This window comes from Haloarcula hispanica ATCC 33960 (assembly GCF_000223905.1).
Taxonomy (GTDB): Archaea; Halobacteriota; Halobacteria; order Halobacteriales; family Haloarculaceae; genus Haloarcula; species Haloarcula hispanica.
In genome coordinates this window covers 341,777-399,447 of sequence record NC_015943.1, presented here as the reverse complement: position 1 = coordinate 399,447, position 57,671 = coordinate 341,777, and the positions used below count along the sequence as shown (strand labels likewise).

The following is a 57,671-nucleotide window of genomic DNA, read 5'->3' as shown; positions in this document are numbered from 1 at the left end:
CGGCGAGAGGTTATTGGAAGCCATGACAGCGATCGGCACGCTGACGATAATACCCATTGTCGTGGCGACAATCGTCATCACGATACTCTCGACGATCCCCTGTATGAGGAGTTCCCGCTGCGACGGAGTGTACGCTGGTGGGAGCATACTCGTGACGAGTTCGACACCAGCTCCGATCCCTCGCACGAACCGGCTGGGAGAAATCCGAAGGTTCCAGAAGCTATACGCGAAGAACAACAAGATAAGCCCGTAGATGAGATACTTGACTTTCTTGTTGTAGAAGACTGTGGGCCGCTCCCAAGATCCTTCAACGGCCGATCCAGATTCAGCAGCCATATTGATTAGTCACCTCGTTCAGCAATGACGTCGTCAGATCCGGTGCTGCTACCAGCACTCGGCTCTTCGCGGTCCGCAATGGATTCACCACCGCGGTAGATTTCGTCTCTGGCTGCCTGATCCAGATCGTCAGGTGGGCCGTTAAAGACGATCTCACCGTCACTGAGTCCGATGATCCGGTCCGCGTAGTCGACCGCCAGATCGACTTCGTGGATGTTGATGATGATCGGGATATCGTCTTCGTGAGCGATGTCCGTCAAGAGGCTCATAACCTCCCGGGAGGTATCGGGGTCCAGCGCACTCGTCGGTTCGTCAGCGAGCAGAATTTTCGGCCGCTGAATGACGGCACGGGCGATACCGACGCGCTGTCGCTGGCCACCGGAGAGTTCATCTGCACGGTTGTTCTCGACGCCCTCTAGGTTCACCCGACTGAGGATTTCCCGTGCGCGCTTGATATCCTCTGGTGGGAAGTTCCGACGGAACGCGTTCCACGTACTGAGATAGCCAAGGCGGCCGGAGAGTATGTTCTCCATCACCGTGAGGCGCTCGACGAGATTAAACTCCTGAAATATCATGCCCATATCGCGACGGACATCGCGAAGGGCTGATTTGTCCAGGCCGGTCACCTCTGTATCATCGAGCGAGACACGCCCGCCAGTTGGCTCGGTCAGCCTGTTGATACTACGAACGAGCGTGCTTTTTCCGGCCCCGCTTGGCCCGATGATCGCAACGATCTCGTTACCACTGACTTCGAATGAGACACCTTTGAGTGCTTTATCACCGGAGTCGTACGTTTTTTCCAGATTATCTACAGTGAGCATTATTCGGTTCTCTTCTTAGCCTTCGATGTTCTCGGTGTTGTACTTGATGTCGTTGTTCTCCTGAATCTGGAGGATGATATCGTAGACAGTGGCGTAATCAATCTCCGTCCATTTTCCGCGACCACCGAAGACCTCCGCGATCTTGGTGTCCGAGTAGTCGTAATCGAGGAATGCCGCCCTGATACCTTCCTGAATTTCTGGTTTCAGGTTGTAGCGGTAACAGAAGCTCGTTGTGGGGAACGGGTTGCTGGCCCACACGACTTTGAGATTCGTCGGGTCAATGTTGTCCGCCTCCGCAACACGCGTGACACAGGTGCTACAAACGGGGGCAGCGTCGTAGTCATCGTTTGCCACTCCGAGGATACTCTGTTCGTGCCCGCCGGAGTAGCTCACTTCGTAGTCGTCTCCCGGAGTAACGCCCTGGTTCGAGAACAGCGCACGCGGAGCGAGGTTCCCGGAGTTAGACGACGGTTCGGCGTGTGCGACACGCTTGCCTTTGATATCCTCAAGCGACGAGATGTCGTCGTTATCCGCCTGTGTGGCGAGCCACAGCCGATAACCGAAGTCACCCTCCTTCGAAATCTGGAGCGAGAACGGGACAGCGCCGGCCAGATTCACAGCGAACGGCGTTGGCCCAGTGGAGAACCCGGCGACGTGGAGACGCTCGGATCGCATCGCCTCAATCTGGGACGCGTACGAGTTGAGGGGGAAGTACTTAACCGATTTCCCCGTCTCTTCGGCGATGTTGTCCATCAGCGGTTGCATCGTATCCCGGTAGACTGCCGGGTCCTCCGTCGGTGTCATCGCAAACGCGATGCGGTCCGGGTCAATCAGGTCGTCTTGATTATCGGGAGTACTCTGGACGGGGTTACCGTAGCGGGGCTTCTCGCGCTCCTTCATGTTCTTCAGGTCCTGCAGGGACCCCGTCTCGAACCCTGCCTCGATGAGCGTCTGCATCAGCTGCGGGAACTCCGGGTTAGCCGGATCGAACTCGGGATAGTTGGTACTCTGTCCGGAACTACCGTCGCCACTACTGGAACCGTCACTGCTATCAGTGCTGTCACCACCAGACGCTTCGGTGTTCTGGCTACTCTCCTGAGAACAGCCTGCAACGCCCGCTGCAAGCGCAGTAGCGCCAATTTTCAACACAGATCGTCGGTCAACTGGGTTCTGTTTCATTGTCGACGCAGACATGTGCGAAACCTGGGTTAAAAAGTATTTATGTTTATATCTGACAAAACAACAAACCCTTTGTACCGAGTTTTAGATGCTCTTCATATAGAATCTAGAATAAGTATTAGAAGTAGATATATAAAAGATACTAGACACTAAGCAGTAATCGAGGGCGATCTTCGAGTTCCGCAGGAGCCACGGCAATATTCAAGCGAGCCTCAAGGCCAACACCTATTACCCATCAGTATATTTGTCTCCATATAGAATATAGTAGTATATAGACTATATAAAAATGACGGAACCACCGTTTGTAAGATAAGATGACTGTAATGAGTGCAATCGCGAATACGGCTGTTTTCGGAGGTATAGAGGGGATAACTGTCGATACTGAGATACTCCACCTATTTATTGCAGGTGCACTGGGTATGCTGCTCGGGCTCGAACGAGAGTGGGCCAACAAGTCTGCGGGAATCCGAACGTTTACGCTGACGAGTCTGGTCGGCGCTGCCGCAATGTCACTCGACGAGAGGATACTACTTGCCTTGGGAGGGGCATTGGTACTCGTGCAAGGGGGGTTGCTCGGGATCCGGGGAATAGTCGCACAGTGGACCAGCGACGATAGTGAGTTGGAGTTCGGCCTGTCTCTGACAACCTCGACCTCGTTACTTGTCGCGTACGCGGTCGGGATACTGGTCGGAGCCAATCACGTTCTGATCGGCGTCATTATTGGCATAACGTCGTCGTTCCTGCTAGTCCTTCGGCGGGAGCTACACGAGTTTGCGAACCAGCTATCGCGAGAAGAAGTACGCAGCGCAGGTGAGTTTGCGATCATCTCGTTTGTCGTGTATCCGCTCCTGCCCGGCGGGACGTATGGGCCATGGGATGCGATCGATCCGAAACTGGTCTGGATGCTCGTGATCGCAGTCAGTGGGATCGGGTTTGTCAACTATATCGTGATGCAGCGATACGGCAGCAAGGGGATCGCTGTAACTGGCTTCTTCGGCGGGCTGGTGAACTCCACTGCCGTGATCGGCGAAATCGCGGGCAGGGCAAAGAACAATGCGGGGATCACAGAGCTCGCAGTCGGAACGATACTGATCGCTGATGCGGCGATGGCGGTCCGTAATTTAGCGATCATCGTTGCATTCGTCCCCGAGTCGGCTGTCAGTGTTGGACTCCCGCTCGGCCTGATCGCGATTAGTGGCGTCGGACTCGCATATTACGATAGCGACTGGGAGGGAGATTTGGAACTGGATTTCGACTCGCCGTTTAGCAGTGCAAATGCGCTGAAATTCGGCTTGCTCTTCCTCGCTGTCTTGATTCTGACCGCCGGAGCACAGCGCATCTTCGGAACAGCCGGGTTCCTGATTACGAGCTTCCTCAGCGGCATCGTATCGAGCGGCACGACGACAACGACCGCAGTGACGCTGACGTCGACCGGTCAGATATCGCCGGCAGTAGCGGCGCAAGGCGTGCTGGCCGGGACGCTCTCCAGTATACTCGTGAAAATCGGGTTTGCAACAAGTATCAACCGCTCACTGCTAGCGCCGGTGGTGCGAAAGTCACTCTACCTGTCGCTCATCGGGATCGGTGGCGTGGTTATCAGTATCCAATTGATATGAACAGTCAGAGCTATCAGCGTGTTTCGAGGGTCGCCGCGGCCCCTGCGGCAGAGGAAGCGCCTGTGATCACGTCGGCAGCGGCTTCTGCCGAAGCGTCACCGTTCGAGATGGAGGAACTCTAGATGACGTACACCAGTGCCATCATCGACCTCGACGGGACGATATATCGCGGGGATTCGTTAGTCGAAAACGCTGCAGAAGGGGTACGGACAGTACGTAAGGCGGGGCTTTCGACGCTGTTCGTCACGAACAAGCCGATCGACCGGCGGGAGAAGTATTGCGAGAAACTGAACGCGCTGGGCATCGATTGCAGCAGTGAGGACATAATCACGTCCGCCACTGCATCAGCGGACTATCTATCCGCGCAGCACCCGGAGCGCGAAATCTACGTCATCGGCGAAGACGCTCTGGTCGCAGAGTTGCGTGCCGCCGGATTGAAAACGACGTCCGACCCCGAACGAGCGGGCACTGTGATCGCATCACTTGATTTTGGTTTCGATTACCAGGCGATACAAGATGCGCTAATCGCACTTACCGAGAACGACGCGCTTTTCGTTGCGACCAACCCGGATCGAACGTGTCCGGTAGATGGTGGTGAGATACCCGATGCAGCAGGGATGATCGGGGCAATAGAAGGAGTTACCGGGCAGGAATTGGATCAGTTGATCGGCAAGCCGTCCAACGTAATCCTTCAGATGGCGCTGGAACGGCTCGGTGGCGAGCCGGAGCGCTGTCTCATGATCGGTGATCGCCTCGGGACAGACATCAGAATGGGGAACCAGGCCGGGATGGAGACGGTACTGCCGCTAACTGGCGTTACCAGTACGGCGGACTTAGAGGAGAGTGACGTGAGCGCGGACCACGTCGTGACCGACCTTTCAGAACTGGCAGCTATCGTAGAAAACGGACAGTAGGTCCGGAAACAGGGGAGTAACTGTTTCCAGGGGTCTCGATACCCAGAGCTCAGTCGAGCACTCCGGGGTAGTCAGCGATGATTCCGTCGACACCGGCCTCGACCAGTTTCTCCGCCTGATGCCAGGTCGTTATCGTGTACGGGATTACCTTCCGACCTTCCTCGTGTGCGGTCTCGACCAGATCGATCTCGGCGAAATCCGGGTCTTCGAGGTAGTAGTCCTCGTTGAAGAAGGGCGTGTTCATGATCATATTGTACGGCGGCTGGATGTACTCCGCGTCCAGGTCACGGACGATAGAAAGACCGTCCTCGATTGAATCCCAGAACAGGTACGCGATCGGAATACTGGCGTCCGCGTTTCGGACGGACTCCAGCGCAGCCTTCTGGAACGACTGGATGATAACGTCGTTTTCGTGATGCGAGAGGACTTCGAGTGCCTGTTCCGTGAACGGATCCCAGGTCTCGACATCGGATTCCGACGCGTCGTCGTCGGGAGAGACACCAGCGGCCTTCCACTCGATGTCGAGTGGGATACTGTCCGGAGTCGCTTCGACGAACTCGTCTAGTCGAGGGATTGTCTGTCCGCTGTCACGGATTTCAGCGTTCAGAACCGTCTGCACGTCGTTCTCCCAGACGTACCCTGATTCGTCTGTCAGGTCGTCTAGCTTATCGTCGTGGAAAACGACGATTTCGAAGTCCTCACCCTTCCAGGGCTTCCCGCCTGCAGGCACGAGATCACATTCCATCATATCGGTATTGTACTCGTGACTGCTGGGACCGCCGTACGCCGCCTGCTGAACTGCGGCGATGGTGTTTTGCGGATACAGACCGCGGTAGCCACGGTGTGCAGCGAGGATCGGTGGAGAAGCGATGGGCGGTTCGGTACTGCTGTGATCGTTTTCCCTGCCAGCCGCAGTGCCTACAATGGAGCCCAGTGCGGCAGCAGACGTACTCTTTAGCACGGTTCGACGGCATATGTCTGGTATTCGAACCATTCCGTGGCCTATTACCTACACAATCTATATATAACTATTGATTGCACATATCAGTATATACTATTGCGTTTTCTTGAGTTTATTTGGGTTATACAGCAGTAGAAACGGCTGTAGAGTGGATGTATATATCAATATATAGCATAAATGCCGGTTGAATCCCCAGCATTGTTGTATTGAGACTACATGTAGCAAGCGAATCGGACGGAACTGGGCTTGCACAGCGCTCTCGCTAGCAGCGGCTCTGAGACAGCGCTCTGCCACTATTCCTGTGGTCGCGCCGGTCGTCGCGTTCGAGAAGACCACAGCACCGGATCGAACCGAAAATGTCGGTGCCCGTCCCTTCTATCGGAGGATCGAGAATCGGTCGGAAAACCTAAAGAGTGCTATCGATGGGGCTAGTTTCTTCGGGTGGTTGCGCCGCCGCTGCGTGATAGATGGCCTCGCCCGTCTGTGGGTCGAACAGGTGGAGCCGCTCGGTCTCAACTGTCAACGCAACTCGGTCGCCCGGCTCGACGGCCGTTCGGGGTTCGGCGTGTAGTTTGAACTCCTGATCGCCGGTCCGACACTCCAGCAGGAGGCTATCGCCGAGCGGTTCGGTGACGGTTACTTCAGCGGCGAACGAGCTTCGGTCGGTCGAATCAGCTACCGAAAGGCTCTCCGGCCGAACGCCTAGCAACGCCTGTCCTCCGGCGGCTGTTTCCAAGCCGTCGCCGTCGGGTAACGGGATGCGAAACGTCGGTCCGACGGCCTCGTATTCAGTCCCATCACGGGAGATATCCACGGCGAGCATGTTCATCGCAGGGTCGCCGATGAACTCCGCGACGAACCGAGTCTCGGGGAAGTCGTACAGGTGCTGTGGGCTGTCGACTTGCTGGATGCGGCCGTCGTTCATCACTACCACCCGGTCACCGAGCGTCAGCGCCTCTGTCTGGTCGTGGGTCACGTAGATTGTCGTGGTCTCGAATTCGCCGTGGAGTTTCGCCAGTTCAGCCCGCATCTTGATCCGGAGTTTGGCATCGAGGTTCGACAGCGGCTCGTCCATGAGGAACACCTCCGGGTCACGGACTAGTGCGCGGCCAAGTGCGACTCGCTGTCGTTCGCCACCCGATAGCTCGCCTGGCTTTCGGTCGAGCAGGTCGTCGATGTCGAGCACCGCTGTGGCTTCTCTCACTTGGCGGTCGATTTCCTCGTCACTGAAGTCGCCGGCCGACTTCATGCCGAACGTGATGTTCCGGCGCGCGGTCATGTGCGGGTACAGCGCGTAGTTCTGGAACACCATCGCGACGTCCCGGTCTTTCGGTTCGACGCCGGTGACGTCCTGGTTGCCCATCTGGATCGTGCCGTCAGTGGCCCGCTCTAGCCCGGCGATCAGCCGAAGCGTGGTGCTTTTGCCACACCCACTGGGCCCGACGACAGTCACGAACGCCCCGTCCGGTATCTGGAGGTCGATGTTTTTGACGGCGACGACACCATCGAATTCCTTCCGTACGTTCTGTAAGGTTACGTCAGTCATTGGTATCCTCTCACTTTTGTTGGATCGTAAACGTCTCCAGCAGCTGTCGTCGGAACAGCACTAGCAGTGCCAGCGGCGGCAACAGGGTCAGTATCGACCCGGTCATCACCATCGACCAGGCCACTTCGCCGGTGCTGGCCTGTCCGCGAAGCAGGCTCAGCCCGACCTGTGCGACCTGCAGGCTCTCGGCGTTGATGATCACCAGCGGCCAGAGATACTGGTTCCATGTGTAGACGAACATGATCACCGAGACGCCCACGAGGACGGCACGGGACATCGGGACCAGGACCGACCACAGAAACCGCAGCGGCCCGACACCGTCGACCTTTGCCGTCTCGACGAGCGAGGCCGGAATCGACAGGAAATGCTGGCGCAGTATAAAGACGGTCGTCGCGCTGGCCAAGTATGGGACCGTGATAGCGAAGATCGTGTTACCCATGCCAAGCTCCGTCGTCAAGCGATACAGTGGCACAAACCTGACCGGGACCGGGAGCAAGAGCGTAAAGAGAATAAACAGGAACACGGCGTTCTTGTACGGGAACCTGTAGTAGACGATCACCAGCGCGGCCAGCAGCGACACGATCAGCTTTCCGACGACGACGGCGACAGACATCACAAATGAGTTCAGCATGTACCGCCAGAATTCGAGGCCAATGAGGGCACGACGGTAGTTCGACAGCGCGTGGCCGCCAGGTGCCAGATCGGCGATCGAGGTGACGATCCCGGCCCGCTTCGTTGAGACAAGCGCCGCGATCAACACTGGCAGTACGATCAGGAACACGACGGTCGCTGTGAGTACGTGCAGCGTGAGCTGCTCCGTCTCAAATCGCCGGATGCGGTCGCTGGTGGTTCGTCCCGCAGCTCGGGAGCGCTCAGCGGCAGCAGTCAACGCGGTGAGGAGTGACCCGAGCATGTTAGCCTCCGTAGTAGGCGTACCTGTCGCTCAGCCGGAACTGGCCGTACATCAACAGCCCGACAGCGACGAACAGTACAACGGACTTCGCCGAGGCGAATCCGAACTCGTAGAACTGGAAGGCGGTCCGATAGAGGTCGTAGATGAGAATGTTCGTCGCACCGGCGGGACCGCCCTTGGTCATGAGATCGACCATGGCGAACGTGCCGAAGAAGCCGTAAATCGTGTTCATGATGACCAGGAACACGAGTGTCGGCGAGATGATCGGGACGTACACGCGAAGCAGTCGCTGCGTTCGGGAGACGCCGTCGAGTTCAGCGGTCTCAGTCAGCGACTCGGGGACGTTGCCGAGCGCGGCTGTCATGAAGATAACGTTGTATCCGATCTGCTTCCACACCGCTGCGACCAACACGACGACGAACGCCTGTGGACCGTTGCTGAACCAGTTGACATCGATGCCGAGAGCCTCGATGTAGCTCGTGAAGATACCGATGTTCGGGTGTGCGATGAACAGGAACACCAACCCGGCGACTGCCGGCGGCAGCGCGTACGGCCAGATAACCGCCACCAGATACAGCCCCTTCCCGACTTCGATCTCGTGGATGAGAAAGGAGACACACAGGGCAACGGCCATCACGCCGACGACGACGCACGTAGCGAACAGGACCGATAGCAGGACGCTCCGGAGGTACTCTGTGGAGCCGGCTAACCGCCTGTAGTTCTCCAGTCCGACGAACACGTCACCCCGGGCGAGTGAGGCCTGGTAAAAGCTCAGCCCTATCGCACGGACCGTCGGGTAATAGAGGAACAACAGCGACACGACCATCGTCGGTAACAGCAACACACCGGCCTGCAGGCGGTCTGTGAATACTTCGTGGGTGGACATTAGCTGTAGTATCGGTCTAGTTCGTCTTCGACGGCCGATTTCAGCTCGGAGAGCCCCTCGTCGACGCCGACCTCGCCGCTGAACAGCTCGACCGACATATCCTGAATTGTTGTCTGGACCTGCCGAGCCGGGCCGATGAGCATCCGTTTTGTCGCCGGCGTGTTCTCGGCCTGTGTCAACTGGTCAAACGCGGTTCGGTACATCGGGTTCTCCGCAAACCAGCCGTCGTTTTCGAGTTGCTCGACAGCGGTCTGTCGGATCGGGTAGTAACCAGTCCCCTTGTGCCAGGTGATCTGTGACTCCGGTCGACCCATGAATTCGAGGAAGCTGCCGATGTCGTCCTGGCGGTCCTGTGGCAGTCCGGAGGGGACGAACCACGAAGCCCCGCCGATAACTGGCCCGGTCCGGTCGCCGTCAATCGTCGGATAGAACGCGTTGTCGACCTCGAACCCGTTCTCCTCCGCGCCGGAGCGGATACCAGTGACCGATGCCGTCGAGGTCATCAACATGGCGGCTTGTCCGGTGAGGAACGTGGACGTTGCTTCCCCCCAAGCCTCTATCCCGGGGTTGCTGAACAGGCCGTTGTCTGCCATCTCGTGCCACCATTCGTACAGTGACCGGGCCGTGGCGTTGTCCGTTTGCATCGTCGTCGGCTGACCGGCGTGGCCGTTCTCGGCGTCGAGTAGCGTCTGGCCGTCGACGGAATAAAAGTGCTCGACGAACCAGACATGGTTCGGCCATGTGAGGCCGGCGTCGGTGACGCCTTCGTCGACGAGCGTCTGCGAGTAACTTCGGACTTCCTCAAGCGTGGTCGGCGGACTGTCCGGGTCGAGTCCGGCTTCCTCGAACGCCGACCGGTTGTAATAGAGGATGGCGTTGGAGTTGTTGAACGGCATCGACGTAAGCGTCCCATCGATGGTGAAAAACGAGGTCACGTTCGACAGGAAGTCATCGACCGGGTAGTCGTCGGAGAGCAAGTTCTCGACGGGCTCGACCGCGTCCGTGTCGAGGACCTGCTGTGCGAACAGACTGTCGATCTGGAAGACATCGGGGACCTCGCCGGAGTCAAGTGCGCTCAGTGTGTTCGTCAGTACCCCCTCGTAGGAGTCCTGAAAGACCAGGTTCGCGTCGATGTCCGTCTCGGACTGGAACTGGTCGACCAGCCCCTGCAGCGTCTCACCGTTGGTACCACCCATGGCATGCCAGATGGTGAGGCTGTCTTCGTCGACCGGCCGGACACTGGCACCGCTGCTACTGCTACATCCGGCTAGCCCCACGGTCCCCACCGTGAGTGCAGCCCCCGATGTTTTCAGAACCGACCGCCGCGATACATGGTCGTACCCGCCACCACTTTGAACCATACCCTTTGCCAGCAAGGCATGAAAAATGAATGATTATAATTGCTCTCTATAGCAGACAGTACGCGTATATGGGCGTCATAACCGAACGATAGACGTAGCAAGTGAGCGGCTGGCTCCCGAGTCTCCGTGCGTTTGGAGGCTCCCCAGTCACGCCGGAGTGAACACGTTCGAAGCGTGCTTCGAAATGGCAAATGTATTATCTTTTTACTCACAGGCGACTGATTCGGCGTATGCTGAACCAGCCGTTAATTGTCTTATCCGCTTACCGGGTGGTGTGACACTGTTCGACGGAACTACACTCAACGAGTTGTCGTTAGACAACCGAGTTGGCCTCGCGCCGATGACACGGGTGAGCGCCACCGACGACGGCCGTGCGACGGCGGAGATGGCACAGTACTATCAGCGGTTCGCCGACGGTGGGTTCTCTTTTCTTATTACAGAGGGGACCTATCCAGACAACGCATACAGCCAGGGGTATCTGAACCAGCCAGGTCTGGCGACCGACGCACAGGCAGCGGCCTGGCAACAGGTTACCGAGGCGGTCCACGACGCTGGTGTCCCGATTTTCGCCCAGTTGATGCACGCCGGCGCACAGAGCCAGGGGAATCCACATATCGACGGGGAACAGACCATCGCCCCATCGGCGGTGCAACCGGACGGACAAAAGGCCGAAGCCTACGGCGGGAGCGGTGACTTCCCTACGCCGAAAGCAGCCACGGTCGACGAGCTAGCCGACATCCGTGACGGGTTCGTTACCTCGGCGCAGAACGCCATCGAAGCGGGGTTCGACGGTGTCGAGATCCACGGTGCGAACGGGTATCTGCTTCACGAGTTCCTCTCGGGAGAGTTCAATCAGCGTGATGACGAGTACGGTGGTGTGCCTGCGAACCGGGTGCGCTATCCGCAAGAGGTTGTCGCTGCGGTCGTCGAGGCGACACCCGCCGATTTCGTCGTTGGCATTCGTGTCTCGCAGTCGACCGCCCTTGACGAGGACCACCTGTGGCCCGAAGGCGAGGACGCCGCAGCGGTGTTCTTCGAGGAACTGTCGACGGCCGGTGCCGACTACATCCACGTCACCGAACCCGATGCGACCACGCCGGCGTTTGGCGACGACGGACCGACGCTGGCCGAGGCCGCGGCTACCTACGCAGCAGATGAGACAGTCATCATCGACAACGGCGGGCTCGGAGCGCCTGACGCGGCACGCGAGAAGGTCGATGCCGGTGCCGACCTGGTAACGTTGGCGACGAGCGCACTCGCCAATCCGGACTGGCCTGAGAAGGTCTCAAAGGGTGAAGAACTGACTGCATTCGACCCTGCTGAGTTCCTCGCTCCATCCGCAGAACTCTCGGAGCATGAACTGCAGACAAGCGGTGCCTCGGCCGACGACTGAAGCAGTTTGGACACCAGATACCGCGACGCGAAAGACGGTCCGAACGCCGATTCGAGGGGTGAGTTAGATCGGGGACGAGCGACCCCGACGGCACCTGCGATGCTATGTGCGTAGTTCGACGGGGCCAATATTTCAACTATCTAGAAAATGGGAATGACTAACTAGGCTCGCAGACATGTGGGAGGTACAGATGCCAGAGCCAGTCATCGCGTCGGTCGGTGCCTCGCCGCTCGGCCGCACAGACCTCCCGGGCCGTGACCTGTTCTCGGTCGCGCTTGCGGAGGCCTTCGACGACCTGCCCGACCCTGCCGACATCGTCGAGGCGGTGTACGTCGGCAACCAGTCGGAGACCTACGAACACCAGATTATGCAGGGGACGCTGCTGGCCGAGTGGGCCGGCCTCCGACACGTCCCCGCCGAGCGAGTCGAAGGGTGTGCCGCCGCGGGCGCGCTCGCGCTACGACACGCGGTCAAGGACGTCCGTAACGGCGAACACGAGGCCGTGCTCGCGTGCGGCGTCGAGAAGATGACGTCCGCGGGCACCAGCGGTGCGACGGACGCGCTCTCGGCGGCGTTCGACCGCGCCATCGAGCAGCGTTCCGGCATCACCGCCCCCAGCCAGTACGCACTGCTCGGCCAGCGGTACCTCCACGAGACCGACGCCACGGAACGCGACCTCGCCGAGATCGCAGTGAAGAACCACGCCAACGCCGCTCGCAACCCCCGGGCACAGTTCCCGAAAGAGATCGACGTCGCGACCGTCTTAGAGTCCGATCCCGTCGCCCCGCCGTTGAAGCTCTACGACTGCGCGCCGGTCGGGGACGGTGCCGCCGCCGTTCTCGTGACGACCGCCGAAATGGCGGCCGACCTCAACCAGCCGCAGGTGCGCGTCGCGGGCAGCGGGGCCTCCGCGAACAACATCGCGGTCGCGGAGCGGGACATGACCGACATCGCGGGCGCTCGCATTGCCGCCGAGACGGCCTACGAGGAAGCGGGTATCGACGCCAAATCCGTCGACATCGCGGAGGTTCACGACGCATTCACCGTCTGCGAGGCGCTGCTCGCGGAGGCCGCCGGCTTCGCTCCCGCGGGAACGGGCTATCAGAGCTACCAGCCGCCAGCGGAGCGGGCTGACGGCTGGACCGACGTGCAGTTGAGCCCGAGCGGCGGCCTGAAGGCCCGCGGTCACCCCATCGGTGCGACCGGGCTCTTGCAGGCGCTCGAAGCCTACGAACAGCTCACGGGGGCCGCGGGCGACCGGGCAGTCGAGGATGCCGAGACAGCCCTGTTGCTCAACGAGGGGGGCGTCGCGGACGCGGTTACCGTTGGCCATGTGCTTACGACGGCGGAGGCACCATGACTGACGGCGATCTCGATGCCAGCGGAGACAGCATGACTGACGGCGGCCTTGATGCAACCGACCCGCGGACGCTGCCGGGCTTCTTCGACGCGCTCGCCGATGGCGAACTCCTGGGCGGGGTCTGTGCGGACTGTGGACAGGTCCTGTTGCCGCCGCGACCGGCCTGCTACGCCTGTGGCAGTCGCGACGTCGACGTCGAACCGCAGTCACCCGAGGGCCAGATCTTCTCGTACACGGCAGTCCACACGCCGCCGCCGGCGTTCGAAGCGGACGCGCCCTACACGGTCGCCGTGGTGGAACTCGCGGACGGTGGCCGCTTGCTTGGCCGCGTTGCCGCCGACTACGCCGACGTCACCATCGGTGACCCGGTCGAACTCACGGTGCGGGAGCCGACGGCCACAGAGCGTGAGGTCGCGCTCGACTACGAGAGCGACTGGCCGGTCCACGTCTTCGAACCGCGGTGAGGGGCAGGCCGGCTCCACAGCGATTATCGGTGAGTGATCGGGAGCCCAGTCTGGTGCGAGCGAAACTGGAGAGGGGCCGTGAGGTGAAGAGACGCGGGTAATACGCTGAAAATGGATATTGGGCGCTGCCGGGTGTGTCTATTCGTGCCGGCGGTTCTCAGTCGCAACTGTGGCGAAATTACAGGAAAAGCTCAACAGCGAGCGCAATCGCCGCCAGAAATAGCCAGAACCCGAGAACAAGTGTGGCAAACCACTTTCGACCATTCCCCGACAAACTCGGCGTTTCTGAGGGATAATACGGAGCTAATGGATTATTTGGCTGTGGTTTTTTGTCGGGCATAATGGACAATGAAGCTTCAAGTAATATTACAGTTCTGGATTCAGTCAATCCGTACGCTTACCGAGCGGTTGTTTTACTCTCGCTCATGAATAAAGTCTACTCCGGGTATCATCTGTCGGCGTAAGTTTGGGCCGTATGGTTCACCGCTGTGTCGAGTCGATAGACGCCTCAGTCGACTCTCCGCCTCAACTGGAAGTTGTGGATGGCCTGCCCCAGCAACTGTAATAAGAGTGGGTCCACACCCCCACCCCACTGGTTCCGCTGTTAGGGAATAAATAGACGGCACCACCCCCATGGGAGGGGGTGCTTTGCTATTTTGTGATAACGTCATACGGCTTTGGTTTCTTGCCGAAGCACTTGAAGTTATTCACTAGCTCTAGAGATATTCAGGCCGCGATCTGGATAGGTCACCACCAACTTTCGGTCCTAACAGCGGAACCAGTGGGGTGGGTGTGTCGCTCCACAGCTATGATCCCGCGAAATCCCGCTGTCTAACCACTCGCAGTTACTCGATCCCGTTCCTCGACCAGGGAACTTCTCGGCTACCGCCCTAACAGCGGAAGCGGTGGGGTGGGGGAGTAGGAGGGTCGCTATCCCATTTCTCATCTAACAGCGGAAGTAGTGGGGTGGGGGAGTAGGAGGATTGCTATCCCATTTCCCATCTAACAGCGGAAGCGGTGGGGTGGGGGAGTGGTCAGTCAGGTGTTCCCCTCTCATCTAACAGCGGAAGTGGCGGGGTCAATCATTTATATACCCAACCGAACAGCGGAAGCAGCGGAACCAAAGGTTAAGACACTCCGTGTTGCAACTACACACAAATGAGCGATATTACGTTTTCGCCCACCTCCACAATATTCGAACAACGCGAGGCACTACTCGAAGAGTGGACTCCTGAGGAGCTCGTCGGACGTGACGAGGAGCTCCAGAAGTATCACGCTGCTCTCCAGCCCGTCATCAACAACGAAACCCCGTCGAACATCTTCCTGTACGGGAAAAGTGGTGTCGGGAAGACTGCTGCCACTCGATACCTTCTCTCCGCCCTGGAACGCGATGCAGCAGATGTCGACGGACTGGACCTCAGTACGGTCGAAGTCAACTGCGATGGACTCAATTCGAGCTATCAGGCCGCGGTCGCAATCGTCAACACACTTCGTGATCCAGCGAATCAAATCTCCAACACCGGATATCCACAGGCTTCAGTGTATCAATTCCTCTTCGACGCACTCGATGATCTGGGCGGAACGGTACTCATCGTTCTCGACGAAGTCGATCACATCGAAGACGATTCGCTGCTGTACAAACTTCCTCGCGCCAGATCGAACGGTGACATCTCCGAAGCGAAACTGGGCGTCATCGGTATCTCGAACGATCTCGATTTCCGCAACCAGCTGTCCTCGAAAGTCCGGTCGAGTCTCTGTGAAAAGGAAGTGTCTTTCTCGGCGTACAACGCCAACGAGCTTCAGCTCGTTCTGAAACAGCGTGAGGCTGTCGCGTTTCGGGACGATGTCCTCGATGACGGCGTCATCGAAATGTGTGCTGCGTACGGCGCGAAAGACTCCGGGGACGCACGCCAGGCTCTGGACCTCCTCCTTGAGGCCGGAGACCTCGCTCGGGAGTACGACGATGAACTCGTAACGGAACATCACGTACGCGAAGCCCGGCAGCGGCTACAGACCGATCAGGTCGTTGAAGGTATCCGTAACTACTCCGATCACGGCCAACTCGTTCTCTATGCGCTCACCGGGCTCGCCGAAGACGATGACACGCCAGCCCGGACACGAGACATCCTGGGTGCGTATCAGGAGTTAGCCCGTGATGAGGGTCTGGACCCGGTTTCAGAGCGCTCGGTCCGTGACTATCTCGGTGAGCTCACACAACTCGGAATTGTGTCCTCAGCGGAGTACAACCGGGGGAAAGGCGGTGGAAAGTACAAGGAATTCGAGCTAGAGCAATCCATCAGCTCGATCAAAACAGGGCTGTCAGAACTCCTGAAAAAAAGCCCGTAACCCCACCGCTTCCGCTGTTAGCCACCCCACTGGTTCCGCTGTTAGACGGAGAGCAGACATAGACAATCTCTCCGACGGAATTCCGGACCGCGAGCGACAAGCCATTGCGATCCAATGAATGCGGGGCCTGTTCGATACCGATGACGTGCTCTGACTGTCGTCAACGATGAGCGGAGCGTCCCGAAGTCAAGGCTGAACGGCATCGTCCCGACGTGTTTTATCGAACCGCTGCTTACGATGCGTATGCGCGAACTCGTTTTCGCTCTCGACTACGAGCCGGGCTGCAACAGGGTTGCAGACGCTCTCGCCGAACACCCCAACGCCCGTGTCCGCTCGCTCTCGCTGCACGCCACTGCTGACCGTCTCTGGCGCGTCGACCACGCTACCGGAACTCCCGAGGCGCTCGACGCCATCGAAGACGCCTTTCTCACCAGCGACTACTACGCCGACTGTCTCGCCACCGAGGACTGCGGAGCCACCCAGACCACTCGCGTCCTCGACCGCGCCGACGACACGCTTGTCCTCTACTCCGACTGGGAACGCACCCCCGCCTGTGCTTCGGTTCCCCACATCGCCCGCGATCACCTCGGAGAGGGCGTACTGTTCGAGACGCGCCACGAGGGGCATCACTATACGTGGCGACTCATTCACTCCGGCGAGGGTAACGTGGCCGCGTTCTTCGACGACCTCGCGGCGGCCGTCGGGGAAAGTGCCCAGATGGAGATACTCCGCACTGCGGACACGACGGCGTCGATGCGAGAATCCGACGGGACACAGGGTGCCCTATCGCCGGAGCAAGAGGCCGCACTCCGGGCCGCTGTCGAGCACGGTTACTACGAGTCACCCCGAGAGGTCGACGTCGGCGAGTTAGCCGAGCACCTCGACGTCCCCCGGTCGACGCTCACCTACCGACTGCGTCGGGCTGAGGAACAGCTGGCGAAGCAGTACGTCGCGGGCAGCCGAGTGGGCGAGGAGTCCTCGGTATCACGTTGACCCATCGGGTTGGAATATTCCAACAAAGCCTTATCGAACTCACGCGCCTATCATGAAGTGATGACAGAGAATCCGGATTCGACGGGGCAGGCAAGTGGGGGCGGTCAGCAACAGGAGTTGACTGTCCGCCTCACAGTCCCCGAAATGGATTGCCCCTCCTGTGCCCAGAAAGTCGACAAAAGTCTCCAGCGTGTCGACGGCGTTGTCGACACCACGCTCCAGCCGACCACCGGTACAGCCAGTGTCACGTACGATTCCGAACGCACGGGCGAGGCAGACGTGGTCAAGGCGATCGAGGCTGCTGGCTACGAGGTCGTCGGCGGCCCGGCCTCCGACGGCGATGAGCAAGCGGAGATGGGTGGCGGCGCCGATATCGCGCCGCCCTCGGAGGTCTGGACGAGTCCCCGCGCCATGAAGACGTGGATCGGCGCGGCGCTGGTCACGTTCGGTCTCCTCTTCGAGTTTCTCCTGACAGCACAGAATATCGCGGTGGCAAGTGTTCTCGGCTATCCACTGGCCGTTGCCGACGTGCTGTTCCTGGGGGCCGTCGCCGCCAGCGGCGCCCCTGTCGTCCGCAGCGGCTACTACTCGGCGAAGAATCTGAGCCTCGACATCGACCTGCTGATGGGGACGGCTATCATCGCCGCGACCGGTATCGGCTACTTCGTCGAGGCCGCGACGCTGGCTGTCCTGTTCAGCATCGCCGAGCTGCTCGAAGACTACGCGATGGACAGGGCACGGGACTCCCTGCGCGAGCTGATGGAGCTATCACCGGACGAGGCTACCGTCATGCGTGACGGCGAGGAAGTGACGGTGCCCGCCGACGAGGTGGAAGTCGGTGAGACCGTGGTCGTCCGCCCTGGCGACAAAATCCCGCTCGACGGGACGGTCGTCGAGGGCGAGAGCGCGGTCGACCAGTCACCGATTACCGGCGAAAGTGTCCCCGTCGACAAGGCCGCTGGCGACGAAGTGTACGCCGGTGCCATCAACGAGGGTGGCTATCTCGAAGTGGAAGTCACGTCGACGGCGGGCGATTCGACGCTCTCGCGCATCATCGAGATGGTGCAGGGCGCACAGGCGAAAAAGACCGACACCGAGCAGTTCGTCGACCGGTTCTCGGGCTACTACACGCCGGTTGTCGTCGTGCTGGCGATTCTGACCGCCGCCATTCCGCCACTGGTCATCGCTGACCCAGTGTCAGTGAACGTGGCCGGGTACGGCGTCACGTTCGCCGGTGACTGGCAGACGTGGTTCATCCGCGGGCTCACGCTGCTGGTGATTGCGTGCCCCTGTGCCTTCGTCATCTCGACGCCCGTCTCGGTGGTCTCGGGCATCACCAGCGCCGCGAAGAACGGCGTCCTCATCAAGGGCGGTAACTACCTCGAAGCGATGGGCGGGGTCGACGCCGTCGCCGTCGACAAGACGGGCACGCTCACGAAGGGCGAACTCGCCGTCACCGACGTCGTCCCTGCCGGCGACACGGATGCGGCGACGCTCCTCAGTCACGCCGCCGGACTGGAGCGGCGCAGCGAGCATCCGATCGCCACGGCGATCCTCGCCCGTGCAAACGAGGAGGGTGTGGACGACCGCCCCGACCTGACGGGCTTCGAGAGCCTCACCGGGAAGGGTATCCGCGGGGAGATCGACGGCGAGACGTACTACGCGGGCAAGCCCGCGCTCTTCGAGGAACTGGGCTTCGATCTCTCGCGGGCCCGCCGCGACCCAGACGGTGTCCCCGGGAGCGGAGCGACCGGAGCCTCGTCAGCGCATCGGTCTGACGGTGGCATCGTGCCGGAAGAAACGGCTGCGTCCGACGACGGGGCGTTCGCCGAGGATGCACTCGCCGCACTGGAGCGGGAGGGCAAGACGGTCGTTATCGTCGGAACGGAGTCGAAGCTGCTGGGTGCCATCGCCATCGCCGACGAGGTACGCCCCGCCTCGAAGCAGGCTGTCCAGCGCTTACAGGAGCTGGGTGTCGAGCACGTCGTGATGCTGACCGGCGACAACGAGGGTACCGCCCGTGCTATCGCCGACGCGGTCGGCGTCGACGAGTACCGCGCCGAACTCCTGCCGGACGAGAAGGTCGATGCAGTCGAGGGGTTGCAGGCGGAGTACGGCGAGGTGGCGATGGTCGGCGACGGGATCAACGACGCGCCCGCGCTCGCCACCGCGGAAGTCGGTATCGCGATGGGCGCTGCTGGCACCGACACCGCGCTGGAAACGGCGGACATCGCACTAATGGGCGACGATATCGGGAAGCTCCCCTACCTGTACGAGCTGTCACACACCGCCAACGGCGTGATCCGGCAGAACATCTGGGTGAGCCTCGGCGCGAAGTTCCTGCTCGCACTGGGTGTCCCACTAGGGCTGGTTAGTGTCGCGCTCGCGGTCGTGGTCGGCGACATGGGGATGAGCCTCGGCGTCACCGGAAACGCGATGCGGCTGTCGCGAATCGAGCCGGACCGGTAATCTGACCGTCTGCCAGCCCATCACTGCGTTACAGGCTATTCTGCGGGCTTCTCGGAGCTTCCCGATATCTCGTACGTTCGCAGGTAGTTTCTTCACGGCTTCCGGACGCGATTTTTCGGGACTGACGTGGCTTCGGTGGCCCAACGGATTAGAGGACGACGACAGCGATGCCGGCGACGGCGACGATTCCAAGAGCGACCGTCACTCGCCGGCCCAGTTCGACCGTCCCCAGTAGCCACGCGAGTCCGGCTTTCGTGAGCGTATTCGCGATAGCGCCGATGACGATGCCGGTAGTCGCTACTTCGGGCGAGATCTCACCGTCCGCTTCGAGCGCGCTCAGCGTAAGCGTGATGGCGTCGACGTCAGCGAGCCCCGAGAGGAACGCAGTCGCATAGATACCCGAGTCGCCGAACCAGGTATTCGCGGACTGGGACACGAGGAGCACGATTGCGAAAACAGCGCCGAAAAACAGTGCCGGTCGGAGACGAAACGGGTTCTTGAGATCGGTCTCGACCGCGGACTCTGTCGTCGATTGCCAGTAGACGATGCCGGCGATACCCACGCCGACACCAGTCATTACTCCGAGCGGAACGACGACGCGAGGGAGTAAGGCCGGGTTGACGACGGCGACCTCGACGAGTGCGCGCGGGAACATGACGATCGACGCGACGACAATCGAGAACGAGCCGATCTTGTAGAGCTCTGGAGTTTCACTGATCCGCTCGGCCATCGAGACCGTCGTCGCGGTCGAAGAGACGAACCCGCCGAGGATTCCCGTGAGGGCGATCCCCCGCTTGGCTCCGAGAAACCGGCTCAAGATGTAGGCAGCGAAGCTCAGGCCGGTGACAAAGCCGACCATCAGCCAGATGAACCGCGGATTGAGGCCGTATAGGACATCGAGTTCACGATCAGGCAGGATCGGCAGCACGACCACCACGACGAGGATGAATTTGAGCGAGGCACGGCGTTCCCGCTCGTCGATCTGGTCGACGAAACTGTGGATCATGGGTTTCGCCGACATGAGGACAGTGACACTCCCGCCGAGAATGATCGCGAACAGCATCCCGCGTTCGGAGGACACTGCCAACGCACCCAGAAGGACAGTGAGCAAGGCAGCGGTCACCGTCGTGAGTCCGATATCCCCTTCAGTCAGCACTTTCCCGGCATACGCGACGGTCAGGGGGACTGCAATAGCGAGGACAGTGACGGGCAAGAGGGCCGGAAAGAACGCCTGGGCGGTTGCACCGACGAGGGCAAACAGCGGAAACGTCCGGCTGCCAGCGAACGTGCCCCCAGATTTCGCCTGTTCCCGTTCCAGTCCGATGAGAGCACCAATACCGAATGCAACGAGGAGACGAAGGAGGAGCGAATCGATGATCGCGACCATTCTCTAGGGGTTCATGCCTCCAAGTTGTCAAACTTCGGGTGTGAGAGCCGGTATCGGTCGTCTGCTGTGGCGACTTCGGAGCCGTGCTCGGTTTTTCCCTGATGACCGGAGAACTGCGCGAGCCATTCCGGATGAGCCGACTACACCTGTGCCGTCACCTGCATTCCGACTCTCGGTCGGATTGCTGTTTGTTCTTCTGGAGACCCGGTGAGGCAGGAGCTACGACTCGATGTCGACGAGGTAGACGAGGAGAAAGCCGGCGGCGACGGCAAGTACTGGGATCTCGTACGGACGCTGGTGAAAGGTCAGAATCGCTGCTGCCACGATGAGCGCTCCGGCGATCACCGCGTAACCGAGATTCCGCTCCCCTATTCCATGTCCATCAGCCGGTTCCGTACGGACGACCAGTTCACCACGTTCGAGCCGATACAACGTTCGGTCGACTCGTGACGGGACCCGTGCCAGCGCGGGAAGCGACCGGCGCACGTCCGCCCACGTTTCCTCGATGATTGCGTCCAATTCACTCTCGATGAGGTTCTGTTCGACGAGAAACGAGCGAACAGCGGCGAGGAAGTCGAACTCCGGATCGAGCTGTCGACAGACGCCCTCACCGACGGTCCCGACACGGATGAGTAGCATCACGTCCGGCGGAATCCGAAACGGGAACGCACGGAGGTTCGTCGTCAGCTCCGTGATGATCTGCCGCCAGGTGATCTCCGACTGGCCTTCGAGGTTCTCGATGACAAGTTCGAGCACCCGGCCGACCTCGGCGCGGTTGACGTGTGGTTCGAGGACATCGAGCGCGATGAGCGCGTCCACCAGGTCGTCCACGTCACGACGGACGAGTGCCCGATAGAGGGCGATGATATCGTCCTGAACCGTCGGTGGCAGGCGTTCGCTCATGCCGAAATCGAAGAGTAACAGATGGCCGTCGTCTGTGACGCCGAGGTTGCCCGGATGGGGGTCAGCGTGGAACACGCCGTCGACGAGACCCATCTCCAGGTACACATTGATGATCCGTGTCGCCATCTCGTGTGGCGTCACGTCGACATCGTCGAAAGCGTCGTCGTCGGTTATTTTCCGACCGGTCAGATACTCCATAGCTAACACGCGCTCAGAGCACAGGTCTTCGTAGATGGCAGGGATGACGACTCGCTCATCGTCGTCGAAGTTCTCCCTGATATCGGCCATGATCGTCGCTTCACGCTTGAAATCCAACTCGTTCAGGATGATGTCCTCAAAATCGTCAGCCGCGTTTTGGATCGAATACTGCTGGCGTTCGGTAGCGAAGGGGCGAATCAGCGGAAGCAGCCCCCGGACCACCCGGAGGTCACGCGTTATCACGGGTTTCAATTCGGGACGTCGAACTTTCAGTGCGATTCGCTCACCCCGATAGTCTGCCGTATAGACGTACGCGAGCGACCCGCCGGCGACCGGTTCGAGCGTCGACTGATCGAGTTCGTCGCCCAGTTCTTCCGCGACGACGTGTTTTGGATCGCCCCCTGCACCCTCTGGCACTTCGTCCTGAAGGGTTCCGAAAACGTCGGCATACACCGGTGGAACGATATCTGGGCGCGTCGAGAGTACCTGCCCGACTTTGATGAAGGCCGGTCCGAGTTCGAGCATCGTATCCCGGATCTGCTCGGCCCGTTGTCGATGCTTCTCGTCTGGAACCTGTCTTCGTGAGCCAAAAAGGACGAACCGCCGACGGTCACGGAGAAATGACAGCGCGAAGGGTAAAAACCGGACGATAACGACCAGGTACCGGCGAAACAATCCGTTCATCTATCGAAGCGAAAACGGCTGAGTCGCGTCAATTGGCAGTGCATACTCTGGCTTCGATCAAGCGGCATATATAACTGAAGGAAACATTATACTGGCTCGTGTAAATATACACTTTCTGACAACCTCTCAATACTAGTGATCCGCGCATTTCAGCTCACAGAGCCCGATTCGAGCGACAAACTGTGCCTGGGATGCACGGGTCAGTGAAACGGTGGACTGACGACGGTACATATATGCAATAGGGACAAGAGGTTGCTAAGAACATCAGCAAAACAACTGAGGGCAGGTAATGTCGAACCACTACATCACGTCAGCAGACCATCTCCCCGAAGAAGCACAGACAGAGACCACACTACAGATCACGGATGCCCAAACGAAACGCATTTTCGAGGCACGCGTTCGGATTGCCAAAGACCCCGATGCGCTCACTGACCCGGAACCGCTAACAATCGTCGCCGGGCCACACGAGAGCGTCAGCGAGACCAGATACGTCGAACTGCTCGACGAGACTGAGGCGACTGGTATCGATCAGGAGCTGGTGACGCATCTGGCGGCCGAACAGGAGACGGCGTCGAACATCCTCAATACACGATCCGACGATCTGAAGGTCCTCTTACAGTATCTCGTCGAGACAGGCGAGTACGAGTCAACGGCCGATGCGCTTCGCGAGATCGCGTTCGACCAGCTCGCCACAGAACGACCGGCCCTGCTTGACGCCTACGCTGAGGTCCGCCGTGAACTCGACGACGACCCACTGAGGCGCGTGCTGGAACAACAGGAGTGATCTATGTCGGTTAGTTCGCTCCGCGAGTACCTCGATTTGCTCGACACGACCGGTTGGCTCCGGTCCTTTGACCAACCGGTGTCGTGGGACCTCGAAGCGAGCGCGGCGACGATGCTCGCCAATATCCGCGACGGCCCGATTCCGGTGTTCGAGTCCATCGCAGGGCTAGAGACGGAGTCGAAACTGGTTGGCGATCCGTACCGCGGCCCCCAGACGCGTCCCTGGGATCACTTCGCCCGCGCGCTGGGACTCTCAGGCGGCCTTTCGGGCCGTACGTACTACGACCGAGTGATTGATCGCCTCAACGCGCCACAAGCGCCCCGAACTGTCGCGAGCCAGGAGGCCCCCTGCAAAGAAACAGTGCGGACGGGGAACGAGGTCGACCTCCTGTCGTTTCCGTGGCCATATATCCATGAGGGCGACGGGGGACGGTACTCGAATCTCCACACCATCGTCGCACCGGACCCCGACACGGAGTGGGGGACCTGGTCGAGCCATCGCATGATGATCCACGACTCCTCCCAGGCCAGTCTGCTGTTACTGGCCGGCGAGCAGGTACCCAACCGCTACTACTACGACTACGAACCCCGGGGCGAACCGATGCCCGTCGCGGTCGTCATCGGTGCCGAACCCACCGTCGAGTGTACTGCGGATATGTGGATTCCGACAGGCCGGAGCGAAGCGGCATTCGCGGGCGGCCTGAAAAGCGAGCCTGTGGACCTCGTCCAGTGCGAAACCAATGACCTGTACGTCCCGGCGACGGCCGAGTTAGTTCTCGAAGGCCACGTTCGACCCGACGACCGCCTCGACGAGGGGCCGTTCGGCGACTACTTCGGCTACATGAACGGCCCGCGACGCTCCATGCCGGTGTTCGAGGTCGATGCGATCACCCACCGCCACGAACCGCGAATACCGTTTTGTGTCGAGGGGAGCGGTGTCGGATACGGGCAAAACTCGACCAGTACGCTCCGGCTCGTCGCGGCCGGCCCCGACGCGACTGTCGGTCTTCGGGCCGCCGGATTCGACGTTGCGATGGCGGTCCCGTGGCGATTCACCTCTCGCACCGTCTGGGTCATCGCGACGGATCGACCGTATCCGGGCTATCTCCACGAACTGGCGAACTTCATTTTCACGACGTGGGGGATGCTCCACATCGATTTCTTCGTGTTTGTCGACGCTGCTGTCGACCCGCTCGACCCACGGGCAGTCTTGACAGCTATCGCGCTTGAGGCCGATCCGGACGCCGACTTCCATCAGTTCGGCGTCGAGCGAATGCCGAAAGTTCCGCTCAACATCTACCAGACGCCCGACGAGAAGGGCAACGCGGACGTGGGGACGTCGAAGGCGAAGACGGCCAAAGCCTACATTGACGCAACGACCGACGGTGACGCGGCGGAGATGGCAGCGACCACAGAAACCCGGAAGCGAGCCCAGGAGCGGCTGGTCGAAGCGGGCCTAAACGCTGCGCGGTTCGACCGGCTTGACGAGCGGGAGGGGCAGTCACAGTGATACCGTTCACGCAGTACGTCCGCGGACTGGCCGGCGACGACGACCTCGTCCGACTCGACGGCCCGTTCGAAGTCCCGGTGGACGTGCTTGCGGCGGAGGCGCTCCGGGCGAGTGGGCCGGCGCTTCGATTCCAGCGAGCCGCCGGCAGTGATCTAGTTAGCGGTGTGTTCAGCGGCCCGGACCAGACACACCAGCGCGAGGCCAGGCCGTGGTCGCGGCTGTCGCTCGGCCTCGGACTCGACCCGGAAGCCATGCTCGTTGATCTACTGGAGACGATCAGCACTCTCGGCCCGGCCGGCGGGAACCTGAACCCGACATACACGGGTCAGGCGGCCTCGGGAACAGATATCGACGCACAGGACTTGCGGTTCCCGCAGGGCGAAACCGATACGTGGCCCGCAGTGACGCTTGGCGTCGCATCGGTCTCGACCGCTGACGGCACACACTGGGCACCGGTTCACGGCTCGGTCGTGGGCGGCGACACGCTCAGAGTGCGTGTCCCAGACACGCTGTCGTCGCTTGTCGGCGAAGGGACGACGATGACGATAGCGCTCGGCGTGCCGCCGGCGGCGATCACGACGGCGTACCTGCTCGCTGTCACCGAGCAAACTGCCACGCCGATCCAGTCCTGTGGGGTGACCGGAACCGTCCCGCTCGTCCCGACCAATGGCGGCCTCGTCCCGAGCGCGACGGAGGTCGTCATGGAGACGACGGTCGTGGACTGCAAGCCGGACTTCCGGTCCGACCGTCGAGAGGGCTGGGAATACGTCATCGAGAGCGGCCCGCTCTCGCTGTCGGTCGAGCGCGTCCGCACTACTGAAAACCCGGTCATCCCCGTCTCCCCCGTCGGTCGCCCACTCGCGGATGACACCCGTCTCACGGGGCTCGTGACCGCCGCAGCGCTCTATCACCGACTCAACAACTACTGGGGCATCTCGCCAGTCGAATGGATTATGCTGCCGGCAGAGGCTGAACTCGGTATCTGTTTCGTCGCTAGTGACGTGCTCTACGGCGGCTTCGAGTGGCAACTCGCGAACATCCTCTTTTCGTTCTCGTCGCTTTTCGACACAGTCGTTATCGTCGATGAAGACGTTCCGCCACAGGACTTCGGCCGCGTTCTGGCCGATATCTGGCTGAAATCCCACCCCGCCCGCGACTGGACGTTCAGCGAACCGGATGCACCGGCAGCGACACGCCCTCACTATCGACGAGACAACGAAACCGGCTCGCGCCTGTACGTGAACGCGGCGTGGGACCCGCGCTGGAAGGAAACCTACATCGCGCCGCGAGTCACGTTCGAGAACTCCTTCCCGAACGACGTCCGCGACGTGGCTCGTGTCCTGTGGGACGAACCCGACACCGCTCCCGGAGAGACGACTGAAAACGAATCGCCCCACTGAATATGTCTCTCGCGTGTATATATCTTCGAATATGTTGTAATCAGTTCTGTTTACGCCATACTGAAATCGAATAATACCTAGGTAGGAATGAAAAATAAAATAGATTCAATACGTTTTTCGCAAAAAGTAACCGGTACAGTTATACCAGAATCCGGTATTCCGAGCGGTGTATGGTCACCAGCCACAACCTCCCGGACTACGACACAGCGCGAAACGAGTTCTCCTGGGACGATATATACGCGGCAGCGGACTGGGACGCACCAAACGAGCTGAACATCGGGCACGAAGTCGCCGACCGTCACGCGACCGACCGGGGCCAGGTCGCACTCTACCAGGTCGGGACCGACGGAGAGCTGTCGAAAATGACGTTCTGGGAGCTTGCTGACCGTTCGAGCCAGTTCGCCAACGTTCTCGACGACCTCGGGGTCGCCCAGGGTGACCGGGTCTTTTCATACATGCCCCGGATTCCGGAGCACTACGTGGCGCTGGTCGGCACGCTCAAACACGGTGCCGTCTGGGGAAGTGTCAACGAGCGGTTCGGCCCCGACGGCATCTCGTACCGTCTGGACGACTGCGACGCGAAGGTCGTCGTCACCACGACCGACAATCGCGACACGGTCGAAGACGCGCTGGACGAGGCCCCGTCGGTCGAACACGTACTCACCGTTGACCGCGGGGGCGGCGCACCCGCTGACGACGTGGTGTTCAATACCGCGCTTGATGGCGCGAGCACGGCGTACGAGGTCGCTGAGACCAGCGGGGAAGACGACGCGCTGCTGTACTACACTTCGGGAACGACCGGGCTGGCCAAGGGTGTCCTCCACAAACAGCGCTGGATCGCCGGCGTCGCGGCAACACAGAAGTACGCCGTGGACCTTCAAGACGGCGACCTGTACTGGTCGACCGGTGACCTCGGCTGGCTGACGGGTGCAATCAACACCCTCGGTGCCTGGTTCTGGGGTGCGTCGCTGTTCACGTACGAAGGCGAGTTCGACACCGACGAGTGGGCCGCCCTGCTCGACGAATACCCGATTAGCGTCCTGTTCTCGGTTCCGACGGCGTACCGGATGCTCCGGGAGAACGAGGAGGTCCTTGCGGATGTCGACCTCGATTTGCGGCATGCGCTTTCCATCGGCGAACCGCTCAGCGCCGGCGTCGTCGAGTGGGGAGAAGACGAACTCGGCGTCACGATTCTGGATACGTACGGCCAGACTGAGACCGGGAACATGATCATCAACAACTATCCAACGATGGACCTCCGGCCCGGGTCGATGGGGAAACCACTCCCCGGAATCGAGGCCGACATCGTCGACCCACAGAGCGGCGAGGTTCTGGAACCCGGTGAGACGGGCGAAATCGCACAGCGCGGCGACTACCCGTGTTTCTTCGCCGAGTTCTGGAACAAGCCCGAGAAGACCCAGCGGGCATTTATCGACGGTCCAGACGGGAAATGGTATCTCTCGGGTGATCTGGCACACAAAGACGAGGACGGCTACTTCTGGTTCGAGGGGCGTGCGGACGACGTGATCCTCTCTGCTGGCTACCGCATCGGGCCGTTCGAGGTCGAGAGTTCGCTGGGTGAACACGACGCGGTCGCCGAGGCGGCAGTCGTCCCCAAACCACACGAGGCGCGAGGGAACATCGTCAAGGCCTATGTCGTGCCGAGCGAGGACGCTGAGCCATCCGCCTCGCTCAAAGAAGACATCCAGAGCTACGTGAAAGAAGAGCTCTCAGCACACGAGTACCCGCGCGAAATCGAGTTCCGGGAGGGCCTACCCAAAACAGTGACCGGGAAAATTCGCCGAACCGAACTCCACGACGACGCCGAAGCAGAAGCCGAAGTCGAATCCTGACACAGGGTATCAAGCAGTACGAGTGCCAACGCAGACACAACCACAATGAATTTCGAAGAAACAGAGGAACGCTCGATGATTCGGTCGACCGCGGCGGACGTGGCGGCCGAGTACGGACCGGAGTACTGGCGCGAGAAAGAGGAAGCAGGCGAGTTCGGAGAGGAATTCTGGGACGAACTGGCCGCGGCCGGCTTCCACGGCCTGCTGGTCCCGCCGGAGTACGAAGGGGCTGGTATGGGCATCCAGGAGATGGGGCTGGTCATGGAGACGCTCTGTGCCGAGGGCTGTGGCATGGCAGGCACCTGGTATCTGGTGCTCACCGCCGGCATGGCCGCTGCCGGTATCAGCGAGAGCGGAACAGAAGCGCAGAAGCAGACCTATCTGCCGGACATCGCCAACGGCAAGCGAAACTTCTCTATCGGCATCACGGAGCCCGAGGCCGGGACAAACACGCTGAACGTCGCCACCCGCGCGGAGAAAGACGGCGACGAGTACGTTCTGAACGGGAACAAGGCCTGGATTACCTTCGCCGACCGGGCTGACAACATGATTCTCGTCACGCGCACGACCCCACGCGACGAGGTCGAGCGCGGGACCGACGGTATAAGCCTGTTTATCGTCGATATGGACGACCCCGGCATCGACGTGTCCCCGATTCCCAAACACGGCATCAACTACTCGAAGTCCTGTGAAGTCTTCATCGAGGACGTTCGGGTCCCCGAGGAGAACCTCCTGGGGGAGGAAGACGACGGCTGGTGGACTCTGGTCGATATGCTGAACCCGGAACGCATCGGCTTTGCGGCCGCCGGGACCGGTATCGGCAAACTGGCCGCCGACACTGCTATCGAGTACGCTAGCGACCGGGAGGTGTTTGGCGCGCCTGTCGGGAGCCATCAGGCGGTGTCGTTCCCGATCACCAAGGCGTACGCCCGCATGGAAACGGCGGCGCTCATGCGTGAGAAGGCCTCTTGGCTCTACGACCAGGGCGAGGAGTGCGGGTACGAGACGAACGTCGCGAAGGCGACGGCCGTCAGTGCTGGCATCGAAGCGGTCAAGCAATCCATGCAGGCGTTCGGCGGCTGGGGCTACGCGAAGGAGTACGACGTCGAACGCTGGTGGCGCGAAATCAACCTGACACGGCTGGCCCCGGTTTCCCAGCAGATGGCGTACAACCACATCGGGCAGCACCTCGGCTTCCCCAGATCCTACTAATGTTCGAGAAAGTCCTTGTCGCAAACCGCGGCGAAATCGCGGTCCGTGTGATGGCTGCGTGTGAAGAGCTGGGTATCGAAACGGTCGCCGTCTACAGCGATGCCGACCGCAACGCCGGCCACGTTGAGTACGCCGACGACGCATACAACGTCGGCCCGGCACCCGCAAGCGAGTCGTACCTCGACCAGACCGCGATACTCGATGTTGCCGAGCGGGCCGGGGCCGACGCGATCCATCCCGGGTACGGCTTCCTCGCGGAAAACGCCGCGTTCGCTACCCGCGTCGAAGCCGCCGACGGAATCACCTGGGTCGGGCCGCCAAGCGACGCGATGGAGACGCTGGGTGAAAAGACGAAAGCCCGGACGGTGATGCAGGACGCCGGCGTCCCGGTCGTCCCCGGCACGACGGACCTCGTCAGCGAGCCGGACGAAGTGCGCGAACTGGGTGCCGAGTACGGCTACCCCATCGCGATAAAAGCCGAAGGTGGCGGCGGCGGTCGTGGCATGAAGATCGTCCGGAGCGAGGCCGAGGTCGCGGAGGCGCTCAAGAGCGCGAAGCGCGAGGGGGAAGCCTACTTCGGCAACGATTCCGTGTACGTCGAAAAGTACCTCGAAGCACCGAAACACGTCGAAGTGCAGGTGCTTGCAGACGAACACGGCAACGTCCGTCATCTGGGCGAGCGCGACTGCTCGCTCCAGCGTCGCCACCAGAAGGTCATCGAGGAAGCCCCGAGTCCCGCTCTCGATGCCGAACTGCGGACGCAGATCGGCGAGGCCGCCAGACGCGGTGTCAGCGAAGCCGGGTACACGAACGCCGGCACGGTGGAGTTCCTCGTCGAGGACGGGGAGTTCTACTTCATGGAGGTGAACACCCGCATTCAGGTCGAACACACCGTCACCGAGGCTGTGACGGGCATCGACATCGTTCGCTGGCAGCTCCGGGTCGCCGCGGGCGAGCAACTGGACTTTACACAGGAAGACGTGTCGATAGACGGACACGCCGTCGAGTACCGAATCAACGCGGAGAACCCGGCCGAGGACTTCGCGCCGACGCCGGGACCGCTGACGACGTACGCGCCGCCAAGCAGTATCGGTGTGCGGCTCGACCACGCAGTCTCGCAGGGCGACGAGATCGGGGGCGACTACGACTCGATGATCGCGAAGCTCATCGTCGCTGGCGAGGACCGGGACCACTGTCTGGACCGGTCGAGGCGTGCCCTCGACCATTTCACCGTGGAGGGTGTCCACACGACCATCCCGTTCCATCGATTGATGCTGGACGACGACACGTTCCGCGCCGGGACGCACACGACGAAATACCTCGATCAGGAACTCGCCGATGATGCCCTCGACGCGGCTGTTGCACGATGGGGGACTGACGAGGTCGGTGGCGACGCCTCGGCGGCGTCAACGGATCAAATCGCTGTCGAAGTCGATGGGAAGCGCTTCGATGTCGTCGTTACGGACGGACTGCCCCGCATCTCCCGTGATGGCAACGCCAGTGGCGGCTCCGGCAGTGGCACTTCGGGCGGCAACTCATCCGGTGGCGGCCCGGTGGCCACGTCGGGTGCGATTACGGCTGAGATGCAGGGCACTATCCTCTCGACCGAAGTCGCGCCCGGTGACGATATCGCAGCGGGCGATGTCGTCTGCGTGCTGGAGGCGATGAAAATGGAAAACGACGTGGTGGCATCCACGGGCGGCACTGTCGCGTCCGTCCCGGTCGCGGAGGGCGACTCCGTAGACATGGGTGACACCTTGGTTGTACTGGAGGAGTAAGTATGCAAGTCAGAATTTCAGACGACGCGACCGAATCGGAAGCACAGGCCATTGCCGAGGCGCTGGCGACACACTTTGAGGACGACATTACCCTCGTCATTGACAGCGGCGAAACGGTCGCCAGTGCCACGTACGACAGCACTCGACGGGACGAATCCACGGAACCGGTCGACGACGACCTCGGTCCGACCGAACGCGAAGAGGCCCTGCGCGAGGAGATTGCAGAGATCCTTGAAGGCGGGCCGGAAAAGTACAAGGAGCAGTTACCTGAGGAGGGCAAGCTGTTCGTCCGGGACCGTATCGACCTGTGGTTCGGTGACGATTTCCTGTTCGAGGACGGGAAATTTGCGGAGTTCGACGCCGACGACCAGCTCCCGGCTGACGGGCTCATCACGGGGGCCGCGGAGTTCGAGGGCCGTGACCTGCATTTCATGGCCAACGATTACACGGTCAAACGTGGCAGCATGGCGGCAAAGGGTGTCGAGAAGTTCCTCCGGATGCAACAGCGGGCACTGAAAACCGGGCGTCCGGTGCTGTACCTGATGGACTCCTCGGGCGGCCGTATCGACCAGCAGACGGGCTTTTTCGCCAACCGCGAAGGTATCGGGAAGTTCTACTACAACCACTCGATGCTATCGGGGCGGGTCCCGCAGATCTGTGTGCTGTACGGTCCCTGTATCGCCGGTGCAGCCTACACGCCGGTGTTCGCGGACTTCACCGTCATGGTTCGGGACATGAGCGCAATGGCCATCGCCAGCCCCCGGATGGTCGAAATGGTCACCGGCGAAAAGATCAGCCTCGACGACCTCGGAGGCCCTGCTGTCCACGCACAGCACTCCGGGAGTGCGGACCTCATCGCTGACGACGAGGAACACGCCCGCGAACTCGTCGCGAAACTCATCGGCTATCTGCCAGACAACGCCGACGAAGACCCACCACAGACCAGTGGGACGGCCCCGAAGCGCTCGCCGGAGGGTATCGACGCCGTTGTCCCGGACAAGCCGAACAAGGGTTACGATATGTTTGACGTGATTGAGCGGGTCGTCGACGCCGGGTCGACGCTCGAACTCCGGCCCGAATACGGCAAGGAGATAATCACGTCGTTCGCCCGGATAGACGGGCGGCCAGTCGGAGTTATCGCCAATCAGCCAGCCCAGCGTGCCGGGGCCATCTTCCCGGACGCGGCGGAGAAAGCCGCCCAGTTCATCTGGACCTGTGACGCCTACAACATCCCGCTGCTGTATCTCTGCGATACGCCGGGGTTCATGGCCGGGTCTGGCGTCGAGAAAGAGGGCATCCTCGAACAGGGCAAGAAGATGATCTACGCCACGTCTTCGGCGACAGTGCCCAAGCAGTCCGTTGTGGTCAGGAAGGCCTACGGCGCGGGCATTTACGCGATGTCCGGTCCCGCCTACGACCCCGAGTCGACAATCGGCCTTCCGAGTGGGGAAATCGCGATCATGGGACCTGAAGCGGCTATTAACGCCGTCTACGCCCGCAAGCTCTCCGAGATCGACGACGAGGACGAGCGACAGCAAAAGGAGCAGGAACTCCGCGAGGCCTACCGCGAGGATATCGACATTCATCGAATGGCTAGCGAGGTCGTCGTCGACGACATCGTCCCGCCGAGCGACCTCAGAACGGAACTGACGAACCGCTTTGCGTTCTACGAGACCGTCGAGAAAGACCTCCCGGACAAGAAACACGGGACCATCCTCTGAGCTATGACAGGACGCTACTACGAAGAGTTCGAGGTCGGCGAGACCATCGAACACGAGAAGCGCCGTACCGTCAGCGAGCGCGACAATCAACAGTTCTGCGATATGACGATGAACCAGCAGCCGCTCCATCTCGACGCCGAGTTCGCGGCCGAGACGGAGTTCGGCGAGCGACTGGTCAACGGGCTCTACACGATGAGTGTCGCTGTCGGACTGACCATTCCAGAGACGACCGATGGCACCATCGTCGCGAACCTGTCCTACGACAGCGTCGAGCATCCGAACCCGGTGTTTCACGGCGACACGATCCGCGTGCAGTCGACCGTGACCGACAAACGCGAGACCAGCGACGGTGACCGCGGCATCGTCACGATGCACGTCGAGGTGTTCAAGCTCGCAGATTCGGACGACGTCCTCGTCTGTGAGTTCGACCGCACCGTGCTGTCGCTGAAACGGGACCACGCCGAGTGACGCTGTGACCGCTCGACGGACGAACCGCAGATTCAAGTCACCTATTCGGGCACACCGACGACCCAGCGCCATCGTTGCTCGAACGTGCCGTCGAGAGCGCCGAGGAGTTCACGGGCTTGCCGCACTCGTTTCTCCGTTTCGAGTTTCGGATAGAGCCGTGCGGCCATCGCGGGAATCGCGTGGAATAGCCGAATATTTTCGGCACTTGTCGAAAATTTCCAGGTTCCTGTAGTCGCCGAGAACTCAGCCGCGAGGGCGTCCCGAATAGCCGGTGTATCAGTCGGGGAGCGCGACTCGCGCTCGAACTGCTCGAACGCGTCTGTGCCGTCAGAATCGAACCAGCCAAGCGGTGCGACGGCCCCGACCACTCCACCAGACCGGAGGACTCTGGCAGCTTCCCGTACTGCAGTCGCTGGGTCGGGGACCAGAAAGAGCGAGGCGGTAAACGCGACGCCGTCGACTGACTGGTCACTGAGCGGCAGGTGGTCGAAATCGGCCTGCAGTCGGGCCGTGGACTCGATCTCGCTCAGCATCTCGCGGCTGATATCAAGGGCAATCGTGTCCGCTGTTGTCTCGGTGAATACGCGTGTGCTCACGCCTGTTCCTGCGCCCGCATCGAGAACTGTCCCGAGGCCGCCGTCAGTACGAGCATCCATTTCGGCGGCGAGCAGGCGTGCGAGCGACGTGAAGCGATTGGTCCGCCGCTCGTAGGTCGTGTAGGCGTCGACGCTGGCATCGAAGTTCTGCCGGACGACGTCTTTCATACACGACAGCACAGTTAGGTCCCGGATAGGTGTTGTCGTTGGCTACCGCTGCCCGGCCTCGCGAGCGCGTTCGAGGACACGCTCCGCCTGTGCGATAAGCGGTGCGTCGATCATCTCCCCGTCGACTTCGAACACCCCAGCATCTGTTTCTTCGTCGGCCGCGATGATGCGTTCGGCCCATGCTATCTCCTCGTCACTTGGGGTAAACGCGTCGTTGATGACCGCGACCTGATCTGGGTGGATTGCCATCTTCCCGTCGTACCCGAGTTGGGCAGCGAACTCAGTTGCGTCACGGAGGCCATCCAGATCGCCGTATTCCGGGTAGATCGTATCGATTGCATCGATTCCTGCGGCGCTGGCCGCAACGACGACCCGCTGGCGTGCATAGAGCACCTCCCGTCCATCGCTGGTGCGACTCGCACCGAGGTCGGCTGCAAGGTCCTCGGCCCCAAAGAGCAGGGCATCGGTCGGGTCGGCGGCTGCAATCTCCGCCGCGTTGAGGACGCCGGCGGCCGATTCCACTAGCCCAAGCACCGGGAGATCCGCGCTGTATTCATCGAGGAGCCGTTCCAGTGCCGAGATGTCCTCGGCGGAACTGGCCTTCGGGAGCATCACACTGTCAGGGCTGGCATCCGTCAGTATCGCTGCGAGGTCCGCTGTGGCGCTGACCCCTACGGGATTGATGCGAACGCAGATGTGGTTGTCCGAACTGACAGCCGAGAGTACTGATTGAACGGATTGACGTGCCTGCTCTTTATCCGCCGGTGCAACCGCATCCTCGAGGTCGAAGACGACGACATCGGCGTCGCCACCGGCCGCTTTCCGCATCAACTCCGTATTGTCACCCGGTGCGAACAGAACACTGCGACGAACCATAGCTGTGCCTTCACTCCCCGGTAGTAAGATTGTAGGGGGTTGACGCCCGGCCATACCGGGGGTGAGCCTTCGTCTGGCGATTTGTTCGTCTGCCGCCGTTATCATCGGCTCTTCTCGATGCTGGTATCCTCAGCACGGTTCTCCACTCGCTCCGGCGAGTATTCTGCACAGCACAATCAGGCATGGATTTTTATGATACTGGGTAAAAGCTCCTTCTGTGACAACCGACCTCCCCGGCGTAGCCGACAGGCAACTGTTCGATACGCACGCGCATCAGCCGACCAGTGAGTTCCTCCACGACGCTGGCGGCGAAATGATGCAAGACGCCGCCGACCGCTTTGGCACTGACCTGGAGACGTGGGACTACGAGGAGATGCTCGCGGAGTACCACGAAGCGGGCGTCGGTGGCGCTGTCCTGCTTGGCTGGGACGCGGAAACGAACACCGGGAACCCACCCGTCCCGAACGACTACGTCGCCGAGGTCCGGGACGAGTATTCCGACTTCTTCGTCGGGTTCGGGAGCGTCGACCCTCTGAAAGACGATTGTGTGCAGGAGGCAATCCGGTGCGTCGAGGATCTGGACCTCTCCGGGTTCAAGTTCCAGCAGATCGCACAGGGCTTTGACCCCTCGGACGAACGCCACGACCACCTGTGGAGTACCATCGAAGACCTCGGCGTCCCCGTCGTCTTTCACGGCGGCAACTCGACGCTCGGGGCCTGTAGCGCCGGCGGCCGTGGCCTGAAGGTCAAGTACGGCAACCCGATGCTTATCGACGACGTGGCCGCCGCCTATCCGGACCTCGACATTCTCATCGCCCATCCCGCGTTCCCGTGGGAGAAAGAGCAGTTGGCGATCTGCCAGCAGAAGGGCAACGTGTACATGGATCTCTCCGGCTGGATACCGAAGTACATCGACGACCAGGTCCTTCACTACGCCGGGACCGTTCTCAAAGACAAGGTGATGTTCGGCACCGATTACCCGATGATCGACCCCGAAACGTGGCTCGAATCGTTCGCCCGCGACACCGATTTTGACACGGACGTCCAGCGGAAGATTCTGTTCGAAAACGCACAGGAGTTTTTCCACCGCTAATCGAAGTCCGGGGTTCGACCGTCCAGAAACGCTTCGACACCACGCGAATGAGCCGGCGTATCGTACGCCAGTGACTGGATGCGTGCCTCTCGGCGCAGCCCGGTCTGTAACGGCTGGCCGATGTTGTCGTGGATCGCTTCCTTCGCCAGCCCGAGGTTCGCCGTCGGCTGTGCCTGAAGCGTTTCGAGCAGGTCGGCCGTCCGCGCGTCGAGGTCACGCTGCTCGACAGCCTCGTTGATCAGGTCTATCTCGGCGGCGGTCTCGGCGTCGATCAGTTTCCCGGTGAACGCGAGTTCCTTGGTCTTCCTGAGCCCGATGAGCCGGGGGAGTATCGCGGTTGCGCCCATATCCGGCACGAGGCCGACGCTGATGAACGACGCACCGAACCGGGCGGACTGGGCGGCATACGCGAAATCAGCGACAGCCACGAGCGACAGCCCGGCACCGACCGCATCCCCGTTGACCTTCGCGACGACAGGCACCGGCGCTTCGAGGATGTTGCTGGCCACCCGACCCAGCGTCGTCCGGACCCGCTCGTAGGCTTCCGTCGCGGACTCCTCACGCTCGCTCATCGCCTCGATATCCCCGCCGGCACTGAAGGCGTCGCCGTCGCCGGTGAGGAGCACGGCATCGTGTGTCGCTGGGTCGAGGTCAGCGAGCGCAGCAGCGAGCTCAGTCGCGACCGCCCCGGTCATCGCGTTTTTGACATCGGGACGGTCGAATACGATTCGTCGAACAGCGCCGTCTTCAACGCGCATGGTCGTACTCACACGCGCGGGTACTTTACTCCCGGTCGTCGTCCGGTCGGCCTTCGCCGACGCCGCCGAACAGCTGTGTGAGCAGCGAGTGCTGTGCGCGGTGGAGTCGTTCGAGGAACGCGGACTTACTGATACCGAGTTCGGCGGCGACTTCACTAGCGGTGGTCTGTCGTGGGACGACGAAGTAGCCCATCTCGACCGCGTACCGGAGACTTTCCGCCTGTGCCGGGGTCAGGTCCCACTGCTGGGCGATAGACGCGTCTTCTCTCGCACGCAGGGCGTACACCCGCTGTAGCTTCACGCCGACGGTTTCACCGGCCGTCTCCATGACCGTCTGGAGGATCTCGTGGCCCACCACAGCGCCAGTTAGAATCGCGTTTCCGTCCCGATAGGTCAGCGATTCCACCATGAAGCCCGCGCTGATGAGTTTGTGGACGACACACTGCTGGAGCGACAGACACCGGTAGTTGTACCGACCCTCGGTAACTGACTGGTAGAGATAGCGGATCCGGTCGTCGCCGTCGAGGTAGTCCCCGAGTTCCTCACTCGCCTGCGCGCTGAACCGCAACAGTACGTTACGGTCATCCCGGAGGAGTGGCGGGGCCGCCTCGATGGGCGTGCCAGTGGCACTACTCGCATCTGCCAGTGGACAGTCATCGCCCTCGATGCGAAATTCGACCATTAGACACTCCTCTATCATTGCCTCGTATATGTGCGGATATACTTATAAAACCCGTCTATATAGGGGCAAATTAGTATGAACATTCCTCACGATTTATGGGATACATATGAACGTTGACGAAGTCAAAGCCCGCGCTGGACCCCGGGAGTTCAGCCCGAAAGACGACCTTCCCGAAGAGTATCGGAAGGCAGCCACGCGGATGCTTGAATTCCACGCCAACAGCGAGATTATGGGGGCGTACCTCGAACGGCCCTTCATCAGACAAGCCCCGAGCATCGAGCGAAAGATGGCCTTCAGCGCGAAGGTGCAGGACGAAATCGGCCACGGCCAGATGCTCTACCGAGCGGCGGAGTCGCTCGGTATCAAGACCCGCGAAGAGATGCTCGACGACCTGGCGAACGGGGACGGGAAGTTCCTGAACTGCTTCCACTACCCGATGGAGAGCTACGTCGAGACGCCGATGATTGCCTTCTTCGTCGACGGGGCCGCGATGCGCCGCCAGGCGACCCTGAAAAAGTCCAGCTGGGAGCCGTACGCCCACGCGATGGACAAGATCTGCTTCGAAGAGGGGATGCACGTCAAGCACGGTGAGTCGATCCTCCGCGAACTGATGAACGGCTCCCGGAGGGAACAGCGCATGACTCAGGAGGCCTTCGAAGAGTGGTGGCCGCGAATCCTGCAGTTCTTCGGCCCGACCGACGACCAGAGCACCCACCACGACTTCGCCGCGGAAGTCGGGCTGAAGACGTGTACGAACGACGAGCTTCGGAACGCGTTCCTCAACACCTACATCCCGAAGGCGAAAAAATACGGGCTGGAGATGCCCGACGAGCCACGCATTCGGGACAACGGTGACGGGACCTACGAGGTCGTCGAGGACGACCTCGACTGGGACGAGTTCTTCACCGTCTCGCAGAACGAATATGACGGCAGTATCGAACAGATTTCCGGTCGCCGGCAGGCTCAGGAAGCGGTGCAGTGGGTCCGTGACATGATGGACGACCAGACGACGACGAACAGCGGCCCGCAGTCACAGGCGGCGGACTGAGAACAATGATCTGGGAAGTATTCCGACAACAGAGTCCGGACGCGGATTTCGTTCACTGCCGGGATGTCCACGCACCCGACCGAGAGATGGCGAAGCAGTTCTCGGTCATTCAGCACGGACGACGGAAGCCAACCCACGCCCTCTGGGTTGCCCCGCAGGAGAAAATCACGCAGGTCGACCCCGATGCAGAGAGCCATGGCGAGGTCGGAAACAGCGCCGAGAAACCGTGGGCTGTCTTCCGGCAGGACCAGCCCGGCGGGTATCACGCGCACTGCGGTGATGTCGAAGCCCCCAGCACCGCCGGCGCAGAACAGGCGGCGATTGCGGCGTTCACTGACGACGACCCCAACAGTCTCTGGGTCGTACAGCACCAGTACATCGGTGAAGTCACCGAGGACGACGTGAGCTTCGGTGGAACGACCAACAAGTCCTACCGGTTCGCACAGACGTACAACGTTGATCCGGCTGCTGAGGAGGTCGAAGCCTCCGAATCCGAGCAGATAGAAGCGGAGAAACAGCGAGGTGAGATCTAATGGCAACAATGGAATCCGACCTCGGCGGTCCAGCCGACCTGTCCGAGGACGAACAGCGCGCAGTCGAGGCACAGCTACTCCGACTCGCCGACGACGAGCTGGTTCAGGCCGAACGCTACACGTTCTGGCAGGTGCGTGCGCCGACACTGGAATCGGATCTCTCGATTTCGAACAACGCACAGGACGAGCTGGGCCACGCCCGACTGTGGTACGATGCGGTACAGCAACTCGGCTACTCCGAGGAATCGCTCATCTACGAGAGCGACCCCAGCGACTTCCAGCACAGTACGCTCGTCGAGTTACCGTTTGCGGAAGGTGACTGGGCCGATGCTATCGTCAGAGCGTACCTCTACGACGTCGCTGAAGACATCCGCCTCTCCGCGCTCGAGGACTCGTCGTACGAAATCATCCGGAACAGAACGAGTCGCATCCAGGGCGAGGAAGGCTATCACCTCGAACACGCCGAGAGCTGGCTGGACCGGATGGCACTGGACGAGGAGGCCAGCGAACGCGTTCAGGCGGCTATCGACGAGCTCTACCCGTACGCCCTCACGCTGTTCGAACCCGTTGGCGACGTGGAGGCCGACATCGACCGGCTGGGCATCCGCACGATGACCCTCGACGAGATGCGCACCGAGTGGGAGACCCGCGTCGAATCGTTCCTGACCGAACTGGGGTTCGACGTGCCGACCGATGCTGCCCCCGCAACGCCGGCAGGCCGGGACAACGAACACACCGACCACTGGCACGACCTACACGACGAAATGACGGCCAGTTACCGGAATCTGGGCCGTGACGAAGCGACGCTGATAATGGCGGCCGACGATGAGTAGCGACTACGACCGGCCACGCGCGGACGCTGATGCTACCGCGTGTTCGTACACCGACTACGAGACCAAAGACCACGCAGCGGACGACGTGCCGGCCACGGGCGAAGACGCCGACGGCATTGAACGCGACGTGTGGGCGGCCCTGTATCAGGTCGAGGACCCGGAGATGCCGGTCAGCATCGTCGACCTGGGCCTCATATACGGGCTCGACGTGTCCGACGGTGCTGTCACGGTCGACATGACGCTCACCTACAGCGGCTGTCCAGCGCGCGAGATCATCCTCGATGAGGTCGAGGAGGCCGCCGAGAGTGTCGACGGAATCGAGACCGCGTCGGTCCGACTGGTCTGGGCCCCGGACTGGTCGATTGATCTGGTCACAGAACAGGGCAAAGAAGCGCTGCGGGACTTCGGCATGAGTTTCGACGGATGAGTGAACCCGACCCCAGTGTCACGACCAGCGGCGAACAGACGGGCGCTGAGTGCCCGTACTGTGGCTCGACCGACACCGAGCGGAAACACCCACGCGGGCCGTCGCGGTGCCAGTCGATTCATTACTGCAACGAGTGCCTGCAGCAGTTCAAAAAGTTCGAGTAAGCAGTTATTACTCGCTAGTTCTGCCTTCGGAGTTTCACAGCGTGAGGCAGAGCGGTGGAACTGTTGCTGGCTGCCTGGGCACGACTCGTCGGGGGAAGTTTCAGCCGAGGTTGATGTGGACGTTTTTCACCTCGGTGTAGGCCTCGATAGCCTGCTCGCCCTGTGCGCGGCCGTGGCCGCTCTGTTTCGTGCCGCCAAAGGGTGTCTGTGGCCAGGTGTTGGGCGTCTCGTTGACCATCACCATCCCGTAGTCCAGGCTGTCTGTGACGGTGTGTGCGCGAGTCAGGTCGTTCGTCCAGACGCAGGCGGTGAGGCCAAACGGTGAATCGTTTGCGACCGCACTCGCTTCTTCCTCGTCGCTCACTTCGATTGCGGTGAGCACGGGACCGAAGATCTCCTCCTGTGCAATCGTCATCCCGTTGTCCACGTCGGCAAAGACGGTCGGCTCGACGAAGTGACCGGTGTCTCTGTCCGCAGGAACGCCACCACCAGCCACAACAGTCGCACCCTCCTCCTTGCCGGTCTCGATGTAGTCGAGTATCTCCTGTTGCTGGCCCGCGCTGACGACTGGTCCCATCTGCCCATCGTCGTCGATGCCACCGCCGAGTGGGATGTTCTCTGCGATCTCTGCCATCCGGGAGACCATCTCGTCGTAGACGTCCTCGTGGACGACGATACGCGAGTTCGCCCAGCACATCTGCCCGGCGTTCATGAAAATCCCGTACTGGATGCCGCGGGCGGCGGCATCGAGGTCAGCGTCGGGGAACACGACTGCCGGCCCCTTCCCGCCGAGTTCGAGCGTCACGTCGGCGACCGCGTTGGCAGCACTGCGCTGGACCGTCTTTCCGACACCTGTACTCCCGGTGAAGGTGACGTGATCGACGCCCTCGTGTCCGGTGAGTGCGTCGCCGGCCTCGGACCCCTTCCCGGGAACAACGTTGACGACACCATCCGGAAGGCCCGCTTCTTCGGCGGCTTTCGCGTAGTACAGCGCCGACAGCGGCGTCATAGCGGACGGCTTGAGGATAACGCTGTTCCCCGCCGCCAGCGCCGGTGCCAGGCCGCGGCCGGCGAGCTGGAAGGGATAGTTCCACGGCGCGATGTGTGCAGTCACACCGACCGGCTCACGGGTGGTGTAGTTGAGCCGACCGCTCTCGACAGGAATCTCGTCACCGCGGATCTTGTCCGTCCAGCCGGCGTAATGGCGGAACGTATCGGTGACCATGTCGATTTCTAGCCCCGCTTCGAACGGCGTTTTCCCGTTGTCGTGGGATTCAACCATGGACAGTTCGTCTTTCATCTCCTCGATGGCGTCGGCCATCGCGTGGAGTTTCGCCCGGCGCGTTCCCGGGTCCATCGTCGCCCACTCGGAGCCGCCTTCGACGGCCGCCTGTGCCGCCTGTACCGCATCGTCGATATCAGTCGCCTCGGCCTTCTGTACCGACGCGTAGGGCTGTTCAGTTGCCGGGTCCTCCGTCTCGATGCTGCCGCCGTTGGTCGCTTCTCGCCATTCGCCGCCGATATACAGGTCTGTCGGGCCGGTGTACTCCATTGCAATAACAGAGGGAGTGCGCGGCGTCTTAGTTGTTATTATTGATCATTAATGTCTGGGTGGCGAGAGCGCGATCCTCGATCTCCAAGTCGCACAATCGAGGCACTACCCGCTACCGATGCATCGCTTTCAGACGCGTCAGTTGACTCACTCGCGTTTCTTGATCAGGAACTTCATGTCGCCCTTGAAGACGACGGTTCCGTCCTGGTTTTCCATTTCAGTGTCGAGGACGACTAACCCGGCGTCGTCGCGCCCGACCTCCTTGGTGTTGTCAACGACGATTTCCAACTGGAGTGTGTCGCCGATGTGGACCGGGTTCGGGAGGTCCATGTAGTTCATCCCGAGGAACGCGAACGCGGTCCGCTCGACGATACCGGTCCGGTAGACGAAGCCGGTTGCCTGAACGAACGTCATCGGCCCGTGTGCGATCCGCTCACCGAACTCCTGTTCTTCCGCGTACTCCTTGTTCGTATGCAGTTCCGTCCAGTCGCCCGACAGCGCAGAGTGCATGACGAAATCGGACTCGGTGACCGTCCGGCCGACACTGATAAACTCCTGTCCCTCTTCGAAGTCCTCGAAGTGGTGTGGCTCGTAGCTGTACGCCATAGTTCCCCATCTGATAGCAGACATTTATATTTTTACGCTCCGCTGACAGCAGCGGCGACCGGTATATATTTATTATTCCTGATAGAACCACAGGCCGTATGTCCGGCGTCGCCGACGAAGTCAGAGAGCGCATCGAATCCGACGCGTACTGCGAAACCCTCGGCATTGACGTCGTCGAACTCGACTCGGGGTACGCCCAGACTGAACTGACGATTACCGAGGACCTGCTGAACTTTCATGGGACGCCCCATGGCGGTGCGGTCTACTCGCTCGCCGATGCAGCCTTCGCCGCGGCGTCGAACTCGCACGGCGAGGCGGCGGTCGCACTGGAGACGAACATCTCGTATTTAGACGCCGTCGAAACCGGTGAGACGCTGTCTGCGGTCGCCGAGGAGACGCATCTCGCGGACAGCACCGCAGAGTACGAGGTAACGGTGACTGCACAGGATGGCGAGCGCATCGCGACGTTTCGCGGACGAGTCTACCGGCCCTGACAGTCAGTCACGGTGGTCGTAGACGCGTTTTACTTTGCCGACCTGCGTTCGGTCGATGCTCCCGGGCGCAACGAGTTCGAGTTCGTCCGGGGTGAACGCGAGCACGTTCTCCAGTCGCTCGATGATTTCGTCTTCCAGCGCTTTGTCGCCCGGCCCTTGCTCCGCAGTCCGTTCGATGGTGAGTTCCAGGACGTCGAGGTTGTTCTCCTCGTAGAGGTCGATGCGGTAGTGCGGAGCGACGCCGTCGATGTCAAGCACAGCGTGCTCGATTTCACTGGGATAGAGGTTCACGCCACGGACGATGAGGAGGTCGTCAGTCCGACCGGTGACGTTGTCCATCCGAACCATCGTCCGTCCACACGCACACTCGTCGTAGTTCAGCGTCGTCAAATCCCCGGTCCGGTATCGGAAGACCGGTAACGCTTCTTTGGTGAGTGTTGTGAGAACGAGTTCACCCTCCTCGCCTTCCTCGACTGGTTCTTTCGTCTGTGGGTCGATGACTTCCGGGTAGAAGTGGTCCTCCCAGATGTGGAGTCCGTCCTGCGCTTCGTGGCACTCACACGAGACGCCGGGACCGATGATCTCCGAGAGCCCGTAAACATCGATGCCGTCGACGCCCAGCCGCTCTTCGATTTCTGCCCGCATCGGATCGGTACACGGTTCCGCTCCGAAGATAATCGTCGAGATCGGCAGGTCGCTGGGGTCGTGGCCCATTTCCTCGGCCGTTTCGGCGAGGTACAGCGCATACGACGGGGTGCATGTGAACACATCGCTCTCCAGGTCGGTCATCAACTCGACCTGTCGCTGGGTCTGGCCGCTCCCGATAGGGATAATTGTGGCCCCCAGCTCCTCGGCTCCGTCGTGAAGCCCCAATCCGCCGGTGAATAGCCCGTATCCGTAGGCGTTCTGGACGGTGTCGCCCGGTTCGGTCCCACTCGCAGCCAGCGAACGGGCAACGACTTCGCTCCAGCTGTCGAGGTCGTCATCCGTGTACGAGACGATTTTCGGCTTCCCGGTCGTCCCGGACGACGCGTGGATCCGGGCGACGTCCGCATCGTCGACGGCGAACAGGCCATCGGGGTACTCGTCGCGGAAATCCTCTTTCGTCGTCATCGGCAGTTTCGTGATGTCGTCGATACTCTGGATGTCTTCGGGCGAGACGCCCGCTTCGTCGAGCTTCTCCCGATAAAACGGGACGTTCTCGTAGGCGTGCGTAACAACCCCCTGTAATCGGTCGGTTTGCAACGCACGCAGCTCTGTACGGTCAGCCGCCTCCAGTTGCTTGTACACCATCGTCAATGATAGAGTGGAATGATAGTGATAAAATGGTTTGGGATTGACCACTCCGAGTGCCGGTCGTGCTTGCTGTGTGACTGTCGGCAAGTGATGCAAAGCTATTTTTCAGTACCCTCAGAGTTCCATGTATGCGGGACGCGTATCTCATCGGCGCAGGGCAAACGCCGTTTGGCTCGATGCCCGAAGAGAGCTACAGATCACTGTTCGACCACGCAGTCAGCGAAGCCATCGACAGTGTCGACCACGGTATCGACACGGATGCAATAGACGAAGCGGTCGTCGGCTCACTCGGCGTGGGCGGTCGACAACTCGGTCTCTCGGGACCGGCAGCAACCGAACACGCCGGGCTGCACGGAATCCCCAGCGTGCGCGTCGAAAACGCCTGTGCTGCGTCGGGCTACGCCGTCCGTCAGGCGGTGCAGGCAGTCAAAAGCGGGATGGCCGACGTGGCGCTGGCTGGCGGCGTCGAAGTCATGACAGACATGAGCAGCGACGTGACGAAGTACTGGCTCGGCGTCTCCGGCGAAACAGAGTGGGAACGGCTGACCGGGACGACGTTCTCCGGCGTCTATGCACAGATGGCAAGCGCGTATCTGCAGGAGTACGGGGCTAGCGAGGAGCACCTCTCGATGGTGGCGGTCAAGAACCATCGGAACGGCGCAAAGAACCCGAAGGCCCATCTGGGCTTCGAGTGTTCCCTCGAAGACGCCGTCGACGCCCCGGTCGTCGCGGACCCGTTGAACCTCTATCACTGCTGTCCGACCTCCGACGGCGCAGCCGTCGCTCTCGTCGCCAGTGAAGACGTCGTTGAGCAGTACACTGATGCCCCGGTTCGGGTCGCCGGAGTCGGCGCGGCCAGCGACCGGGTCGGGCTCTTCCAGCGAGACAGCTACACCGCGATTTCTGCATCAGAAGCGGCTGCGGACACAGCCTACGACCGCGCCGGAGTCGGCCCCGACGACCTCGACTTTGCCGAGGTCCACGACTGCTTCACGATCGCCGAACTGCTTGCCTACGAGGACCTCGGGTTCTGTGACCGCGGCGAGGCACCGCAGTTGCTTGAACAGGGAGCGACCGAAGCTGACGGAGCCATGCCGGTCAATCTCTCCGGCGGGCTGAAATCGAAGGGCCACCCTATCGGCGCAACCGGGGCCGGACAGCTTGTCGAAGCGTTCAAACAGCTCACCGGCAGCGCCGCGGACCGGCAGCTAGCGGCCCCGAAGTACGGGCTCACTCACAACGTGGGTGGGAGCGGCGGCAGCGCAATTGTCCATATCCTCGAACGGGAGGCTGCACGATGACTGCGTCAGGGCTCGCGGCTATCGGCGCGTACGCACCTCGCCTGCGGATCGACGCCGCGGAGTTCGAAGCCGCCTGGGGTCGGTTCGATGCAGCGGGGGTCGACGAGAAAGCGGTTCCCGACGCCGACGAGGACGCGGTCACGATGGGTGTCGAAGCCGCACGCCGTGTGCTCACTGCGGCCGACGCGTCCGGGACGGATGTCGCGCACTTGGCCTTCGCGACAACGACACCACCGATGGCGGAAGAGGACCTTGCGGCGCGACTCTGCAGTATTCTCAACGTCCCCGACAGCGCAAAGACCCAGACCATGACCGGCTCCACGCACGTCGGTGCGCAGGCACTGGACGCAACCATGGACGGCGGGCCGTTCGGGGACGGTGTCGGCCTCGTCGTCATCAGTGACTGTCCCCGAGGTGACCCCGACAGCGGCGTCGAGCACGCCGCCGGTGCCGGGAGTGTCGCGCTCGTTGTCGACGAGGACGGTCCCGGAACCGTCGTTGACCGGGCGTCACACACGGAGGCCTACCCCGGAACGCGCTTCAGAACGGGTGGGGACGACCGGACGACCGGCCTGGGTGTGACGCAGTACGACCGCGAGGCGTTCACGACCACGCTCGGCAGTGCGGCCGACAGACTGGACGTGTCGATGGATACAGTCGATGCGGCAGCGGTCCAGTCCCCGGACGGGAAACTCCCGTATCGGGCAACAGGTGCGCTCGGGGTTGACGCAGAGACTATTGCCGCCGCGGACACAGTCAGTACGCTCGGGGACACCGGCGCTGCCAGTGCGTTTCTCGGAGCGGCGACAGCGTTTGCAGACGACGCCGAACGCGTGCTGATCGCAGCGTACGGAAGCGGTGCGAGTGCGACGCTGTTCGTCGCCACTGGTCCTGTTCCGGTCAACACTGCACTGGACGGTGCCGTCTCCCTGTCCTACGCCGAGTACCTCAGGCGGCGAGGCGAGATTACGCGCGACGAACCCGAGGGTGGCGGCGCCTACGTTAGCGTCCCGTCCTGGCAGCGGACGCTTCCGCAACGCCACCGGCTCGTCGCCGGCCGGTGCTCTGCGTGCGGTACACTGAATTTCCCGCCCACCGGGGCCTGCAACGACTGTCACGAGCGCACCGGTGATTTCGAGACTGTCGAACTGCCCGGGACCGGGACAGTCGAGGCAGTAACGACTATCGAACAGGGGGGTGCGCCACCGGAGTTCGTCGCCCAGCAGTCCAGCAGCGGCGAGTTCGATAGCGCTATCGTCGCGCTTGATGATCCATCTGGCGAGCAGACTGTGAGCGTCCCCGCACAGGTGCTCGATACAACCGACGAGGTCACGATAGGCACCTCCGTCGTGCTGACGACGCGGCGCATCTACACGCAGGAGGGCGTCATCAGATACGGCTTCAAAGCACAGGTCGCCAGCCAGCGCCGGTAGCCGACAGCATCAGGGACGCTCGAACACAACCGCGACGCCCTGACCGAAACCGACACACATCGTCGCCAGTCCGTGCGTCGCCTCCCGCCGTCGCATCTCGTGTAACAACGTTGTCGTGATCCGCGCCCCCGAACAGCCAAGCGGGTGGCCGAGCGCGATAGCGCCACCGTTGACGTTGAGCCGCTCGGCCGGAATCCCCAGCTCGCGCTTGCAGTGGAGACTCTGCGCGGCAAAGGCCTCGTTGAGTTCCACGAGGTCGATATCGCCGATTGTCAGTCCAGTATCGTCCAGTGCGGCACGCGTCGCCGGAATCGGTCCCCGTCCCATGACTAGCGGGTCGACACCAGCGACGGACCGCGTCTTGACCCGGCCGAGAACATCCAGGTCGTGCTGTTCTGCGTACGCCGCCGAAGTGACGAGCATCCCGGCCGCGCCGTCGGTCAGCGGTGACGCGTTCCCCGGCGTTACTGTCGCCGCCTCGTCGTCGCGGAACACCGTCGGGAGTTCGCTCAACTGCTCGACTGACGTGTCTGCTCGCGGTGTTTTGTCGCTCTCTACCGCTGTCTCGCCGGTGTGGACTGGCACGATCTCTGCGTCGAACCGCCCGCCTTCCATCGCAGCGACCGCCCGCTCGTGTGAACGCAACGCGAACTCGTCCTGGGCTTTTCGGCTGATATCGTGGGTCCGTGCGATGGTTTCGGCCGTCTGTCCCATCGGGAGCCTGTCGGGGTCGTACCGCTGTTCGATAGCGGGATGCAGCCAGTCGGAGAAAGGGACGGTGCTCATGTGCTCGACACCGGCCACCGGATACACCGCCCCGTCGCCCGCCTCGATGGCGCGAGCGGCGTCGACGAGCGTCGTCAGTGACGAGCCACACAGGCGGGTCGTCGTCGCCCCAGGCACCGTCTCGGGGAACCCACCGGCGAGTATCGACTGCCGGGCGAGGTTGCGCCCCTGCTCTGCCTCCTGGTTTGCACACCCGAGCCGGAAGTCGTCCCACTCGACGGCTGGGACATTGGTCCGGTCAACGAGGGCAGCAAGCACAGCGGTGACGAGGTCCTCGGGATGTGTCCCGGCCAGCGCGCCATCCTTCGGTACCTGTGGCGTTCGTACGGCGTCGACAACAACGGCTTGCGAGTCGGAAGCAGTCATCCTCACCGACTCCTATCGCGGCCGCCGTATTAAATGCAGGCCACGCCGGCGGCGAGACGCAAGCAACGTTTTTATCCTTCGCTACTGTGCTGAGAAACGATGCACGTAGCTATCCTAGGCGCCGGTACCATGGGACACGGTATCGCTCAGGTGTCGGCAATGGCCGGTCACGACGTCACTCTCCGTGATATCGAGGCGGATATCGTCGACGACGGCCTGGCCGCCATCGAGTCGAATCTGGAGGAGGGTATCGCCCGGGAGAAAGTGACCGAATCCACGGCTGAGGCAACCTTGGACCGCCTCACCGGAACGACATCGCTGGAGGCGGCTGTGACCGGGGCAGACCTCGTCGTGGAAGCAGTCCCCGAAGACATGGATATCAAACACGAGACGCTTACCGAGGTCGAGTCCCACGTCGACCCGGCGACGCTTATCGCGTCAAACACCTCTTCACTGTCACTGACTGAGATAGCGAGCGTCCTCAACTATCCCGACCGAGCCATCGGCCTTCACTTCTTCAACCCGGTTCACATCATGGCACTCGTCGAGATCGTCGTCGCGGAACAGACGAGTGCCGAGACGGTCGCGCGTGCCCGCGAGTTCGTCAACGGGATCGACAAGACACCGGTCGAGGTGGCCGATGCACCGGGCTTTGCTTCCTCCCGCCTCGGCGTCTCGCTGGGCGTCGAAGCGATGCGGATGGTGCAGGAGGGCGTTGCAACACCGGGGGACATCGATACCGCGATGGAGCTCGGCTACAATCACCCGATGGGGCCTATCGAACTCGGCGACGTCGTCGGTCTCGACGTCCGCCTCGATATCCTCGAGTACCTGCGTGCGGAACTCGGTGAACGGTTCCGCCCGCCACAGATCCTGAAACGAAAGGTCCGGGCCGGGAAACTCGGCAAGAAATCCGGCGAGGGGTTCTACGTCTGGGAGGACGGCGACATCGTCGGCACCAGCGGCGACTGGGGGGACGCATGACGGAGCTCGCTGACGCCGCGGCGGACTGTGAAACGGTTTCGGTGAGCGTCGGCGACCGCGTCGAGAACGTCGCTACCGTCGAATTACGCCGTCCGGAGGCCCGAAACGCGCTCAACACGCAGTTGCGGTCGGAGTTCAAACAGGTCTTCGACGCAGTTCCGGACAGTGACGTACGTGCTGTCGTGTTGACTGGCGCGGCAGACACCGGCGCATTCGTTGCGGGTGCCGACGTGACGGAACTCCGCGAGCGGGATATGCTAGAGCAACGGGAGGCGAGCAAGCGACCGCGGGTCTACGAGTACGTCGACGAGTGCCCGATGCCGGTCATCGCCCGCATCAACGGGCACGCGCTCGGCGGCGGCTGTGAGCTGATTCAGGCGGCTGATATCCGGATCGCGCACACGGACGCGAAGTTCGGCCAGCCGGAGATCAACCTCGGCATCATGCCCGGCGGTGGCGGGACACAGCGGTTGCCACGTCTGGTCGGCGAAGGCCACGCGATGCGGCTGATCCTCACCGGCGAACTCATCGACGCGACGGAGGCCGCTGACATCGGCCTCGTCGACGAGGTCCACGACGACGACTCCTTCGACGAGCGCGTCTACGATCTAGCGTCATCCATTGCAGAGAAAAGCCCCGCGGCGCTCGAATTTGCGAAGAAATCCGTCCGCGCAAGCTCCCGCATGGACCTCGAAGCCGGCATCGAGTACGAAGCCGAACTGTTCGCGCAACTGTTCGCCACTGGCGACAAGGACGAAGGGATCGACGCATTCCTCGAAGACAGAGAGCCGGAGTGGACCAGCGAGTGAGCGCGTCCCCATCCCAGAACGAAGTCCCTAGCTTGGCTGATACCGCACACAGGGAAGAACAGTCCAAAAACAGCCAGTTGCCCCGCTAGAACTGCGCTGGTGGTCTCACGGATGGGCCATGTTTATCCCGATTTCGTTGACGACGCCCAGTAGCAGCGTCGGCAGTTCGTCCCGGAGAATGGGGCCTTCAAGCCGGCTTGCCGGGCCGGAGACACTGATCGCCCCGATGGCAACGTCGTTTTCGTCCGTAATGGGGGCCCCGACCGCGTGCAGTCCCTCCACAGACTCCTGAAAGTTGAACGCGTAGCCGCGGTCACGTATCGTCTCGATTTCCTCCCAGAGTTCGTCCCTGTCGGTGATCGTCTGTGGCGTCCGGCCGGGCAGGCCGTGCCTGTCGATGGTCTCCGTGATCTGGCTATCCGGAAGGTGTGCGAGTATGGCCTTCCCCGCGGCGTGCTGGTGGAGATAGTTCCGATGGCCGACCCGGGCGTACGTCTGCACCGAGTGTTTGCCCTGCGCGCCGTAGATGTGGACGCTCCGGCCGTGTTCTTCGACTGCACACCAGATCTTTTCCTCGGTCTCCTCCGCGAGTTCGTCGACTCTCGGCTTGGCCTCGTCGTAGAGCCGGTATTTGTTCCGCGCCACTTCGCCGTAGTCCAGAAAGCGGATACCGAGCTGATACTCGTTGTCGTCCTCGACGAGGAGGCTGTTGGCCGCGAGCGTCTTCAGGTATCTGTGCGTTGTACTCTTCGCACAGTCGAGGTGGGCCGTCATCTCCGACACGGTGGCCGTGTCGTGTTCCTTGAGATACTCTATAATCTCGATCGCTCGCTCAATCGTTCCGACCGGCCTGTTGACAGCGGGCGGGATTGCCATACGTACACACATGACTAATTGGCTTACAAGTGTTTTGTTCGAGTAGCTTGAATCGGTGGCAGCCCTGTCTGATCGGTAAGTAAAAGCCACTCCGGGGCGACACGGGGAACGCATGGTGAAAATCGTCGATCTGCTCGTCCGGAGAGATAGCTACACCCACGAGGAGTTCGCTGACCGATGGCAGGGCGACCACTCGGAGCTGGCGAAGGACCTGCCGGGACTGCAACGCTACGTGACGTCTGTGCCGACAGACCCGGAGCGTGCAGCCTACGACGGCGTGCTTGAGCTCTATTTCGAGGACATGGACGCACTCAGCGAGGCGTTTGATTCCGACCTCGCCGAGACGGTCCAGGCTGACGCGGCTGAGTTTATCGACCTGGAGGCCGGCCCCCGAATGATTGTCGAGGAAACGGTCCAGCTCGACGAAAGAGACGACTGATAGCGTCGCTCCTGCTGTTCCCGTTCGACTCCGTTTCCCGAGAGCGAACCGTTGCAGATATCAGCCATCGAGTCGGCTTCCATCGACGTAGAGTTTCTCGGCGGGCGGCCGCTCAGCGTCGTAGCTGTCGTGATACTCGAACAATTGAAAGAGCGCCCCGGTCGGGTTCGACGGTGGGACAAACGCCTCGGTCCAGTCCTGGTACTCGCGGTACTCGACGACGCTGTAGCCGTTGCGTTCCAGGACCGCTTTCATCGCGTCAATAGCAGCCACTTCCAGCGTGACGTGGTGGAGTCCCGGACCGTGGTCGTCGAGATACGACGTGAGGAACGTGTCCGGTGCCTCCGGAGCGATGAGTTCCAGCCGTGACGCCTCCCGACCGAAATCGTACTGCGCCCAGCGAAACCGCCCTTCGACGGACTCTTCGATGAGTTTTCGACAGCCGAGTGCGAACAGGAACGGTTCGGCGTCACTGATGTCCTCGACAGCGATTCCGATATGATCGACACGGATCGGCGTCTCCTGAGACATGGCGAGGACTGCGTCAGGCACCCAATTATATGCTTGGGTCGGACAGTGTGTCTCGATCTCAACGGGACGCCAACTATCCCGTATAGCATCCGTTCCCTCTCCACCCTACTACTAACGAATGTGAACAGACACACTCGCTCCGCCCGAAATGTTCCCAAATATTTATTAAATATCCAGACTGTCGACTACGGGATGCCAGCACAGCACCAGCAATCGCGGCGGCACCTCACACGACGAACGCTCCTGAAGACGGGCGCGGCGGTCACCGGCATGACCGGTATCGGAGCCGTGGAGACGGAGCTAGCGTACGCACAGGACGATGACGCGACGGTCACGATACGACGAGACGACTACGGCGTGCCACACGTCTACGCCCGCGACGCCGACAGCCGTGACCCGGTGTTCTATGGGTTCGGATACGCGACCGCGGCCGACCGGCTCTACCAGCTAGAACTGTACCGGCGGTACTATCACGGGACTGTCGCAGCGGTCCTCGGCTCGGGTGACGGGGACACCGACTGGGTCCAGTTCGATATCGAGGCGCGGCGCAACACCGCCGGCGAGCCGTCACTCGACGAGCAGGCCGCTGAGCAGTTGACGGCGGACCAGCGAGCGGTCCTGCAGGCGTTTACCGACGGCATCAACCGGTACATTACCGACGTCCGTGAGAGCGAGGAGCTGGAATTCCACCAGGCGTTTCAGGAGCACGGGTTCGAGCCCGAGGCGTTTACTACGGCGGACACCGCGGGGATGTTCGTCGCCAGTATGGCATATTTCAGCGGCTTCCAGCTGGAGACCCTCAGCGCGACTGTCCTCGACGCACTCACACAGGAAACAGGGAGCGAACAGCGTGCCACGGAGCTCTTCGAGGACCTGCAGTGGGGTAACGACCCCGGCTGCCCGACCTCGACAGTCCAGCCATCGGATGCCTACTCCCCTCCCTATACTGATGTCGGGGCAGGGTCGACACCCAACGTGACCGGGGGACAGGAGACAGACAGGGTGACGCGCGGGGCAACCGGCGCGTCTGTGACGCCGAGCAACTTGGTCACCGGTGGTGACTACACGCCACCAACTGACGCCGACGGGATGCACGAGGCAGAGATGGAGCGGATGCGAACGCTTGCGTCCGGACTCGACAGTCTTGGCCTCCCGATTAAGTACGGCAGCAACGCCCTCGCTGTTCAGGGTGATATCACGGCCAGTGGCGATGCGCTACTGATGGGCGGGCCACAGATGGGGTTCAACACGCCTTCGATAATGTACGAGGCGAGCCTGCACGGGCCGGATTTCGACGTCACCGGTGTCACCGTTACCGGGTATCCGTTCATCATGTTCGGACACAACCGCAACGGGGCACTGACCTCGACCGCCGGGATCGACAACTGCATCCAGATGTTCACGGAGTCGATCACCACCAACGCGTCGGGTCCGGACACGTACACCTTCCAGGGCGAGGAGTACGAGGTCGAAACAGCCGAGCAGACGATCACTGTCGCCGACGGCGAGGACGTGACGTATACTGAACGGTTCACACGCCATGGTGTCGTGACACAGTGGGACCCCGACAACGGGGAAGCGCTGGCGCAGACGAAGTCATACGCCGGCCGGCACATGAACTGCTGGCGGGCCTTCTACGAGTGTCAGTTCGCGACGGACGCCGAGGAGTTCCAGGAGTCAGCACAGCGCTGTGACTATGCACTGAACTTCATGTGGGCAGACAAGGACGGCGACATCGCGTATGTTCACTTGGGACGGTATCCGGACAGCGAAGCAGTCGACTGGGACACTCGGTTGCCGGCCGACGGAACGCAGTACGAACTCACGTCGGCGGACTACCTGCGCGCGGCTGACGGTGACGTGCCCTACGCGATCAACCCCGCCCCGGGGTACTCGGCACAGTGGAACAACAAACCCGCACCGGACTGGAACAACGGCGACCTGAGCTATTCGTGGGCGACCGACCACCGCGTGCAGCGGATCATCAATCTGGTCGAACAGCGGTTAGTACAGGAGGGGACAGTCGATTATGAGTTCCTGAAGACCGTTATCTACGATATCTCCTTCACCGATCTGCGTTCGATTCGGTACAGAGAGCATCTGCTCGACGCGCTTTCGGACGCAGACCTCTCCGGCACCGAACAGCAAGCCCGCGACGAACTGGCTTCGTGGGACCACTTCGCCCAGGCCGACGGCGAAGACAACGAGGGACGCCACTCTGCCGGCTACACGATCTGGGATGCGACGTTCCCGTACATTCTGGAAGAGGTTTTCAGCGAGACGTTCGGGAGCGCATACGGACCGGCATCGTACTTCCTCGACTACGACTACGGGCGCGGCACCCTGATGCGGGTCCTCAACCCGGCGGAGACAGCACTGCCGACGCAGGCCGAGTACGCCGATGGAGATATCACGGACGCGCTGGTCAGGGCGTTCCGGACCGCAGTGAGCGAACTCGCCGAGCGATACGACGGCGACCCGGAGTCCTGGCGGCGTGAGGCAGCCCTGCACGAGTTCGACAACCTCGCGCTGTTCGGGATGCCTATCGGCGTCACGTCCGCGGGGAACACAGCGCTGATGAACCGTGGGACCGAGAATCACGTCGTCCGGCTCAGCGACGACCCGCAGGCAGAGAACATCCTCCCGCCCGGAAACGACGGCTACGTCGCTCCAGACGGCACTACCGGCGAACATTACGACGACCAGCTGGCGATGTTCGAGGACTTCGAGTACAAACAGTTGTTGTTCGCTGACGCCGCCATCGAGTCCGCAACGACTGAAACCCGTGAGTTGACGCGGTCAGCAAGCCCGGCTGACGGTGCCACCGATGACACGCCGACGAGTGAGGGCACTGAGACAGACGCGAGTACTGTGGCCGGCGGGGCGACAACTCCTGCCGAGACAGAGAGCACGGTCACAGCGACGGAGACGAATACCGGGACTGCCGCCAGTGGTCCCGGCTTTACAGCACTGACTGGGGCGACCGCAGTACTCGGGACTGCGCTGGCGTGGCTGTACAGACAGGACGACAACACCAGCTAGCCCCCACGGCGGTGGGGATCAAAAGCCGCGAGACGCGATAGTGGAGTTACCGAACGCGGCGAACAGCGCGAGACACGCCGACAGGGGGCAAGGCTTTAATACGATTTGCTTAACAATAGATAATGAACCTATGTCGAGCGAAGGTACCTCACCAGACAGTAGTGTGGGAATCGACCGTTCACGGAGACAGTTCATCGCCGCCGCTGGCGCGGTCGGCGCGCTTGGCCTCGCCGGCTGCCAAGGTGGATCAACAGGTGGCGAGGAGGCGGTGACCGTCGCGAGCCTGAATCCAATGACTGGCCCGTTCAGCTCTCTCGGGCCGGGCCAGCGTACTGGCGCTGAACTCGCTGTAACGGAGATAAACAACAACGACGACTACGACTTCGAGTTCGAGCTGGTGACGGGCGATACAGAGACTGAGGCCGGGGCCGCACAGTCCGAGGCCCAGCGTGTCGTTCAGGAAGAGGGGGCAGAGTTCGTGTTCGGTGCGATTTCAAGCTCCGTTGCGCTCGGGCTGAACGACTTTGCCGCGCAATCTGAGCATATCTACTTCCCAGGCGGCGCAGCGGTTCCGATCACCGGGTCTGCCTGCAACGAATGGGTGTTCCGCTTTGAAACGAACACTGCACAGATCGCTGAGGCGATATCGGCGTATTCAGTCAACAATCTGGGGAACAACGTCTGGTTCCACTACGCGGACTACGCGTACGGCGACTCGGTGTACAACCGCACGAGCAGACGAATGGAGAGTGCCAGTGACGACTACACCGAGGTCGGGACATCAACGTCGGCGTTGGGTGCCAGCAACTACGGCTCGTTCATCACGCAGATCAGCAACTCCGACGCTGACGTGGTCGTGTTGGGGATGACCGGTGGTGATCTGGTGAACTTCACTAACCAGGCCGCAGATCAGGGCCTCACCGACCAGATGGCTGTTGTCGGTCCGACCCAGACGTTCCAGAGCGTCCGTGCCGGGACCGGGTCGAACAGCGTCGGCACCTTCGGCGGCGCTCGGTATGACCCCTCGCTCGAGACCGGGGACAATCAGGCATTCGTCGAGGCCTACGCCAGCGAGAACGACAGAGAGCCCGGCAACTTCGCCCGCGTCGGCTACGACTCGATACGGCTGATGGCCAAAGGAATGAACGAAGCCGGGAGCACCGAACCGGGGGATGTCCGGGACGCCCTCGAAGGAGGCACGTTCACGACAGTGCTTGGGGATATCACGCTTCGGGAGAGCGATCACCAGGCCACCAATCCGACGTGGATGGCCGAACTCGTCGAAGGCGATGGCGACACAGCGGATGTCGAACTCCTCGAACAGGTCCCGGGTTCGGAGACGCTGCCACCAGCCAGTGACCTCGGCTGTGAGATGTAGGTAGCACAATGGTTGCTGCCGACTTCATCGAACAACTGCTGAATGGCCTCACCCTGGGGATGGTTTACGTCCTGCTAGCCGCCGGCCTATCGGTCATTTTCGGCGTGATGGACGTGATCAACTTCTCCCATGGCGAACTGTTCGCACTCGGTGCGTATTTCTCCCTCAGCATCATCGCGCCGTTCGGCGCGGGGACTGGGTTCTGGATCGCGATAGTGGTTGCACCGGTCGCCGTCGGCCTCATCGGTGCCGCTATCGAGCGAACGACTGTCCGACCGCTGTACGGTCGAGACCCGTTATATCACATTCTCCTGACGTTCGGGCTCGTGCTCGTGATCAACGACGGTATCCGTCTTATCTGGGGGACACAGCAACGACAGCTAGCTGTCCCGGAGTATCTGAGTCGGCCAGTGTCCATACTGGGCGTCCAGGTGTCCGTGTACAATTACTTCATGATCGTCTTTGCGGCGCTGCTCGCGGTCGTGACGTGGTACCTGCTGAACCGGACGAAGTACGGGATGATCATTCGTGCCGGATCGCAGGACCGCGAAATGGTCCGCAACGTCGGTATCGACATCGACCAGTACTACACGCTGGTCTTCGGTGTCGGTGCGGCGCTCGCTGCCGTCGCCGGGATCGTCCTCGGCGGCTACCAGAACGTGAACACCGGCATGGGGAACAGCGTCATCATCCCGGCGTTCGTTGTCGTCGTCCTCGGCGGCCTCGGTAGCTTCAGGGGTGCCGTCTTCGGCGGGTTGCTCGTCGGTGTCGTCCAGACGCTGATGCGGGCCTACAGTGGGTCTGTCGTGGCAACGGTCGGCGATGTCACGCTGAGCGTTCCCAATCTCGAGGGGTTGACTGTGTACCTGCTCATGATCGCCGTGTTGCTCGTGAAACCGCAAGGACTGTTCGGAACGCGAGGTGACGAGTCGGAAAGCGAGGGCGAGATCCTCGTCGGGGGGTACGGCGGGGTACTGGCGGACAGCACACGGGTACGGCTCGGCGGTATCGCCGTTGTCGCGCTCGCGCTCGCCCCACTCGCGATTCTGTTCATGGGCGACCAGTACTACCTCGTCGTTCTCAACGAGATCCTGATCTGGGCTATCTTCGCACTGAGTCTCGATATCGTGATGGGCTATGCCGGC

Annotated in this window: 50 protein-coding genes and 2 pseudogenes (2 of these 52 running past the window's edge); 32 read left to right on the top strand and 20 right to left on the bottom strand. The window is 61.4% G+C overall.

Features of this window, described 5'->3' with window-relative positions; genetic code table 11:
- The 3 genes in view from phnE to phnD are tightly spaced (at most 15 nt apart) and all read right to left on the bottom strand, a layout consistent with a single transcriptional unit that may run on beyond the window.
- Positions 1-336, bottom strand: the 5' portion of a protein-coding gene (gene phnE / locus HAH_RS16985) for a phosphonate ABC transporter, permease protein PhnE (protein ID WP_014030931.1). The gene continues 480 nt to the left of window position 1, outside the view; only the first 336 of its 816 coding nucleotides appear in the window; it begins with the start codon at positions 334-336; its stop codon lies off the left edge, out of view.
- A gap of 5 nt (positions 337-341) precedes the next feature.
- The gene (gene phnC / locus HAH_RS16980; protein WP_008308314.1) at positions 342-1,157 is read right to left on the bottom strand and encodes a phosphonate ABC transporter ATP-binding protein; all 816 of its coding nucleotides are present in this window, start codon (positions 1,155-1,157) and stop codon (positions 342-344) included.
- Positions 1,158-1,172: 15 nt separating this feature from the next.
- Entirely contained in the window at positions 1,173-2,351 is a 1,179-nt protein-coding gene (gene phnD, locus HAH_RS16975; RefSeq protein WP_014030930.1) for a phosphate/phosphite/phosphonate ABC transporter substrate-binding protein, read from the bottom strand.
- A 299-nt stretch (positions 2,352-2,650) separates the two neighbouring features.
- Between phnD and HAH_RS16970 the strand changes: the two genes are divergently transcribed.
- Both HAH_RS16970 and HAH_RS16965 read left to right on the top strand, forming a co-directional pair.
- A complete protein-coding gene (locus HAH_RS16970) occupies positions 2,651-3,952 on the top strand; it encodes an MgtC/SapB family protein (protein ID WP_014030929.1) in 1,302 nt (433 codons plus the stop codon).
- Positions 3,953-4,074: 122 nt separating this feature from the next.
- Complete coding sequence (locus tag HAH_RS16965; RefSeq protein ID WP_014030928.1) at positions 4,075-4,866, top strand: HAD-IIA family hydrolase; 792 nt, start codon at positions 4,075-4,077, stop codon at positions 4,864-4,866.
- A 49-nt stretch (positions 4,867-4,915) separates the two neighbouring features.
- On the opposite strand, the gene HAH_RS16960 is transcribed toward HAH_RS16965, so the two are convergent.
- The 5 genes from HAH_RS16960 to HAH_RS16940 form a co-directional block, all read right to left on the bottom strand.
- Complete coding sequence (locus HAH_RS16960) at positions 4,916-5,860, bottom strand: glycerophosphodiester phosphodiesterase (RefSeq protein ID WP_023842940.1); 945 nt, start codon at positions 5,858-5,860, stop codon at positions 4,916-4,918.
- 373 nt (positions 5,861-6,233) lie between these two features.
- A complete protein-coding gene (locus HAH_RS16955) occupies positions 6,234-7,373 on the bottom strand; it encodes an ABC transporter ATP-binding protein (protein WP_014030926.1) in 1,140 nt (379 codons plus the stop codon).
- 10 nt (positions 7,374-7,383) lie between these two features.
- Entirely contained in the window at positions 7,384-8,286 is a 903-nt protein-coding gene (locus tag HAH_RS16950) for a carbohydrate ABC transporter permease (RefSeq protein ID WP_014030925.1), read from the bottom strand.
- A gap of 1 nt (position 8,287) precedes the next feature.
- Complete coding sequence (locus HAH_RS16945; RefSeq protein WP_014030924.1) at positions 8,288-9,172, bottom strand: carbohydrate ABC transporter permease; 885 nt, start codon at positions 9,170-9,172, stop codon at positions 8,288-8,290.
- On the bottom strand, positions 9,172-10,368 hold the full coding sequence (locus tag HAH_RS16940) for an ABC transporter substrate-binding protein (protein ID WP_008308325.1): 1,197 nt from the start codon (positions 10,366-10,368) through the stop codon (positions 9,172-9,174). The genes HAH_RS16945 and HAH_RS16940 overlap by 1 nt, the downstream gene beginning before the upstream one ends.
- Positions 10,369-10,807: 439 nt before the next feature.
- Here HAH_RS16940 and HAH_RS16935 point away from each other — a divergent pair, with 439 nt between their 5' ends.
- The 6 genes from HAH_RS16935 (at position 10,808) to HAH_RS16910 (ending at position 19,558) form a co-directional block, all read left to right on the top strand.
- Positions 10,808-11,926, top strand: coding sequence for an oxidoreductase (locus tag HAH_RS16935; RefSeq protein ID WP_044952603.1), 1,119 nt, complete (start codon positions 10,808-10,810; stop codon positions 11,924-11,926).
- A 190-nt stretch (positions 11,927-12,116) separates the two neighbouring features.
- Positions 12,117-13,286 carry a thiolase C-terminal domain-containing protein gene (locus HAH_RS16930; protein WP_014030921.1) on the top strand — a complete coding sequence of 390 codons (1,170 nt, stop codon included), beginning with the start codon at positions 12,117-12,119 and terminating at the stop codon, positions 13,284-13,286.
- A gap of 32 nt (positions 13,287-13,318) precedes the next feature.
- Positions 13,319-13,750, top strand: a complete 432-nt coding sequence (locus HAH_RS16925) for a Zn-ribbon domain-containing OB-fold protein (RefSeq protein ID WP_044952677.1) — start codon at positions 13,319-13,321, stop codon at positions 13,748-13,750.
- A 1,158-nt stretch (positions 13,751-14,908) separates the two neighbouring features.
- On the top strand, positions 14,909-16,096 hold the full coding sequence (locus tag HAH_RS16920) for an orc1/cdc6 family replication initiation protein (protein ID WP_014030919.1): 1,188 nt from the start codon (positions 14,909-14,911) through the stop codon (positions 16,094-16,096).
- Between the two features lie 243 nt (positions 16,097-16,339).
- Complete coding sequence (locus HAH_RS16915; RefSeq protein ID WP_014030918.1) at positions 16,340-17,089, top strand: helix-turn-helix domain-containing protein; 750 nt, start codon at positions 16,340-16,342, stop codon at positions 17,087-17,089.
- Between the two features lie 60 nt (positions 17,090-17,149).
- On the top strand, positions 17,150-19,558 hold the full coding sequence (locus tag HAH_RS16910) for a heavy metal translocating P-type ATPase (RefSeq protein ID WP_044952599.1): 2,409 nt from the start codon (positions 17,150-17,152) through the stop codon (positions 19,556-19,558).
- 148 nt (positions 19,559-19,706) lie between these two features.
- Here the strand turns inward: HAH_RS16910 and HAH_RS16905 are convergent, their stop codons facing one another.
- Both HAH_RS16905 and HAH_RS16900 read right to left on the bottom strand, forming a co-directional pair.
- Entirely contained in the window at positions 19,707-20,945 is a 1,239-nt protein-coding gene (locus HAH_RS16905) for an MgtC/SapB family protein (RefSeq protein ID WP_014030916.1), read from the bottom strand.
- A gap of 219 nt (positions 20,946-21,164) precedes the next feature.
- Entirely contained in the window at positions 21,165-22,730 is a 1,566-nt protein-coding gene (locus HAH_RS16900; protein WP_023842938.1) for an ABC1 kinase family protein, read from the bottom strand.
- 289 nt (positions 22,731-23,019) lie between these two features.
- Between HAH_RS16900 and HAH_RS16895 the strand changes: the two genes are divergently transcribed.
- The 8 genes from HAH_RS16895 to HAH_RS16860 all read left to right on the top strand — a co-directional run bounded on the left by HAH_RS16895 (position 23,020) and on the right by HAH_RS16860 (position 33,455).
- Positions 23,020-23,514, top strand: a complete 495-nt coding sequence (locus HAH_RS16895; RefSeq protein WP_014030914.1) for a hypothetical protein — start codon at positions 23,020-23,022, stop codon at positions 23,512-23,514.
- Positions 23,515-23,517: 3 nt separating this feature from the next.
- Positions 23,518-25,023 carry a UbiD family decarboxylase gene (locus tag HAH_RS16890; RefSeq protein WP_014030913.1) on the top strand — a complete coding sequence of 502 codons (1,506 nt, stop codon included), beginning with the start codon at positions 23,518-23,520 and terminating at the stop codon, positions 25,021-25,023.
- A complete protein-coding gene (locus tag HAH_RS16885; RefSeq protein WP_014030912.1) occupies positions 25,020-26,423 on the top strand; it encodes a UbiD family decarboxylase in 1,404 nt (467 codons plus the stop codon). The genes HAH_RS16890 and HAH_RS16885 overlap by 4 nt, the downstream gene beginning before the upstream one ends.
- A gap of 170 nt (positions 26,424-26,593) precedes the next feature.
- Complete coding sequence (locus tag HAH_RS16880) at positions 26,594-28,276, top strand: acyl-CoA synthetase (protein ID WP_014030911.1); 1,683 nt, start codon at positions 26,594-26,596, stop codon at positions 28,274-28,276.
- Between the two features lie 45 nt (positions 28,277-28,321).
- Entirely contained in the window at positions 28,322-29,488 is a 1,167-nt protein-coding gene (locus HAH_RS16875; protein ID WP_014030910.1) for an acyl-CoA dehydrogenase family protein, read from the top strand.
- Complete coding sequence (locus tag HAH_RS16870) at positions 29,488-31,266, top strand: acetyl/propionyl/methylcrotonyl-CoA carboxylase subunit alpha (protein WP_014030909.1); 1,779 nt, start codon at positions 29,488-29,490, stop codon at positions 31,264-31,266. Before HAH_RS16875 ends, HAH_RS16870 begins: the two co-directional genes overlap by 1 nt.
- Before the next feature lie 2 nt (positions 31,267-31,268).
- Entirely contained in the window at positions 31,269-32,987 is a 1,719-nt protein-coding gene (locus HAH_RS16865; protein WP_014030908.1) for an acyl-CoA carboxylase subunit beta, read from the top strand.
- A gap of 3 nt (positions 32,988-32,990) precedes the next feature.
- Positions 32,991-33,455, top strand: coding sequence for a MaoC family dehydratase (locus tag HAH_RS16860; protein ID WP_014030907.1), 465 nt, complete (start codon positions 32,991-32,993; stop codon positions 33,453-33,455).
- 41 nt (positions 33,456-33,496) lie between these two features.
- Here the strand turns inward: HAH_RS16860 and HAH_RS16855 are convergent, their stop codons facing one another.
- Together HAH_RS16855 and HAH_RS16850 are read right to left on the bottom strand one after the other, a co-directional pair.
- Positions 33,497-34,219, bottom strand: coding sequence for a class I SAM-dependent methyltransferase (locus HAH_RS16855; RefSeq protein WP_014030906.1), 723 nt, complete (start codon positions 34,217-34,219; stop codon positions 33,497-33,499).
- A gap of 42 nt (positions 34,220-34,261) precedes the next feature.
- Complete coding sequence (locus HAH_RS16850) at positions 34,262-35,095, bottom strand: HpcH/HpaI aldolase/citrate lyase family protein (protein WP_014030905.1); 834 nt, start codon at positions 35,093-35,095, stop codon at positions 34,262-34,264.
- A gap of 217 nt (positions 35,096-35,312) precedes the next feature.
- Between HAH_RS16850 and HAH_RS16845 the strand changes: the two genes are divergently transcribed.
- Complete coding sequence (locus HAH_RS16845) at positions 35,313-36,188, top strand: amidohydrolase family protein (RefSeq protein ID WP_014030904.1); 876 nt, start codon at positions 35,313-35,315, stop codon at positions 36,186-36,188.
- Here the strand turns inward: HAH_RS16845 and HAH_RS16840 are convergent.
- Both HAH_RS16840 and HAH_RS16835 read right to left on the bottom strand, forming a co-directional pair.
- Positions 36,185-36,946, bottom strand: a complete 762-nt coding sequence (locus HAH_RS16840; RefSeq protein WP_014030903.1) for an enoyl-CoA hydratase/isomerase family protein — start codon at positions 36,944-36,946, stop codon at positions 36,185-36,187. The two genes, HAH_RS16845 and HAH_RS16840, sit on opposite strands and share 4 nt — an antisense overlap.
- Positions 36,947-36,971: 25 nt before the next feature.
- Positions 36,972-37,628: a helix-turn-helix domain-containing protein gene (locus HAH_RS16835; RefSeq protein WP_014030902.1), complete on the bottom strand. Its 657-nt coding sequence runs from the start codon at positions 37,626-37,628 to the stop codon at positions 36,972-36,974.
- 106 nt (positions 37,629-37,734) lie between these two features.
- Between HAH_RS16835 and paaA the strand changes: the two genes are divergently transcribed.
- From paaA to paaE, 6 genes and pseudogenes are all read left to right on the top strand, one after another.
- Positions 37,735-38,676 carry a 1,2-phenylacetyl-CoA epoxidase subunit PaaA gene (paaA, locus tag HAH_RS16830; protein ID WP_014030901.1) on the top strand — a complete coding sequence of 314 codons (942 nt, stop codon included), beginning with the start codon at positions 37,735-37,737 and terminating at the stop codon, positions 38,674-38,676.
- A 5-nt stretch (positions 38,677-38,681) separates the two neighbouring features.
- Positions 38,682-38,840, top strand: a pseudogene (locus HAH_RS20520) (PacF protein); the annotation flags it as partial.
- A 69-nt stretch (positions 38,841-38,909) separates the two neighbouring features.
- A pseudogene (locus HAH_RS20515) lies at positions 38,910-39,209 on the top strand (PacF protein); the annotation flags it as partial.
- Positions 39,209-40,042 (top strand): 1,2-phenylacetyl-CoA epoxidase subunit PaaC, encoded by an 834-nt coding sequence (gene paaC, locus HAH_RS16820; RefSeq protein WP_014030899.1) that lies wholly within the window; start codon positions 39,209-39,211, stop codon positions 40,040-40,042. The pseudogene HAH_RS20515 and the gene paaC, both read left to right, overlap by 1 nt.
- Positions 40,035-40,469, top strand: coding sequence for a 1,2-phenylacetyl-CoA epoxidase subunit PaaD (paaD, locus tag HAH_RS16815; protein ID WP_014030898.1), 435 nt, complete (start codon positions 40,035-40,037; stop codon positions 40,467-40,469). Before paaC ends, paaD begins: the two co-directional genes overlap by 8 nt.
- Entirely contained in the window at positions 40,466-40,633 is a 168-nt protein-coding gene (gene paaE, locus HAH_RS20060) for a 1,2-phenylacetyl-CoA epoxidase subunit PaaE (protein WP_004594293.1), read from the top strand. The genes paaD and paaE overlap by 4 nt, the downstream gene beginning before the upstream one ends.
- Positions 40,634-40,733: 100 nt before the next feature.
- Here the strand turns inward: paaE and HAH_RS16810 are convergent, their stop codons facing one another.
- Both HAH_RS16810 and HAH_RS16805 read right to left on the bottom strand, forming a co-directional pair.
- Positions 40,734-42,185 carry an aldehyde dehydrogenase family protein gene (locus HAH_RS16810; RefSeq protein WP_014030897.1) on the bottom strand — a complete coding sequence of 484 codons (1,452 nt, stop codon included), beginning with the start codon at positions 42,183-42,185 and terminating at the stop codon, positions 40,734-40,736.
- A gap of 147 nt (positions 42,186-42,332) precedes the next feature.
- Complete coding sequence (locus HAH_RS16805) at positions 42,333-42,791, bottom strand: MaoC family dehydratase (protein WP_008308373.1); 459 nt, start codon at positions 42,789-42,791, stop codon at positions 42,333-42,335.
- A gap of 98 nt (positions 42,792-42,889) precedes the next feature.
- Here HAH_RS16805 and paaI point away from each other — a divergent pair, with 98 nt between their 5' ends.
- The gene (gene paaI, locus HAH_RS16800; RefSeq protein ID WP_014030896.1) at positions 42,890-43,285 is read left to right on the top strand and encodes a hydroxyphenylacetyl-CoA thioesterase PaaI; all 396 of its coding nucleotides are present in this window, start codon (positions 42,890-42,892) and stop codon (positions 43,283-43,285) included.
- Between the two features lie 3 nt (positions 43,286-43,288).
- On the opposite strand, the gene paaK is transcribed toward paaI, so the two are convergent.
- The gene (paaK, locus tag HAH_RS16795; RefSeq protein ID WP_044952595.1) at positions 43,289-44,578 is read right to left on the bottom strand and encodes a phenylacetate--CoA ligase PaaK; all 1,290 of its coding nucleotides are present in this window, start codon (positions 44,576-44,578) and stop codon (positions 43,289-43,291) included.
- Positions 44,579-44,709: 131 nt separating this feature from the next.
- On the opposite strand from paaK, the gene HAH_RS16790 reads away from it, so the two are divergent.
- Together HAH_RS16790 and HAH_RS16785 are read left to right on the top strand one after the other, a co-directional pair.
- A complete protein-coding gene (locus tag HAH_RS16790; protein ID WP_014030894.1) occupies positions 44,710-45,882 on the top strand; it encodes a thiolase domain-containing protein in 1,173 nt (390 codons plus the stop codon).
- On the top strand, positions 45,879-47,315 hold the full coding sequence (locus HAH_RS16785; protein WP_014030893.1) for a zinc ribbon domain-containing protein: 1,437 nt from the start codon (positions 45,879-45,881) through the stop codon (positions 47,313-47,315). The genes HAH_RS16790 and HAH_RS16785 overlap by 4 nt, the downstream gene beginning before the upstream one ends.
- Positions 47,316-47,324: 9 nt before the next feature.
- Here the strand turns inward: HAH_RS16785 and HAH_RS16780 are convergent, their stop codons facing one another.
- Positions 47,325-48,467 carry a thiolase family protein gene (locus HAH_RS16780; RefSeq protein WP_014030892.1) on the bottom strand — a complete coding sequence of 381 codons (1,143 nt, stop codon included), beginning with the start codon at positions 48,465-48,467 and terminating at the stop codon, positions 47,325-47,327.
- Between the two features lie 99 nt (positions 48,468-48,566).
- On the opposite strand from HAH_RS16780, the gene HAH_RS16775 reads away from it, so the two are divergent.
- Together HAH_RS16775 and HAH_RS16770 are read left to right on the top strand one after the other, a co-directional pair.
- Positions 48,567-49,451, top strand: a complete 885-nt coding sequence (locus HAH_RS16775; protein WP_014030891.1) for a 3-hydroxyacyl-CoA dehydrogenase family protein — start codon at positions 48,567-48,569, stop codon at positions 49,449-49,451.
- A complete protein-coding gene (locus HAH_RS16770) occupies positions 49,448-50,260 on the top strand; it encodes an enoyl-CoA hydratase/isomerase family protein (protein WP_014030890.1) in 813 nt (270 codons plus the stop codon). The genes HAH_RS16775 and HAH_RS16770 overlap by 4 nt, the downstream gene beginning before the upstream one ends.
- Positions 50,261-50,365: 105 nt before the next feature.
- Here HAH_RS16770 and HAH_RS16765 read toward each other — a convergent pair whose 3' ends face one another.
- Positions 50,366-51,136 carry an IclR family transcriptional regulator gene (locus tag HAH_RS16765; RefSeq protein ID WP_014030889.1) on the bottom strand — a complete coding sequence of 257 codons (771 nt, stop codon included), beginning with the start codon at positions 51,134-51,136 and terminating at the stop codon, positions 50,366-50,368.
- 112 nt (positions 51,137-51,248) lie between these two features.
- On the opposite strand from HAH_RS16765, the gene HAH_RS16760 reads away from it, so the two are divergent.
- Positions 51,249-51,575: an EthD domain-containing protein gene (locus HAH_RS16760; RefSeq protein WP_014030888.1), complete on the top strand. Its 327-nt coding sequence runs from the start codon at positions 51,249-51,251 to the stop codon at positions 51,573-51,575.
- Between the two features lie 60 nt (positions 51,576-51,635).
- Here HAH_RS16760 and HAH_RS16755 read toward each other — a convergent pair whose 3' ends face one another.
- Positions 51,636-52,106 (bottom strand): VOC family protein, encoded by a 471-nt coding sequence (locus HAH_RS16755; protein WP_014030887.1) that lies wholly within the window; start codon positions 52,104-52,106, stop codon positions 51,636-51,638.
- Positions 52,107-52,298: 192 nt separating this feature from the next.
- On the opposite strand from HAH_RS16755, the gene HAH_RS16750 reads away from it, so the two are divergent.
- From HAH_RS16750 to HAH_RS16740, 3 genes are all read left to right on the top strand, one after another.
- Positions 52,299-55,148 carry a penicillin acylase family protein gene (locus HAH_RS16750; protein WP_014030886.1) on the top strand — a complete coding sequence of 950 codons (2,850 nt, stop codon included), beginning with the start codon at positions 52,299-52,301 and terminating at the stop codon, positions 55,146-55,148.
- Between the two features lie 130 nt (positions 55,149-55,278).
- Complete coding sequence (locus tag HAH_RS16745; RefSeq protein ID WP_014030885.1) at positions 55,279-56,526, top strand: ABC transporter substrate-binding protein; 1,248 nt, start codon at positions 55,279-55,281, stop codon at positions 56,524-56,526.
- 8 nt (positions 56,527-56,534) lie between these two features.
- Positions 56,535-57,671, top strand: partial view of an ABC transporter permease gene (locus HAH_RS16740; RefSeq protein ID WP_014030884.1) — the 5' portion only. It continues 888 nt past the right edge of the window; the window shows 1,137 of its 2,025 coding nt (coding positions 1-1,137); the start codon lies at positions 56,535-56,537; the stop codon falls past the right edge of the window.

Excerpts from the sequence above, each read along its gene's own strand:
- HAH_RS16810 (WP_014030897.1), bottom strand. The coding sequence starts at position 42,185 with ATGGAGTACACCGGCCCGACAGACCTGTATATCGGCGGCGAATGGCGA.
- HAH_RS16970 (WP_014030929.1), top strand. The coding sequence starts at position 2,651 with ATGACTGTAATGAGTGCAATCGCGAATACGGCTGTTTTCGGAGGTATA.
- paaK (WP_044952595.1), bottom strand. The coding sequence starts at position 44,578 with ATGGTGTACAAGCAACTGGAGGCGGCTGACCGTACAGAGCTGCGTGCG.
- HAH_RS16750 (WP_014030886.1), top strand. The coding sequence starts at position 52,299 with ATGCCAGCACAGCACCAGCAATCGCGGCGGCACCTCACACGACGAACG.
- phnD (WP_014030930.1), bottom strand. The coding sequence starts at position 2,351 with ATGTCTGCGTCGACAATGAAACAGAACCCAGTTGACCGACGATCTGTG.
- paaA (WP_014030901.1), top strand. The coding sequence starts at position 37,735 with ATGAACGTTGACGAAGTCAAAGCCCGCGCTGGACCCCGGGAGTTCAGC.
- paaE (WP_004594293.1), top strand. The coding sequence starts at position 40,466 with ATGAGTGAACCCGACCCCAGTGTCACGACCAGCGGCGAACAGACGGGC.
- paaI (WP_014030896.1), top strand. The coding sequence starts at position 42,890 with ATGTCCGGCGTCGCCGACGAAGTCAGAGAGCGCATCGAATCCGACGCG.
- HAH_RS16925 (WP_044952677.1), top strand. The coding sequence starts at position 13,319 with ATGACTGACGGCGGCCTTGATGCAACCGACCCGCGGACGCTGCCGGGC.
- HAH_RS16840 (WP_014030903.1), bottom strand. The coding sequence starts at position 36,946 with ATGCGCGTTGAAGACGGCGCTGTTCGACGAATCGTATTCGACCGTCCC.
- HAH_RS16940 (WP_008308325.1), bottom strand. The coding sequence starts at position 10,368 with ATGGGTGGTACCAACGGTGAGACGCTGCAGGGGCTGGTCGACCAGTTC.
- HAH_RS16860 (WP_014030907.1), top strand. The coding sequence starts at position 32,991 with ATGACAGGACGCTACTACGAAGAGTTCGAGGTCGGCGAGACCATCGAA.
- HAH_RS16760 (WP_014030888.1), top strand. The coding sequence starts at position 51,249 with ATGGTGAAAATCGTCGATCTGCTCGTCCGGAGAGATAGCTACACCCAC.
- HAH_RS16920 (WP_014030919.1), top strand. The coding sequence starts at position 14,909 with ATGAGCGATATTACGTTTTCGCCCACCTCCACAATATTCGAACAACGC.
- HAH_RS16910 (WP_044952599.1), top strand. The coding sequence starts at position 17,150 with ATGACAGAGAATCCGGATTCGACGGGGCAGGCAAGTGGGGGCGGTCAG.
- HAH_RS16945 (WP_014030924.1), bottom strand. The coding sequence starts at position 9,172 with ATGTCCACCCACGAAGTATTCACAGACCGCCTGCAGGCCGGTGTGTTG.
- HAH_RS16790 (WP_014030894.1), top strand. The coding sequence starts at position 44,710 with ATGCGGGACGCGTATCTCATCGGCGCAGGGCAAACGCCGTTTGGCTCG.
- HAH_RS16955 (WP_014030926.1), bottom strand. The coding sequence starts at position 7,373 with ATGACTGACGTAACCTTACAGAACGTACGGAAGGAATTCGATGGTGTC.
- HAH_RS16915 (WP_014030918.1), top strand. The coding sequence starts at position 16,340 with ATGCGCGAACTCGTTTTCGCTCTCGACTACGAGCCGGGCTGCAACAGG.
- HAH_RS16865 (WP_014030908.1), top strand. The coding sequence starts at position 31,269 with ATGCAAGTCAGAATTTCAGACGACGCGACCGAATCGGAAGCACAGGCC.
- phnC (WP_008308314.1), bottom strand. The coding sequence starts at position 1,157 with ATGCTCACTGTAGATAATCTGGAAAAAACGTACGACTCCGGTGATAAA.
- HAH_RS16785 (WP_014030893.1), top strand. The coding sequence starts at position 45,879 with ATGACTGCGTCAGGGCTCGCGGCTATCGGCGCGTACGCACCTCGCCTG.
- HAH_RS16765 (WP_014030889.1), bottom strand. The coding sequence starts at position 51,136 with ATGGCAATCCCGCCCGCTGTCAACAGGCCGGTCGGAACGATTGAGCGA.
- HAH_RS16890 (WP_014030913.1), top strand. The coding sequence starts at position 23,518 with ATGTCGGTTAGTTCGCTCCGCGAGTACCTCGATTTGCTCGACACGACC.
- paaD (WP_014030898.1), top strand. The coding sequence starts at position 40,035 with ATGAGTAGCGACTACGACCGGCCACGCGCGGACGCTGATGCTACCGCG.
- HAH_RS16755 (WP_014030887.1), bottom strand. The coding sequence starts at position 52,106 with ATGTCTCAGGAGACGCCGATCCGTGTCGATCATATCGGAATCGCTGTC.
- HAH_RS16835 (WP_014030902.1), bottom strand. The coding sequence starts at position 37,628 with ATGGTCGAATTTCGCATCGAGGGCGATGACTGTCCACTGGCAGATGCG.
- HAH_RS16880 (WP_014030911.1), top strand. The coding sequence starts at position 26,594 with ATGGTCACCAGCCACAACCTCCCGGACTACGACACAGCGCGAAACGAG.
- HAH_RS16900 (WP_023842938.1), bottom strand. The coding sequence starts at position 22,730 with ATGAACGGATTGTTTCGCCGGTACCTGGTCGTTATCGTCCGGTTTTTA.
- HAH_RS16965 (WP_014030928.1), top strand. The coding sequence starts at position 4,075 with ATGACGTACACCAGTGCCATCATCGACCTCGACGGGACGATATATCGC.
- HAH_RS16805 (WP_008308373.1), bottom strand. The coding sequence starts at position 42,791 with ATGGCGTACAGCTACGAGCCACACCACTTCGAGGACTTCGAAGAGGGA.
- HAH_RS16770 (WP_014030890.1), top strand. The coding sequence starts at position 49,448 with ATGACGGAGCTCGCTGACGCCGCGGCGGACTGTGAAACGGTTTCGGTG.
- HAH_RS16960 (WP_023842940.1), bottom strand. The coding sequence starts at position 5,860 with ATGGTTCGAATACCAGACATATGCCGTCGAACCGTGCTAAAGAGTACG.
- HAH_RS16905 (WP_014030916.1), bottom strand. The coding sequence starts at position 20,945 with ATGGTCGCGATCATCGATTCGCTCCTCCTTCGTCTCCTCGTTGCATTC.
- HAH_RS16930 (WP_014030921.1), top strand. The coding sequence starts at position 12,117 with ATGCCAGAGCCAGTCATCGCGTCGGTCGGTGCCTCGCCGCTCGGCCGC.
- HAH_RS16895 (WP_014030914.1), top strand. The coding sequence starts at position 23,020 with ATGTCGAACCACTACATCACGTCAGCAGACCATCTCCCCGAAGAAGCA.
- HAH_RS16855 (WP_014030906.1), bottom strand. The coding sequence starts at position 34,219 with ATGAAAGACGTCGTCCGGCAGAACTTCGATGCCAGCGTCGACGCCTAC.
- HAH_RS16850 (WP_014030905.1), bottom strand. The coding sequence starts at position 35,095 with ATGGTTCGTCGCAGTGTTCTGTTCGCACCGGGTGACAATACGGAGTTG.
- HAH_RS16780 (WP_014030892.1), bottom strand. The coding sequence starts at position 48,467 with ATGACTGCTTCCGACTCGCAAGCCGTTGTTGTCGACGCCGTACGAACG.
- HAH_RS16775 (WP_014030891.1), top strand. The coding sequence starts at position 48,567 with ATGCACGTAGCTATCCTAGGCGCCGGTACCATGGGACACGGTATCGCT.
- HAH_RS16875 (WP_014030910.1), top strand. The coding sequence starts at position 28,322 with ATGAATTTCGAAGAAACAGAGGAACGCTCGATGATTCGGTCGACCGCG.
- HAH_RS16870 (WP_014030909.1), top strand. The coding sequence starts at position 29,488 with ATGTTCGAGAAAGTCCTTGTCGCAAACCGCGGCGAAATCGCGGTCCGT.
- paaC (WP_014030899.1), top strand. The coding sequence starts at position 39,209 with ATGGCAACAATGGAATCCGACCTCGGCGGTCCAGCCGACCTGTCCGAG.
- HAH_RS16950 (WP_014030925.1), bottom strand. The coding sequence starts at position 8,286 with ATGCTCGGGTCACTCCTCACCGCGTTGACTGCTGCCGCTGAGCGCTCC.
- HAH_RS16745 (WP_014030885.1), top strand. The coding sequence starts at position 55,279 with ATGTCGAGCGAAGGTACCTCACCAGACAGTAGTGTGGGAATCGACCGT.